Origin of the sequence: Bacillus sp. FSL K6-0268, assembly GCF_038005425.1 — a bacterium.
GTDB classification, from domain to species: Bacteria; Bacillota; Bacilli; order Bacillales; family Bacillaceae_G; genus Bacillus_A; species Bacillus_A thuringiensis_S.
In genome coordinates this window covers 115,344-168,044 of the sequence record NZ_JBBOTF010000003.1, presented here as the reverse complement: position 1 = coordinate 168,044, position 52,701 = coordinate 115,344, and the positions used below count along the sequence as shown (strand labels likewise).

The following is a 52,701-nucleotide window of genomic DNA, read 5'->3' as shown; positions in this document are numbered from 1 at the left end:
AGAACCTAGAATTTTATATGGATGGTGGTGCGAAACGTTGTTAGACCAAGAACAGGTGGCTTCGGCTATCATGTTCGTAAAATCTAGCGGATCCTGTTTCTAAAGATTTACTGGGGTCTAAGTAATATACTGTTATTTCAAATGAAGGGGTAACGCCTGGAAGGGAATACACGAGGTCGGAGTGCACGAACTGGAAGGTAAATTTCAGCGTGTTCTAAGCCCGATGTCATATGGTGGAAGAATCCGCCCTTATCTTTTGATAGGGAAAACCAGCCCGAGGGGGACGGTGTGGGTCATGCTGCTGGTGTCTGGTTGTCATGGTGAGAATGTGCTCTAAAATCCATTTAATATGGAGGACAGCACTGACGAACTTTCGAATGTACGAATCTAAACCATAGCCCCCTCTAAGCGATGGGGTGTAGCTGAAGGCTACGATGATTGAGGATAAGTAAAACTCACCATTATGAAAGTCCTTGCAGAGTTACAGGCTCTGGATAATTATCAGGTTCATAGGAAGCACCTAAAGCAATCACTGGGTTTCAATAAATAATTGAACACAGTAAAAGAACGGTATATTGCAACGTTGTAAGCCAGGGACGTGGAGGATTTGCCTCCTGTGAAGCGGTCATAGTGAATACTTAAGGTGATATTAGCCGATAAAGGATAAGCTAGTTTTGCTCTGGTGAAGGTGGAGGCACAGTACCACACGAAGCTTGCTGTAATGGCAGGTGGATAAGGGATAGCCTCTAGTCTTTCAAGAGGTTACACACTTTCAAATTAAGATTCTATGACGCTTTCAAGGTTCGAATACGACTAAGAAAAGTGAATCTTTGCACTCTTCACCCGCAAGGAGGAACCAACTTGAATTCAAAAAAGAAGCTTAGGCACAAGGAGTATTATGGACTTCAAGAATTATTTGATGGTCTCTATTCAAAAAGCCTAGAAGGACAAAAATTCTATAAACTAATCCATTTAATGACATCTGAAGAAAATATCCGGTTAGCTTATCGAAATATCAAGAAGAACACTGGAAGCAAGACAAGAGGAACAGATGGACTTACTATTAATTATATATCTAAACTTTCTATTGAAGAGGTTGTTGGGAAAATAAGAAGTATGTTTGACTACTATTTTCCTTCGCCTGTCAGAAGAATGTGGATCGAAAAAGATAATGGTAAGATGAGACCCTTGGGAATTCCAACTATGTGGGATCGACTGTTTCAACAATGCATCTTACAAATACTAGAGCCAATATGCGAAGCTAAATTCTACAAACATTCATATGGATTTCGTCCGAATAGAAGTACAAAGCACGCTATTGCGAGACTGATGTATTTAGTGAGTCGTGCGAAATTTTACCATTGCGTTGACATCGACATTAAAGGGTTCTTTGACAATGTTGATCATGGGAAACTACTGAAACAGATGTGGACCATCGGCATAAAAGACAAAAAACTCCTTTCCATCGTGTCGGCAATGCTAAAAGCTGAAATAAAAGGGGAAGGAATACCAACTAAAGGCACACCGCAAGGTGGTATACTTTCTCCTCTTCTGTCGAACATCGTCTTAAATGAATTAGATTGGTGGATTGCAAGTCAGTGGGAATTATTTCCGGCAAGGAGCCGGAGGGGCAAAACAAAAGGTTTACCATATGACAATATAAACAAATTTAGAGCTTTGCGTAAAGCTTCAAACCTTAAGGAAATCTTCATTGTAAGATACGCCGATGATTTTAAGATACTTTGTAAAACTGCAACCCAAGCAAAATTAATTTCTGCATCTGTTAAGAACTTTCTTTGGAAACGATTGAAATTGGAATGTTCGGAGGATAAATCTAAAGTTGTTAACCTGAAGAAAAAGAGTTCCGAATTTCTAGGACTTGAACTTAAGGCAGTCTGGAAAAGGAAAAGGTCCGTTGACAAATACTTTACAACCAAAAAAGGCGGAAAAAAGAAAGCAAATCCAAAGAGAATCAAGACCACCAATCGTGAACGTAAGAAAAATGGTAATAGTGCAGAGTATAAAGAGTTATGGTCCATATCCAGTGTGATGTCTGTTAAGTCTATACACAAAGCTAAACGGAAAATCAAAGATGCTATTAAAATGTTACAAAAACGTCCTACACGACAGACGGTTGCCAATTATAATTCAGTCATACATGGTATTCAAAATTACTACAAAATGGCAACATTGATTACTAAAAACCTATCAGAGATTAACTTTCACTGTCGCAAGAGCTTGAATTGCCGTCTTAAACAGAAATGGATCGACGGAAATCGAACTCATATGGATAAACACCAAACTGAAAGGTTCAAAGGGTACGCATGGGTTATGAAAGAAATACAAGGTAAAGTTTTATCACCTATATATGCTCAAAAGCATGTATCGCCTATGAATTTCAGTCAAGACATCAACAACTATACAATTGAGGGAAGAAATTCGATTCATAAGAACTTAGAGCGAATAAACTCAGTTACTCTCCAGCATGTTATGAGGTCATATATCCCAAGCTGTTCTATCGAATATAATGACAATAGAATATCTAAGTTTATCTCACAAAATGGGAAATGTGCCATAACCAAAATGGAGCTGGGTAAGCATGATTGGGAATGTCATCATATTATGCCATTTAGGAAAACGGCAGACGACTCTTACCAAAACCTTTTAATTCTCTGTAGTGACATTCACAAATTGGTAAGAATAAAAGACATTATCAAAATTAGAAGAATTGTTGAAACATATTCCCTGACGGAACAACAAATTGACAAAATCAATGCTCTAAGGAAATATGAAGCCGTTCCATTGATCAATCTTAATGTTTTATATGAAAAATCTAACAGCCCTGTAGCATAGTAAATTTTATTTTAAAAGTTGCATTAGCTATAAAGGTTAGTTTATGGAATGTGTAACTGGAGGAAGATGGGACGCCGTGTGAGCTCGAAAGTCTCACGCACGGTGTTAGGCGGGGGAAAACTGTAAGATAATATCAAGCAGTAACCTATCGCAACAGGATGTATGAGTCAATATCAAATGTTGTACAGCACACCGTATCTCTATTCTTCTCGTACATTGCAACAAATGTACAAAAGTACAAGAAAAGAAGAGGATATAACAGCGATACAGGGACACATGCTACGTCATGACGTGTATCTGGACCGACAGTACCGAGGTTATTATTATTTAAGTCAAAAAATTGAAGAAGATTTATATGATGATGAACATCCTGTCTCTTGGAATGAGTTATTAGAAGATTACCAGTTATACAAGGATTCTCAAGGGAATTTATCCATTCAACCGAAAGGCTGGCGATAACATGACCATTGTAGGCGAATTAGGGGTTGTATATGGCGTGACAGGTGCAACCGTTATGGGTATTAAATTGCTTAAAAGAAAAGGGCTTCACCTTCCCGATTGGGTACTACGTGCGGGTCTTGAATGCTTGTTGATTGGCACGGTCTGGTATCTGCTACGTGATATGCTCGATGTATTTCTACGCTAGTATTTTATCGGGTAGTTGAAGGGAGCTGTCGCAATGCATGGAAACAACTTCTTTCTTATGTACTACATAACCCCAACTACCTCTAGGGAGGTATGGAGTTTATGTTTTCACTTTTGGTAATTCCAGTTACTTTTTTAACAGTAGCGTATTTTTTTAAGGGAAAAGAGCTAAGTGATAAAAAGAAAATCAAAGCGTTTTTTGAAATCACGAAAGTGTGTGTACAGCATAAAGGAGAAATGCAGTACCCCGTATTTTTGAAACAAACAGAGGATGATATTAGTACAACATTTGTCTATCGGCTGCCATTAGGTGTGCCGAGTCAGCTCATACAGAAGTTAGCGCAAGTATTAGAGGAAGGGTTGTATAAACCCGTAATGATTTCCTTTCAACAACGGGAGCTGTTTATACGGGTATTCCAGCAATGCATTCCTGAAAAATGGCATTGGTCGAGTGAATTGTTACGAGAGAAGACATGGAACGTCATCATGGGAAGAGCGTTAGATCGAATGATTTATCATGATTTTGAAAAAACACCGCATATGTGCGTGAGTGGGATGACTCGTTTTGGTAAGACAGTTTTTCTCAAAAATATGATGACGAGCTTAATTTTACAGCAACCCCGTCATGTGAAATTCTATGTGATTGACTTAAAAGAAGGATTGGAATTCAGCCCTTACAAGGACTTGGCACAAGTAGAAGAAGTGGCGGAGAATCCCATGCAAGCATTTGGCGCGACACGTTTCTCTATAAGCGTTTAGACGTGAAGTGAGAGTGTTGCTGGAATTTATCTTTAGCAACAATAACTAATATATCGAGAGTTGGAATGAAATTCGTCATGTTGAATTGAAACAACTCCATTAATACTCCTACATGCATGATTTGTTAGTAGACAGATTGTGTATGAAGCTAGGTGAAGTCGGCTGAACGAGCCTAAGTGATTTTTAATCATATGGTGTAGGATAGGTCGGATGGCTGAAAAGATAACTATGGTGAGAATGGCTCTTATGGGTCTGACGAATTTGCGAATGTACGGGTCTAAAATTGCACTATATCGAAAGGTATAGCACACAAGAGTGTGGTAGAGCACCGAAAAGTAAGGGTCGGATGGCTGAAATTCGGGATAAGCAACGATGAGCTTATAAACTCTACAGGCTTATAGCAAACACCTACGGTTATCATGAATAGCTAGATATATTGGAACGTGGGAAGCAAAAAACTGCTACATGCAAACAGCTACTACTGGGCAGGTGGATATAAGGTGATGAGCCGAAATTCCTTTATTTTTGTGAAGGTAGGGGCACAGTACCGTTGAAGCGTCTAATGAACGTGGAGGGATGGTCCCAAGTCTAGTTTGGTTTATGTTTAATTTTAAGAAAATGAAGCTCAATGGTCAGGTAGGAATGTGGGCAAAAACCGAGGAGGTTTCCACAGTTGAGCACAACAATGAGATATTGGGAATATTACAATATGCAAGAAACATTTGATAGGTTATATGAAGAAAGTCAAGGAAATAAATCATTCCATGGTCTATATGAACTGATTACTTCGGAGAACAATATTCTTTTAGCATACCGAATAATAAAATCTAATAAGGGATCCAAAACAGCTGGCACGGATTTGTTCACGATAGATAATTATAAACCAATGTATAAAAAGGAATTTTTATCATTGGTTTGTAAACAACTAGAGATATACAAACCAAAAGCAGTAAAGAGAGTTTTTATTCCTAAGCCCAATGGAGATAAAAGACCTTTAGGTATTCCAACTATGTTTGATCGGTTAATTCAACAAATGATTAGGCAAATTTTGGAGCCGATTTGCGAGGCGAAATTTTACGAACATAGTTATGGATTTCGTCCGATGAGAGGAACAAAACATGCCATTTCTAGAGTAATGTTTTTGATAAGCAGAAATACTTTTCATTACGCGGTAGATATAGATATAAAAGGATTCTTTGACAATGTTAATCACACATTACTTCTAAAACAATTGTGGAATATGGGTATTAAAGATAAGCGAGTGTTAAAACTTATCTATTTAATTCTAAAAGCACCAATTAAGGGATTTGGAATTCCAAAAAAGGGAACACCACAAGGTGGAATACTCTCGCCATTACTATCCAATATAGTTTTAAATGATTTAGACCAATGGATAGCAAGTCAATGGCACTATTTTGAAACATCATATCCATATACAAATAATGCAAATCAAAAGCGAGCGATGAAAGGTACTAAATTGAAACAAGGATTTATTGTTCGTTATGCAGATGATTTTAAAATTATGGCAAAGGATTTCCGAACGGCACAAAAATGGTTTTTCGCGATAAAAATGTATCTCAAGGAACGATTGAAGCTAGATATTTCACCAGAAAAATCCAGAATAATCAACCTTAGGAAAAACAAATCTGAGTTCTTAGGATATTCATTATATGTAGTACCTAAAAGAAACAAATGGGTGTGTAACTCTAGGATATCAAATAAGAAAAAGAAGCAAATCAAACTTGAGATTAAAAAGCGAATAAAGGCTATTCAATTGTCAACAACTCGGAAAAATGTGCAATTATATAATGCCTATGTACTTGGACTGCGTAACTATTTTAGGTATGCTACACATGTAAATATTGAAATGAAACAGCTTGCATTTAACCTATCATTAGTAATATTCAATCGATTAAAAGGTGTCGGGAAATATGAAGTTCCAATCAATGCACCTCCGGTGTATACAAAATTCTTTAAAAATAAGTATCGAACATTTAAAGTATGTGGTATTTACCTATTTCCACTAGCGGATATACAAACAGCAACTATATGGAATTACACGCAAACTCAAACGCCTTATACTCAACAAGGCCGAAGGATTGCCAAACATATTGAGTTAAATAAATTGGTGTTAAGCGAAATTAAGAAACTATTAACTGCAAATATCCCGAATGAAAGTATAGAATACTTGGATAATCGAATGGCAAGGTATTCTATGTTGAATGGAAAATGTGAGATACTCAAAGAATTTTTATCAGCAAGTGAGCTGCATTGCCATCATTATATTCCGAAGGAATTAGGTGGAACAGATGAATACGCAAATCTTAGAATCATTCATAAAGAACTTCATAGATTAATTCACATGACAAATAAACAAACGATTGAATTTTACTTTCAAAGACATTCGTTGACTGTGGAACAAGTTAAACGAATAAACCAATATCGAAGAGCTTGTAATTTAGAAAAAATTAAACAATAAGCAAATTAGATGGAGCGCCGTATGAGATGAAAGTCTCACGTACGGTGTGGAGTGGGGGAAAAGGTAGAGATAACTTCAAATCCTTACCTATCACTAACATATGTTGAATCGTATCCGTGAAAAGATGGTAGAACAGGTAGTACGCATGAAAGAATCTTATTTTACCAACATTGTAGATACACCAATCAAAGAACGCTATTTCATTATAGTTGATGAATCAGCGAACTTGTGTCCAACACAGGGATTGCCAAAACAAAAGAGAGATATGCTCTATATGTGTCAAGAAATGTTATCGGAAATAGCGAGGATTGGCGGAGCATTGGGGTTTTGCTTGATTTTTTGTACCCAGTACCCGACTTCTGACACATTGCCGAGACAAATTAAACAAAATAGTGACGCCAAGATTGGATTCCGTTTACCGACCGTAGTGGCTTCACAAGTGGCCATAGATGAAAGTGGATTAGAAGAACTTCCATCCATACCAGGGCGAGCGCTTTTTAAAACCGATCGTGTAGAAGAAATTCAAGTTCCTTATCTGTCCAATAAGAAAATGTGGAATGCATTAAAACAGTATAAGGTGGTGAAACAAATTGAAACATCAAAAACTCAAACAAAAAGCGAGACAAATCGAGATTTTATCAAGTTTAAGTAAGCTTGAATTTGCTTCTAGGAGACAATTGCAAGCGATTCATTGTCTTGGAAGTATTCGGAATGCCAACCGTATTCTGAAGGATTTACGACCTTATTGCCATGTGACTTCGCACAACCGAGAGTATGTGTATTATCTCAATAAAAAAGGGATGGCACTGCTCGGTATACAGGCGAAAGAACGAAAAAAGAAGCATCAATTAGAACATATTTTATTACGAAATGAAGCATGGATGTGGCTAGATTTTCCTGAATGGAAGCCAGAGCAAGTCATTACCTTACGTTATCAAGGAGAAGAAAAAACAATTGTTCCAGACGCATTTTTCATAAAAGACAATGTTCCTCACTTTGTAGAAGTAGACCGGCTACAGCATATGAAAGTGAATGAAAAGAAAATACAGTATTATGCTTATTTAACTAACATTTATCAGAAGCAACAGCAAATTAAGCCCATTATCATCTTTTGTACAATATCTGACTATAGGGAAAAGCAATTAATGAATTATGCACTGAAGCATAATGTGTATGTACAGACGTATTTGTTACAGGATGTTATATAAAAAGGATGAGTTAGAGCCAGAAATCTGTATAATCAACATTTTTATTTGTTAACTTTTTTACTGTATTAATAATCTTTGAGCCAGTTTTTAGAGATGGAAGGAAGGCATTTCCTCTACACAATCGACTAATGGTTCCCTCACTTACACCGCTTTTTTTAGCAATTTCATGTTGTGTTAAGTTATGTTTATCTATGAATTTCCCAAACTTACTTCTAGGTTTCCCTATTCCAAACCAACTCATGTTTTCACCTCAAAGGAATGTTATTTTAGATATTAGCATGTCCAAAACTTTAATTTTTAAAACCTTTGATAAGTTGTAATTTTGAAGAAACGTTTATCATATAAATAAAGAAAGAATTTCAAAGAGTGAAAAATTGTAATTATTTTACGGAATATAGCATACATATTAATAGCTACAAGTTGCGACTATACTGAAGTATAAATTGCAACTTGTTGCAAAGGGTATGCTATGAAAATAAAAAAGCTGAAACGCCTTGTGAGAGAAGGCATTTCAGCTTTTTGTTGATTTATAAGTTAATAATCTTTGTAGCTAGTTGATATAAATAAATTTATAAGATGTCGAATGATATTGTACGTGAGTATTTTTTAGGTGATATATTTTTAGTTCAGAAAGAGCATGGATAAAATACTTAGAACAGTCCATGAAAATAAATTAAAAGCCCCATGAGCTAACCAAGCTGATAGGAATCCCGATTTTAGAAAAAACAAAGCGTAAATTGTGCCTGGAATGAAATATAAAAAGAAGGTTGATATGTCGGGTCCATGTAATAATGCAAATCCTATGTTGGTTACTACTACCCAGCTCCATATATATATGGGATTTTTATGTGTAAATAATTCATCGTAAACTTTCTCTATCCAAGAAAACTTTGTTTTAAAATCAGCAAGTACTAAAAATATTCCGGCATAAAGCGAATATCTAAATACAATTTCTTCATTAAATGGTCCTATTACAGAAACTAAAAATAGAAATCCTGTTTTAGTTACATCCGATGTATATGTTATTTGACCAGATCCTATACCAATCATATCATGACCTAGAAAGATAGGGATAAATCTGATGAGAGTCAATATAACTTGCATAAGTATCCCAATTAGAATAGGGAGTCCTATGGTTACATAAAGTTTATTTTTATTAAGGATGAAACGATTCTGGAAGTCTTTTCTGATTGTAGGGAATATGAAAATACCTGTTAATACAAGTGAAAATAAATAGAGGGACTCAATAGCGTTAATATTATTAGAAATTCCCAATCCTGATAGTTTATCTGCTAATACAAGAAGTATAAAAAGTAAAACAAAAGTAATAAAAAATAGAATAGGTCGAAAAACGTCACGTAGAAAAGTCAAATATAATTCCTCCTTGAAAACATACTGTAACAATTAGATTCTAATATATTCTGAATTTTTGTTCAAATGTGATTTTAAATAGATCTTTAAAAATTTCACGTATCATAATACGTAATAAAGTTTTTTCAATAAAAATGTAGAGAATTAACATGAGATTTAATCCTTATTGAAGAATACATAAATGAATAGAAAAACGATATAAAAATCGAAATGTTGTTATGTAGTATATCGGCTGTGAAATCCGTTGTAATTCATTTCTGAATTGTGAAGAAGTGTAGATAAAAAGGTGTTTACATGTAGAATGTTCATTTCGTTTTAGGAGGGGAGAATAAATATGGAAGCAAAATCGGAAATATATACACCGAAAATTGTAGCTGAAAATTTAGGAATTACACCCGATTTGTTAAAAGTATGGTCGAATGAATTTAATATTCAAATAGAGAGAAGTCAGGGGGGACATCGCAGGTATTCCAAAGAGAATATAGAAGAGTTGAAATCAATTAAGGAAAAAATTCATATGCAAAAATGGACGTATGATCAAGTTCGTGCCTGGCGGAATGGCGAACTTGATTTATTTGCCGCAAAAGAGGAAAAAGCTGAACTAGAAAAGAAAATGGATCAGGTATTAGAGAATCAAGTGTTACAACAGCAATTTAATCAAGCGCTTATTCAAAAATTACATGAGCTCACGCATGAATTGGTGGTAACAAAAGAGCATTTTATGACTGCTTCTGAAAAGCTTATAGAAGTAGAAAAAAGGAATAAAAATTTAGAAGAAAATATTGAAAAGAAGTTAGAAAAGAGAAACCAATTGGTAGTAGAGAGTATGAGAGAAATACAAAATCAAAAATCAAAACGAAAAGGTATTTTCAGTTTGTTTAGAAAGTAAGCTCTTAACAATAAGACCCCTATTGTAATAGGGGGGCATTCGTATTTTATTTGTAATGCTATATAATAGGGAAGGGTAATGAATATGACTCCCAATATGCGGAGTTTAACATGTTTCACTTTTTTCATAGTAGCAGCTTCAATAAAAATTAAAATCCTTATGGATAGCAGGTATATCATACTGGCGTTGTATGGTATACCTGCTTTTTTTTAGTATAGGTAAGCATAGCAAGGCGCACAGTCTTGGCAACGGAATGGCTATAGAATGAGAGAGTAGTGGCGAGATGTGTAAAGGGAATCCCCTTGAGAGTCACATGCATGTTTTATGCGATTCCAAGGGTATTTTGTGTAGGAATACATGATGAACTTTCCAGTATTCCTCTATATGAGTATATGATATAATCAAGGTGTTCCGTATATTCCGTTATATTGAACATCCATAGCAAATGCCTACAAGCAGGAGGGCATTTGTTCTTATTTTTCCCTTCAGGTAAGCTAACGACCTGAAGGGTTTTGATCGTTAGAAAAGGGACAGTTGGATGGGTTCGTGTTCTTTTTTTTCTTGATTTGTACAAGAGATATGTCGATTGTATCCCTTCCCTAATCTTCGCTGCATTTCATCATCTAGTAATTGAATCGCACGCTCTTGTGAGGCTGTATACATGACCACTTCTTGTGTCGGGTATATTTCTCCACTTGGTGCTACGATGGTATAAGAAAGTGTATAGGCACTAATTTTCAAAAAAACGCCTCCTTATTGCGCATAATAGTGAATGCAATAGAATACATACGTGATGAGGACACCTACAAATATGATACCGTATAATTTTAATCCGATCAGTGCGCATTTAGAAAAAATAGATAATCCTTTTTTAGAAATGTAAATAAAACACCAGCCAAGAATAAGACAACAGAACCACTTATGAGAAAACTAATCAATATTTCCACCTCTTTTTTTGTGTATGCTGTATGATCGGTTATAGTTCTTCCAAGTCGGTTTCCATAATGTATACAGGTGCAACATGTTCTTGTTCCAGCAAGGTTTGCAACTGTTGTTGGAGTTCAAATCCATCTCGCGGCTCTGCCAATAAAAAAGACTTTGAAAAGTTGCTTCCAGCCACAGAGTATCTCACATCAAGTAGATACATATTCATTGTGCCACCTTTTCATCGGATTTAGATGGAACTGGCTTATATTGTTCGTGTCGGACCACTTGGCGTCTATCGATTCCAAGTTGGAAGAAAGAGTCCATTTCAGAAATATCTACAATACTAGTATGTTCGAGTACCGTAACAATATATCCTGTTAGTTTGCAGTGATGTATTATGGCGGTAAGGAAATGTCACATAATCTCCAGCCTTGATGTTGGTAGCGATTGTATTAGAAGTCATAACGAAAACCTCCAATCATGTACGTAATTGTGAATAGAAAAATAGGTGCAAGGAAAGTACTGAAAAAGTATAATTGAGACTCTTTGCAACCATCAATTCCAACCATTCACACAATGTGTGATATTTGGGTGAATAGCCTATCTTTTGGCGTCTGAGGTGTCTGTTGTGGTCGTTCAGAATGTGATATAATAGCTTCATCATTTTTAATTTGTAAAGCGTTTGACATATTGGTCATCCTTTCTAAATGGAAATGACATTGTGGAAAGTCCTCGCAGTCTTGGTGGGCGTTGAGGGCTTTCTATTACTTTCTTTTTTCTTTACCATAAAGACGTTCCATCGCTTCAACCGTGAATAAATATTCTCCACGTTTGTTTCCAGGTTTCAAGAAATACTTAATTAATCCTTGTGTTTTTAACTCATCGATTATAGGACTATTTTTAATACGCATTCGTAAGGTGGATTCGTTAATATTCCATCGATAGCTTGCTTCGTTAGTGGTCATAACATCTTGTAGTTTCATGTCATTCATATGCATCTCCTATCTGTTGTAAAGGTCTAATGTCCTCCTTTTCCTATATTATAGGTCCATTATAATGACTTATAAGTCATTTGTAAATTGATATTTTCAAAAAAATACTATTTTTAATTGAATGAACTTGAATATCGAGATAAAATAATGCAATGTGACAAAATGTTCAAACAGAAATGGAGAGAGGCATCGCATGTATCCCAAATGGATTGACAAAATGGCATTTTCAAAAGCACATCAAGAGTTATTAATTCAGTTGTATAGAAAGCAAATCACACGAAGAGAATATGATTCTTTGGTGAATGAGCTATATGTTTTAGAAACAAAGGGGATCTCAAAATAAAACATTAAAAAAATTATTTTGAGAGGTTTTTGATATGGAAATAGAATGGAGTGAACTGTAATGAGGGGCAATAAAAAAGAAGAGCCAATACAGAAAATCATACTTATGCAAGAAGAAATCCGGCTATGGATTCAATATGTATTTCAGCAATGGGAGAGCAAGAAACAAGAACAGCACAATTCATTTCCGAAATTAGCATATATAGAGACAGTAGCATTTGAAAGCTCAGAAGCATATCAAGAAATAAAAAGACTTTCTGTAGGAATGGTGCGGGAGATGAAAACATATAAAAGAGAAAAATTATTGCTACAAATAACGGAATTGCATCAACATATGCAAAGCATTGTGTCAGCTGTCCTAGAAACGATACAAAAATATTCTGCATCCTAATTAATATATATGGTGATATCCCATTTGAAAAAGTATTGTAAGTGAACAGTAGGTAATAAAAAAAGAGTAGCTAATAATGGCTACTCAAAATGGAATACATATTATGGATGATTAACAGTTTTCTCATACAAGCTGTACTTTATACAAAAGGTTAAGAAAATTATAGGTGGTTTGTATCCTTTGTCTGTTTTTATTTTAAGCATGTTGTTTCAATTTGGATCGAGAACTGGTATTGCTCGTGTGATTCTTCTTCTAGCAGAGTAACAAGGGTTTGTAATTGATGAATGACTTTTTGTTTAGACTTGCGTCCTGCATAGTGGATATGAAAGGACTCTGAAATAGAGGATTCTACCTGTTCTATAGGTTCTAATGGAATCGTTGTGGGTTCAGATTCTGGAATTACGGGTACATCTTGCATTGGGATGGTGGGTGCAATTGATTGCGTTTGGACAGGCTCGGTGATAGGAGAAAGTTGTGAATCAGTTGGTGTTTCTTTTTTCCTTTTGTTCGTGTCTTTTCCTTTTCGCTTTGGATGCGCTGTTCCTTGCGTTGGAATTTCATGTTTTTTGTACAAATCGTATAGTTTGCTATTATATGTGCCTAAACCTGCGGTAATTTCTTTGTTTGTGAAATGTTCTTTCCAATATTGCAGCCGCATTTTTTGTTCTTCCGCAGGTAGAGATTCGAAAGAAGCTAAGGGAATCCATGTATTCAGTTCTTCGATACGTACTTTTTCCGTCAATGGAAATCACTCCTTGAAAGATGGTATGTTGTATAGATTCTATAGGAAAGAGGGATTCCCTTTGAAAAGAATTGTATAGACCGTTATCTTTCGAAAAATTCTTTATTACTTTAGCCCTCTTTTTTTGAATTGCTGATTCAAAGCGTTCGGACCACATCCTAATTGTTTACAGATTGCTTGGTACGTAAGTCCTTGTTTCCGTAACATAACCGCTTGTTTACAACGTTCGTCCCATTTCTTTTGCGTTTCTTTCTTTGTTTCTTCCGGTGTTTTCGGCTGCCATATTCCTAGACCTTTCAGTTTCTTCCGCAACCAGCTCACTTCACAATCTATTTCTACTGCAATTTTATACAGCGGTACGTTCTCCCTCAGCATTGCTATAATTTGTGGTAGTAACTCGTCCCAATTTTTCTGTTTGGTATTCTTTCGTTTTTTTTCCTTACATGATACTAACGCGGTCCCTAAGCGATACATCTCTGCTCCGATAGTACACTGCTCTACACAATATTTTGGGGACTGATCTCTCCTAAACTGACAATTATGACAATGCTCATCTTGTAAATTTAAAATGTGAATTCTACTTTCTCTTGCATTCATTCCCTATTTTCCTCAGCTTTCTACTTTTCTTTTATTATACCGAGGATAGTTTGACATGAATACATCCTTCCAAACATTTAGAGAAGTGAAGGTGGTTAAGAAGATGATAACAATAAATAACGATAAGAAATGGTATAGGTTTTGGGGGTTCTGTTGCAAAGTTTGAAAAAAACTCAGCCTATTTATAAACTACGGTTATCGTTTAAGAAATTCTGAATAATTGCTGTAATTCTTTGTACGTCGAAAAAGAGAAGTCTGGAATCTGACTTCTCTTTTGTTTGTATATAGCATGAATCGTTTCGATTCCTTTCAAGGTACGTGAAGCATGGCGAAGAGTTTGAAATCCTGCGGATTTAACAAAACGTCGTTTTACATGTCGGTGATCTTGTTCGATAAGATTATTGAAATGCTTAACAGTACAATGTTTCGTATGCACATAAAATCCACTATGTTTCCCTTTAAAATATCTCATTTTAGATGCTCCTCAATCTGTTTTGTAAAAGTTTAGCTTACTTTCAAAAACTTTGCAACAGAACCCAGCAGACCATATTGTGCAAATTTATGAGATTCTTTAGGAACATGAAGAAAAGGATAAACCATAAGAATGATTTCAGAACCTGCCATCGTATAAATAGATTTTTGCATCGCATCCGCAATATCCAAATAAGAATGATTTAAAATAGGTGAAAAAACATCCCAATGTCCATATGCTACCACGCAGTATACGCAGATAATTGCATAAAATATGGATACAAATATAGAGGCAATACAGATTGCAGTCATTACCCGAAAGCCTGATGAAATAATGTAATATACTAAAATAGACAAAATAATCGCAAGTATAAGGGTAGAAACAGTAGGAAACATCCATACTTGCACGATTTCAATATAAGTTCGTAAGATAGAGACACTTACCATCAAAAAATAAACAAGAAATACCAGGTTTAAACCTGTTCCGATAAACCTGCCAAACATATACGTCTGGAGTTCTAAAATACTTCCTTGAACCCAAGACAGCATACGATACATCATCCACATTAAAATATGCAAGAAAATACCCGCCAATATGACGCCAATCCAAGCATCATAGCCGGCTTTTTTTGCGAAAATTCTAGCAAATCCCAGTATACCAGCTCCAAATTGTGCACTATGTATTAAAAAGAAAACATAAATTGGAGCTACTTGATATTCCTTGTTAATCTTCATTTTTTCTACTCCCACTGTATGGTATGGGATATCCATATAACAATATCCACTTAATAAAAGATATATGATAGCTAAGTTCTATATGTACTATTTTGGCAATGTTGATCCAGATTGTGTAATCTGAGGCTGTACATGAATACGAATTTGACAGGTAGAGAAATATTGTTTGCCATTCTCCCAATCATTCTCTATTTTTTTCCATGTTTTGAAGTCTTGTCGTTGATACTTGTCTTCAATTCCGATGACATCTAATTTATATTGTGTTTGTAAGCGTTTGGTTGTCGTTTGTAGTTGTTTTTTCATTTCGTTTGCTAATACCTGCTGGAGCTGTTTCATGGAATATTGGTGAGCTAGAGAGGAATGCATCTCTGCAATTTTTCCATCTAATTTCACATATATATCGACCTTAGGGTGCTTGGGGTTTGTCACATCGAGTTCCATGCGTTGGTGTACACGATGAAACTCATAGGTAATCCGTTGTTTGTTCATCGGAACAGAAACAATCCCTCTTACTTTTGAGCTAGTCATATACTGTAAGGCGGCAGTATCTTGTGCGTTTAACATTGCAACCAAGCGATTATCGGTACCTTTAAATAAGGCAGAGCCACTTAATTCTACGCCTTGTTTTGTACGAAATACAACGGGAAGGACAAAACTTTTCTTTGCGATGATTTTACTGTGAATATCGCCAATTCGCTTTTTCTCTATCATTTGTGCATTTTTTTGTGTATGTTCCGATAGCATCCAAACATATTTTGCAGGTAAATATTCAGGACCTGCGTTTTGAGCTAAAATATGTGCTGCACGACCCTTAGCCACAAATAGCCGAATATTTCTTCTCATCGCTTCATCACGTGTATATACATCCAAAATATTTTGTAACATATAGGGTGTTCGTAATACTTCTTCAGAAAAAATAATGACTTGTATGTGTGGGAAAAATAAAGGACGACTAATTTTCTTTGCAATCATGCGGAAATGTGCAAAAATACTTTCTCCTGTAGAACTTAGATTAATATAATTTTTTTGTGTAGCTGTGCCACGTTCGGAAGCACTGAATGTATTGGGTAATACCATTTGATAGGTGCCTTTAATGGCTGCATGTGAGGATTGATCATAGGCAGCACCAACAACAAATCCTAATTCTTCGATTTCTCTTCGTTCCGCACACGCACATAATAGACAAAGAAGGGAACCTGCAAAAATGAGTTTCAGAATCGCTTTCATATACACTCCTTCTGTTAAGAATTGGTATGTATACTAGCGTGTGTTGTTTGAAATATAAATATGTAAGAAAATAAAAATATGACGCACATAGAATTGGTTCAGGCAATAAAAATGGAGTGATTGTATTTGTCACCTATCCTATGGGGCCAATGTAAAGGGATTCAAGTAAAAAATTATTGGTATATTATTGTACACCCACACTCATATGATGTGTAGCATTGTACTACATATAAGAATGAGATACAGAAACAATCCCATGAGAAGTATATATTTCATATAAGTTGTATCATAAAAATCGCTAAACAAAATGACACCTACAATTGTAATCAACATAATAGACAATAATACGACTGGATGCAAATAGAGCGGGTTTTTGGTTACATAGATGACGTAACAAGAAAAAGAGATCATGAATAGTAAGAAAGCAACGAAATTAGATTTATACATACAGAATTCCTTTCTCAAAAAATGTATACAAATATTGACGAATTGTAGCGAACCCGTATGGATTTCGTACGAAGGATGCCGAATCAAACGTTTGTTTAAAATATAAAGGTCGAGATAGAAGTCCTCTATCGTTGATACATCAACAATTTACCATCAAGGAAATCCCCTTGATAATAGTCAGTTTGTATTCGCCATATATTGCAATTGAACCATAGGATAGTAACAAATATGAAAAAAGATTGAGCGCATTCGCTCAATCTTCCAAATGACAGCTTACCACAGCGTATAGAAGTATTAAGACAAACATGTATCTGTTTGTCTTAATACTTCTATTATTTCGCATCTTCAAATACACGCAATGTACTTGTACGTATCTTACCTTTTTCAATATCTGATTTTTTAAAGTCATATTGATATAAAGCGGATTCCCAATCCCCATACATTGGATTTGGGAACATAATAAACTTTTCTCCAAATACTTCGTGCATCTCTTCTACCGCTTGATTTCTATCTTGTACAGATTTTTCATCAAATCCAGTAAAATCAGATAAATTATCTCCAAAGAATAAAACAATATCATGTTCTGACGCAACTTTTTTTCTTCGCTCTTCCTTCCCTTTTTCTTCTTTGCCTTGCAATAAGACATGCTCTTTATCAGCTTGCGGGATATTCAGTTTCTGTAAGTTTTGTAAAGTAGCATCTAATTGACTCTGTTTGCGATTTGAAATGTAGTAGATCGCCACACCTTTTTCATTTGCATATTGTAAAAAGGAAACGGCGCCAGGAAGAGCTTCTGCTTTCGCTTGTTGAATCCATTCTTCCCATTTATAGGGATATTCTTTTCTTGTTTTCACGGTCATAGCTTGATACGGACTATTATCCACAACTGTTTCATCTAAATCTAAAATGATGGCAGCCTTTTTCTCGGTACCTTTGGCAAGTGCTGTGTCTAATTTCATTTTCCCTATATTATATCCTTGATGATAGAGCGCTTTGACTTCTCCGGCCGTTTGATACCAAGCATCGGCCATCACTTGTTGTTCGGTTAGTGAAGATGGTTGTTTCGGCTGTGTTTGTAGTGACTGACACCCTATAAGAGAAAGAGAAAAAAGTGTTAGAGCTATACTTGTTTTGAAAATGGGTTTCATTGTGTATAACACTCCTATATGTATGTTTTGTATGGTATGCGTTTACTTTACGGGAATTATATTAAAAATACAATGCTCTTTTATTAGAAAAACACCTTCGGTCATTTTAAGGGGCCTTATAGGATTATGTATTTGTTTTAATTCATTTATATGTTTTTCTACTCCGCGTAAATTTAAAGCGTTTATTAGTCAATCTGAAGAGTTTGTTTCAAGTGAGTTCGTATACAGTTGGTACACAAAACCATTCGTTTCATATAGATTGGTTGTATCAACATGATCAAAGCTAAAATATATCATGATAATCAGATCATCGATCTGTTGTTGTTCATTTTCAACTGCATTCCTCCCCATTCCAATCCCCTTTAAAGTTAACCTTGCTACGTAAAAAAACTTTGATATAACTTAGGTTAACTTAATTAACATGGGTTAACTCATTTGAATCAAATAAAAGACTAGTTTAGGTAGAAACCAAAACAGAACAAATTCCATGAAAAAATGCAAACGGTATATACATTTGGATTTTTCTTCAAATAAAAATAATATTCATATCATAATATGCAAACGTCTTACATATTATTGTGTACGTACGGTAATTGGTATAGAATACAAACAAGCATCACTCTTTTTCATTCATTTTTCAGCTTGCGCATGAGGAAGTTATTACGTAATCATCTTCTTCTCGCAGAATACGGTAAGGGAGAGTGTTTGTATGTTTAACCAATCGCTATTTGGGGATTCTAAACCATTACTACAAGAAATCAATCGAAAAATGAGTATAATGGAGTCTATACTGCTACTTCATTCCACTTTTGGCTATGTGGATACAAAAGAAGTATATAAGGTTCATCAAATCCTTTTAGAAATGTCGAACTTGTTGCTGATTTTGGAACAAGAGCCTACGATGGCATCACTTGCAAAAGAGTTAAATCTACAACTACAAACCATCCAAGAACAGTACAATAAAATCATTGGTATAAGCTAAAAACAGCACTTTTTAAAGAAGAAATGAAAATATCCTCATTCTGATACGAATGACATGTAACTATAAAAAACAAAAAGACTTGGATACAAATCCAAGTCTTTTTGTCAGCAAGTACATACTCGTCTAGAACAGGTAACACACTACTCGAAATCTTTGTTCGTATAGCAAACAATAAAGATTCCAGCAATGGGATGTTTCTTTTTACTTCTTATATATCTTTACCCTGTTCCTTTCATTGAAGAATCATCTATATCTCTGCGAGAAGAACCAGGTCTAAAATATCATATATGAAATAAATCTTTTTTAATCATTTTTTTACCTGCAATGTCATAAACACTATACTCTCTTTCGTTCATTTGTACAGATATAACCGAGGCGAAAATCATAAAATCTATGTAAGGATTCTGTTGCTCCAGCAAACTCCAGTATGAATGGAATTTCTTTTTTGGATTGATAATAAATTTGTTTTGCTTGCGGTATTTTCCCGTCTGTTTGTATTCGTTTTAAGCCTACACCCAATTCACGATGTAACACACGAGCTATGTTGTTCAATACATCCACAGATCCATGTATGCGTAAGCGCGCACGTTTATATATTTTTCCTTTATCTTGGCCATGTACAGTTCCTAAATCATGTAATAAGCGGATATACGTTGCTACAAACACTTTTTCGTTAAAAATCCCTTTGGGGAAGGTTCGATTTTTTTCTGAAATTGGCGTCCAATTCATTTCCTCGATCTTTTTCACAAGCGGGTGGCATTCGTTTATCCCAATTTCCCAAAAATCAACTTTTCCTTCGCGTTCTCTCTTGCAGTATCTTACAGAAGTGCTTCTCACAACTAATTCACGAAATCTCTCTGGAATTTTTTTCTTATTTCTGATAGAAAAATACCCTTTTCGTTTGGATCCGTATCTCCAAATGATCGCTAATATTTCTGCAAAATCATCTGTTGCAAGAAATTGATTACATTGTTTCTCCTCTTCATTTGATAATCTAAATTTCTTAGTCAATATCAGTTCTCCTATCTTTTAAAGAAATACCAATATAGTGAAACTTTATTCATTCCCCACTGAGGATTAGGGGCACACAAAAAAGGTGAATAAAACCATTCCTCATTATTTAAAAGGTTCTATTCACCATACGTGGGTAATAAGATAAAAAAGATATGCAAGGGCGTTGTTTTGGGGAACACAGCAATGGTATCCTTGTTTATCATTTTTAAACGTGATTGTTTTCATGGAGACACCTTCTTTCTTTACCCCAATTAAATCTATCATTATTTAGAAATCTCTTGAGATATTCAAAAGTTAATTTACATAGTAATTTAAATATAACATACGAGGAGGTAGTAAAATGGACGATAAAAAGCAAACAATAAAAACAAGTGAGGTCCTCCAAGCGCATGTATTAAATTCAAATTTAATTGGACCTACCCTTCCACCCATTCAACCTTTTGTTTTTCCTACCGGTCCTACTGGAAGTACCGGACCTACCGGAGTTACCGGTCCTACTGGAAGTACAGGCTTTACCGGGGACACTGGACCTACCGGAGATACCGGATCTACTGGAAGTACTGGAGATACTGGGCCTACTGGAAGTACTGGACCTGCTGGAGATACTGGACCTACTGGAGATACTGGACCTACTGGAGATACTGGACCTACCGGAGATACTGGACCTACCGGAGTTACTGGACCTACTGGAAGTACTGGCTTTACCGGGGACACTGGACCTACTGGAGATACTGGGCCTACTGGAAGTACTGGCTTTACCGGGGACACTGGACCTACTGGAGATACTGGGCCTACTGGAAGTACTGGACCTGCTGGAGATACTGGACCTACTGGAGATACTGGACCTACTGGAGATACTGGACCTACTGGAGATACTGGACCTACCGGAGATACTGGACCTACCGGAGTTACTGGACCTACTGGAAGTACTGGCTTTACCGGGGACACTGGACCTACTGGAGATACTGGGCCTACTGGAAGTACTGGCTTTACCGGGGACACTGGACCTACTGGAGATACTGGACCTACTGGACCTACCGGAGATACTGGACCTACCGGACCTACTGGAAGTACTGGCTTTACCGGGGACACTGGGTCTACTGGACCTGCTGGAGATACTGGACCTACTGGAGATACTGGACCTACCGGAGATACTGGACCTACCGGAGATACTGGACCTACCGGAGTTACTGGACCTACCGGATCTACTGGACCTACTGGAAGTACTGGCTTTACCGGGGACACTGGACCTACTGGAAGTACCGGACCTACCGGAGTTACCGGTCCTACTGGAAGTACAGGCTTTACCGGGGACACTGGACCTACTGGAGATACTGGACCTACCGGAGATACCGGATCTACTGGAAGTACTGGAGATACTGGGCCTACTGGAAGTACTGGCTTTACCGGGGACACTGGACCTACTGGAGATACTGGGCCTACTGGAAGTACTGGACCTGCTGGAGATACTGGACCTACTGGAGATACTGGACCTACCGGAGATACTGGGTCTACTGGAGTTACCGGTCCTACTGGAAGTACCGGACCTACCGGAGTTACCGGTCCTACTGGAAGTACTGGCTTTACCGGGGACACTGGACCTACTGGAGATACTGGGCCTACTGGAAGTACTGGCTTTACCGGGGACACTGGACCTACTGGAGATACTGGGCCTACTGGAAGTACTGGACCTGCTGGAGATACTGGACCTACTGGAGATACTGGACCTACCGGAGATACTGGGTCTACTGGAGTTACCGGTCCTACTGGAAGTACTGGCTTTACCGGGGACACTGGACCTACTGGAGATACTGGGCCTACTGGAAGTACTGGACCTGCTGGAGATACTGGACCTACTGGAGATACTGGACCTACCGGAGATACTGGGTCTACTGGAGTTACCGGTCCTACTGGAAGTACTGGCTTTACCGGGGACACTGGACCTACTGGAGATACTGGGCCTACTGGAAGTACTGGACCTGCTGGAGATACTGGACCTACTGGAGATACTGGACCTACTGGAGATACTGGACCTACTGGAAGTACTGGCTTTACCGGGGACACTGGACCTACTGGAGATACTGGGCCTACTGGAAGTACTGGCTTTACCGGGGACACTGGACCTACTGGAGATACTGGGCCTACTGGAAGTACTGGACCTGCTGGAGATACTGGACCTACTGGAGATACTGGACCTACCGGAGATACTGGACCTACCGGAGTTACTGGACCTACTGGAAGTACAGGCTTTACCGGGGACACTGGACCTACTGGAGATACTGGGCCTACTGGAAGTACTGGCTTTACCGGGGACACTGGACCTACTGGAGATACTGGACCTACTGGACCTACCGGAGTTACTGGACCTACCGGATCTACTGGAAGTACTGGCTTTACCGGGGACACTGGGTCTACTGGACCTGCTGGAGATACTGGACCTACCGGATCTACTGGACCTACTGGAAGTACCGGACCTACCGGAGTTACCGGTCCTACTGGAAGTACAGGCTTTACCGGGGACACTGGACCTGCTGGAGATACTGGACCTACCGGAGTTACCGGTCCTACTGGAAGTACCGGACCTACCGGAGTTACCGGTCCTACTGGAAGTACTGGCTTTACCGGGGACACTGGACCTACTGGAGATACTGGGCCTACTGGAAGTACTGGCTTTACCGGGGACACTGGACCTACTGGAGATACTGGGCCTACTGGAAGTACTGGACCTGCTGGAGATACTGGACCTACTGGAGATACTGGACCTACCGGAGATACTGGGTCTACTGGAGTTACCGGTCCTACTGGAAGTACTGGCTTTACCGGGGACACTGGACCTACTGGAGATACTGGGCCTACTGGAAGTACTGGACCTGCTGGAGATACTGGACCTACTGGAGATACTGGACCTACCGGAGATACTGGGTCTACTGGAGTTACCGGTCCTACTGGAAGTACTGGCTTTACCGGGGACACTGGACCTACTGGAGATACTGGGCCTACTGGAAGTACTGGACCTGCTGGAGATACTGGACCTACTGGAGATACTGGACCTACTGGAGATACTGGACCTACTGGAAGTACTGGCTTTACCGGGGACACTGGACCTACTGGAGATACTGGGCCTACTGGAAGTACTGGCTTTACCGGGGACACTGGACCTACTGGAGATACTGGGCCTACTGGAAGTACTGGACCTGCTGGAGATACTGGACCTACTGGAGATACTGGACCTACCGGAGATACTGGACCTACCGGAGTTACTGGACCTACTGGAAGTACAGGCTTTACCGGGGACACTGGACCTACTGGAGATACTGGGCCTACTGGAAGTACTGGCTTTACCGGGGACACTGGACCTACTGGAGATACTGGACCTACTGGACCTACCGGAGTTACTGGACCTACCGGATCTACTGGAAGTACTGGCTTTACCGGGGACACTGGGTCTACTGGACCTGCTGGAGATACTGGACCTACCGGATCTACTGGACCTACTGGAAGTACTGGCTTTACCGGGGACACTGGGTCTACTGGACCTACTGGAGATACTGGACCTACCGGAGATACTGGACCTACTGGAAGTACTGGCTTTACCGGGGACACTGGACCTACTGGAAGTACTGGACCTACCGGAGACACCGGACCTACCGGAAGTACTGGCTTTACCGGGGACACTGGACCTACTGGAAGTACTGGGCCTACCGGAGTTACTGGGCCTACCGGATCTACTGGACCTACTGGATCTACTGGAAGTACTGGCTTTACCGGGGACACTGGACCTACTGGAGATACTGGGCCTACCGGAGATACGGGGCCTACTGGCGTTACGGGGCCTACTGGTCCACCAGTAAGTCTGAATATCGGTACAATTTATGTAGCAAATGTCGATTCAAATAATGTATCAGTAATAAACGGGAGCACAAACACTGTAGTAGAAACTATATCTGTAGGAACATCCCCGATAGGAGTGGGAGTAAATTTATCAACAAATTTGATTTATATAACAAATAGCGATTCAAATAATGTATCAGTAATAAACGGGAGCACAAACACTGTAGTAGAAACTATATCTGTAGGAACATCCCCATTAGAAGTAGGAGTAAATTCATCAACAAATTTAATCTATATTACAAATTCTGCTTCAAATAATGTATCAGTAATAAACGGGAGCACAAACACTGTAGTGGCCACTATACCTGTAGGAACATTCCCGATAGGAGTGGGAGTAAATTTATCAACAAATTTGATTTATGTAACAAATTTTAGTTTAGCAAATGTATCAATGATAGATGGAAATACAAATACGGTATTAATGACTATACCTGTAGGGACATATCCATTAGAAGTAGGAGTAAATTCATCAACAAATTTAATCTATATTACAAATTCTGCTTCAAATAATGTATCAGTAATAAACGGAAATACAAATACTGTATTAATGACTATACCTGTAGAAACATTTCCAAGAGGAGTCGGAGTTAGAATATAAGACCTAGAACCAACCATTTTTGTTGAGAAAATGATCACACTCACTATGACTTCGCACATACACAGCTGATATATGTGATTAGAAGAGGAACATATACCAGCTGTGTATTATTCAGGTAACATTTCAAAAGTGACAAACTCTTCAAGATGCTGTAACGTATCTTGAGATTCATTTTTGTCAAAGGATGCACAGCGCTCCCTCACTTGTACCACTTCGCCTTGTTCATATTGAGGTTCAAGATATGTGATCACAAATATATCTACATTGCGATCTGGAAAACAGTAAAAAATCACTTTTTTTCCTGACCAAGCTAATGGATAAATGTTTTTTAATTTTGCCCTTGTTGCTTCATCTCCAAGATGCGGTGCAGTATCTATGGTTTGCCCTACAAAATCTGTTCTTTGTTGATGAACTAGTTTGTAATAATGCCTGATTTACATCAGTAAAAACATAGTCTTGAAGCAATTCTTCTAATAGGGGTAGTGAGACGGTTCCTGTTCTAATCCGTCACCAACACTCCATGATTTAGGAATTTTTAGTCGGTTAATAACAATTGAGTTAGAAAAACTAAACATAATAAATTGCAATAGAAAAAGAGTATTTCAACCTGCATTTTATGATTCATCTGACTGACTAGAGCAAGAACCATCTCACTATCTAAATTGGTATATTTTTTCTTATTCCCCTTTTTCGGGGGATGGGCAAAACCCAAGCAAGAATTTTTACTTTTTTGATTCATTCCAAAATAAACAGAGGCTTTTCTAAACAATTTATCCATGCTGTTCCTTGAATTTTAATTTGACTAATGCTAAAATATTAACATCCTTGATTGTCAAGGAATACGTTATATGAGGTGATATAAATGGGTAACCTTTTTGAAAAAGAATTTGAGTCCATTGAAAATAAAGAAATCACAATTACAGGAAAAAGACAAATTACCATACCTAAAAATTATTATGATTATTTAGGTATGAAGGATTCCCTCCATGCCATCCTCACCCCTCAAGGGATTTTTTTAAAACCGTCTAAGAAAGAACAAACAGTATATGAGGATGATATTCAAAAAATTGTTTCAGAATTAATTGCCAAGGGTTATAAGGATGGCGAGCTTGCCGAGAAGCTATCAAAAAGACTTGCTGAATACGAACAGTTTTTAGATCATAAGATTGAGCAATTCCAAAAAGAGATAGCAGGTTCTGTAGGTAAGGAGGATGATTTCAATGGACTTGACATTTTCTTTGACGAAAAAGATGGAGAAACTGATTAAAAAGTTAGAAAAAAGACAAAGGAAGCTTGTAGATGAATATGAAAACAAAAAGGAAATTATCTTAAAAAATCCAGGTATCGGTAAAACACTTAAAGGTGATCTAAGTGAGTATAGAGTGTATGATTGGACGATACAGGGAACTGGAATTCGTTTAGCATATGTGTACTATATGGAAGACAATCACATTGTCTTTGTATATTTTGGAACTAGAGAGAATTTTTATCAAGAATTAGGACGATATGTCAATTAAGTTGAAAAGACACCATATATACAAAGGAAGGACCAAAATAGATATGATAAAGACACCTGAACCCAATTGGCAACCAATCAGTGCTCTATCCATGATTGCTAATATGATTGATGGACAGCTAGAGGAATCACAGGAACAATACACTACTCTATTGGAGACGAAACAAAAACCACATGTGTTAGATGACTACACAGTACATCGCGTCATTCGAGTTTATACTGATCAACTTGAATTTTTGCCAATATATATAAAGCAACTCGAAAAGTGGCAAACAGAAGTAAGTTTAACACTTACTCAACAAAATGAAATACAACGACTGCAAGAACAAGTAAGGCAATGGAAGCAGGTTTTAACTGATATCTTAGATTTAGCGAACCAACTAAAAGAAGAGACCATTGAAAAAGTAATGTCAAAAAGTGATTTGGAGTTAGGTATTCAGAGTCTGAAAAACTACATCAACAAATTATAAGCCATAACCATTTTCGTATCCATTTTCTCGAAAAGTTGCACTATTTTCCTTGTTTTGCTATCCAAATTTAGACTTTCATGCTCCATTTTTTGAAAATAATTCTCCATCTGTCACATAATAATAAACACATATACCTGTCTCATTATAAAACATTGTCATTTCAACATTTCTTAGCATTTTCAATAAAAAAGAATTGAAGATAATTCAGCTCTAAAAACCGCAACTACATACCTCTCTAAGGTCCAAACAGCCCAAACCCAGCATCTTCGAGTGAATCGTGACTTTAAGGGATTTTCATGTTTTTTCGGCTTGAAATTTAACTTTATGAGTTCTATGTCACTTTTTTAAGCTATTAATCCATTAAATTAATACAATTTCTTTATCATTTAAGTTGGGGTATGGCAACCAAAAGCGAAATATGGGGCCATATGCAATAATTTCCCAAATCAAAACTAATTATTGTAACAAAAAGGTATAGAATTAATATTGTGACGAATTATTTTTGATACAGTATTTTGTTACAGCTAGTTCAACGGTTAGGATATTTCATATTTTTAAACACAAAACGTAACAAAAACGAACATTTTTGTTACAGATGTAATTGTAAGTATTTTCTATTTTTAAAAATAAAAATGAATCCCAAACATGTTCGGATTCATTCTTAGATTATGCATAATTAAATTTATACAACATATCGGTTAATACTAAATTGGTATATTTTGTCTTATTCCCCTTTTTCGGGGATGGGCACAGAGACCCGTATTACGCTTGCTTTATCCCGTTGTGAGTGTGAAAATCACTCCCAGCCTTCCGCCATTTCCACAGATATTTGATTTCCACTAATCGGTATATTTAACTCATTAATACCTGCTGCAACATCGACGTCAAATTCATTCCCATAAAATGTATATGCGCGTTTCCCATCGACAATTACGCGCCATTTTTTAGTCTCAGGTGCCATCCTATATCCACTACTAGCCGTAACCCGTAATGTACCGCCGCCATTTTTGTTAAATTGTAACGAACCCATGTTACCGTTATATGGATCAAATACTAGTAATTTCTCTGAATGCGGCTGGATGAGAATATTCATACCTTGTTTTAATTTCGCATGATAAATATTTTGATCCCCTGTTTGACTCATTTGGTTGTGTATATCATCATATGTTTGACGATCCAGTACAATTCTCATATCATATGGATCAACATTTTGATAAAACAGTTTATCCCCATCCACTTTCGCTCCAGGAAATGCGGTTTCCACTGCCTCTCCTAACGTGATTTCCGGTTGACTCTGTTGATCATAATTTGCTGCTTTTCGAGCGGAGATATATCTTTCTTTCGTATCAGTATTTGATGTACTTATGGTAATAGATGCGGTTTTGCTGTTAATATCGTTCATAACGTTTTCCCACTTTTGCGAATCGTTCACAATCGTATCCCCATCTGCATTGTACGTTTTGTAGTTTCCTGATGTTTGCGTCGTTTGAATTTGTAAAGGATCTCCCTTTTCTATTTGTTGTACCTGGTTATAACTCAACTTAATGGGCTGTGCATTGAAATCATCCATTGTATTCCAAGCAATTGGACTTTGTGTTGTTGACGGATAAGATGTTCCAGGATTTAACACGTTTGCTACTGTATTCGCTTTTGCGACAACTGTTGAGATAGTCGGTGCAGATGAACCTTTTCCTACAACAAAATTAAGCGTAGGTTTTACATTGTAAATTGGCGCAGTTCCAATATTTACATATCGTACATTTCCATTTAAAAAGGCTGCTTCTGCGGTATTAATTCCTAATGTTTCGCTCCATGATTTTCCGTTACTATGCCCAGTTGTGGTAGAATTCGATTGATCCACAGATACACTCGTTGTATAATCGTGAGAGTAACTTGCTGATACGGAAACAGACCATGGGTAACCGGCAGATGCAGACACCCCTTCCGTATTCGACTCCGTATTACTATTGGTAGTGGAGATGCCAACTGTATGACTTGTTTCATTTGTTTCTGTTTGTCCTTGCTCATGGGACACATTTTGATTCTTTGTTAAAATCATTTTTTCCATATTCACGCCTATTTTAGGAAAAGCAGCTACAATCGGATTTTTCGCTTCTGGTAAAATACCACCATCCACGTGACCTAACACTTTATCAATATCCGTAAACGGGTCTCCCGTGGTATGTTTATTCATTGGATCCGATTTGTATTTGGTATACCCTTGTTCTTTCAGCGAGTCATCCCATTTTACAACAAGTCCATTCTTCACCGTATATCCGTTGATCTCCCAATCATCTGGAATGTTATCATCATCAGAATCGATTGTAATCTCCCCATCATCTGCCATAACATTACTTTTTGCGGTTGTTGTAAATTGCTTGACTTTATCTTTAGAAAAATCAGGTAAGACTAAATTATTTTCCGGAACAACTTCTTTTTCTTTTCCGTTCACAGACCACAACATCTCCAATTGTGAAGCTCCATTTTTATCTGTATGATACTCTACAGTAATGGCATACGTTTTTCCTTTCTCTAATGTCATCTTTTCTTTCATGGGAGCATTTTGTAAAATCACCTTCCCATCGATTTGAATGGCCGCGTGTGAATCATCTGATGTAGAAAATTCATATTCGCCACTTTCACTTGGTTGAATGTAGCCCATCCATCGTACGGATTGAAACTGTTGCTTATCTTTAGATAAGGCACCTTGTAGCGTTTCTTGGTTGATTTGCGTTTTACTTGTAGATTGAACCGTAAACATCGTTAAATCTTTAAACGCATCATCTGTATAATAATTTGCTAGCAAACCATGTTTCACTTCTTTTTGTTCTTGATTGGTTTGTTCACTAGAATTCTGTGTAGCCGCATACGAAATCGCAGGACCCATCAGTTGGCTTAATACCATTGTAGTCGCCAACACTTTGTATATATTTTTTATCTTCATCTTTTACTCTCCCTTTCGCTCTACATGTAAAATGAAGAGAACGTGTAGATAACATCCTCTTCATTTCCATATTGATTATAACAAGAAAAAAGTGGAACGAAACAAAGGGAAATTGCCTTTCTTAAATGTAATTTACTGTAAAACAATACTTTTATATACAGACAAATCATATAGACTTCCTTTATCCACGAGGTAAATGACATGTTAATATAGGAGATACTGTTTATTTCGAGCCATTTGCTAATACAACGGATGGTGGGGTATTAGGTGGTAAAAATATTAGGTTTCCTTCCCTTATTTCTTCAAAAAAATATCCAACGATAGGATATTTTGTTCAAAAACAAGCGAACGGACAAATTAGAGATGGCTATTATAATCCAGAAGATTTATCTCTGATTACAGATTCAAGTCATTTATCAGATTACGGATATACACAAGCCCAAATCGATTTGGTTCAAAAGGACCTGAATCAAACATATAGCGTGATATGGGATGGAACAAGCAAACTAAAACGAGAAACAAACTATAAACTGCTTCCAGATGCTTCGGGTCTACAGAATGATGCAGCTGCATTCGGTTATAATCAAACGCTAACTTCGGGTGTATCAACAACAAATATGTTTGGATTCGCAACAACAGTTGGATGGAAAATGGGGATAAAAGTATCGGTTGTTCCTCTTGTTGCAGATGTTACTTCAGAAATTAGTGGAAGTTTAACAGCTAGTTTTCAGCATACTGTTGCCGTTACAAAACAAACGAGTTCGCAAGTGAAATTTGACATATCAAGAGTAGATATGCCTGACTATAAGTATAATGACTATGCGGCGGCTGTATACAAAATACAGTCAGATTATACACTGTTACCTGGTAAAGGATTATCATCTATTGTGGGGTCACAAGAACTACAATACGATAATGCTCCACGTGTAGCTGGATTAGCAAATACAAATTACGCATATGAAGGTTCCAAATATTACTTCACAGTAACACCTGGATCACACAAGAAAAGCGTTTAAGGGTGTTTTTGCCCATCCCCCCGAAAAGACCTGCGGTAGTATGTCAACTGAAAAATAATATATTTTGAAGTTATCAAAGGACAAATTGCTTAAAAAAGACATCACGAAACTAGACCAGCACCGCATGTAAAATACTGGAATTGATTGAAAGGTAGCGATGACAAGTTTTATGTCACACTTTCACACACCTTTCAGGCGTAAAGAGTTGGTGATTACGTAGTAGCGCATCCACCAATCGCACAAATTTTCTTGCGGTTAGAACGAGTGCACGTTTGTGTTGATGTTTTGGTACTTCATTATACTTTTTTGCGTAATATTCTTGGTATTCCAATACATGCTTTCTTACAGAGTTGGCGGCTTCAACTAAGTAATACCGCAAGTAATGATTCCCATTACGAGATAATGAAGTATTTTCAGCGGTGAACCGGCCAGACTGGTATGTACGCCAATATAACCCGGCATATTTTGCGATTTTGGTTTCATCGTCAAATCTTTCGATTTGGCCAATTTCAGCGATAATACCAGCGGCATATATAGGCCCGATTCCAGGAATGGATTCTAATGTTTGCGTTAATCCAGCCATGATCCGCTTAATAGATTTTTCTAGTTCTTTAATTTGTCTTTGATAGGTACGAATGATTTCGATTGATGTTCCTAAAAGAATATCGATTGAGTCTTCTACCACCTTATCTAAACGGTACGACGTGCGAACAGCCTTTTGAATGGTTGATGCGACACATTTCGGGTCACCAAATCGATTTTTACTCTTTTCCTGTAGGAACTCAGCGAGTTCCTCTAAAGGCATGTCAGCTAGCTCTTCTAGACTGAATTTTTCAAGGAACAATTCCATCATGGCGTTACCAAATATAGAAGAATCGACTTCTTGTGAGAACGTATTACATTTATAACTTAGGTGTTGTAGAAAATGTTGTTTCTCCTTTGTCAACATTCTAACGAGTTGATAACGAGCTCTTGTTAATTGCTGTAATGCCACGTATTGACTTTCTTTCACGATGGACATTTGATTTCGCCCAAATCGTAAATAATCAGCGATGACAAAGGCATCAATTTCGTCAGTCTTATTCATGTCTGAATAACTTTTCTTGAAGTTTGCGACTTGTTTTGGATTTAGAAGAAATACCTTTGTGCCAAATCTTTTTAAGTCTTCGTCATGATGGAGAAACATGGATGGGTGAAAACTGTAAACAGATGTAGATTCTAAGCCGATTTTTAAAGTTTCAACCTCTTGATTGGTTGTGCACTGTAATAATCGTTCTTTAAGTACCTGTGCACCTGGTAAGTCATTACTGACTGAAAAAGAATCTAGCTTTTCTCCTTCACCATTTAAAAAGCAAACTTTCATATCAAACGAACTTACATCTAGACCAACAAATAATCTCACGTAAGAGACCTCCTTTCGATTTAGAATCATTGCTTGGACGTCTCGAGATATCTCTAGTGTGTACGCCGACCAACAACCTCGTGTATAAGAGCTAGTCCTGAATCGAAAGCCGCCCTAGAGCTACTAACATCTAGGTTCGAGGATCAGGCTGCTCAGCCTGCGAGTAGGGAGCCCCGCGCGTTCACTGAGAAACACTCTTTTCGTGTGGTAAATCCACAGGGGAATACAGAATTGTCCCAAATGATCCTAAGACCATTATCTAGAAATATCTTGAGACGTCCAAGTATTTTCGGTTCTGGTGCAAAAAAATTAGGTTAATTGCAAGTAATCTCTAAACCTTGGACATACTGATAGTATTACTCTATAAAAGGTGTGTGATCAGTATGAAAAAGGACAATTTGTTTAAATGGAAGCATTACCAACCGAATATCATTGTATTAACTGTACGTTGGTACCTACGGTACAATCTAAGTTTTCGAGACTTGGTGGAAATGATGGAAGAAAGAGGATTATCTTTAGCTCATACAACGATTATGCGCTGGGTCCATCAATACGGACCGGAACTGGATCAACGGATTCGATGTCATCTGAAACAAACAAATGATTCATGGCGAGTGGATGAAACATATATAAAAGTAAAAGGGCAATGGATGTATTTATACCGTGCGGTTGATTCTGAAGGAAATACGATTGACTTCTATCTCAGTAAAACTAGAAATCATAAGGCTGCAAAGCGATTCTTTAAAAAGGCTTTGCATTCTTTTCATGCCTCAAAACCTCGTACAATCACAATTGATAAAAATCCTGCTTATCCAGTTGCCATCACTAAATTAAAGAGCGAGAAAAAAGTGCCGTTAGGCACTCAAATTCGGCAGATAAAATATCTAAATAACGTAGTGGAACAAGACCATCGATTCATTAAAAAACGTGTACGCTCTATGTTAGGATTTAAATCTTTTGGCACCGCTACATGTATACTTGCAGGAGTAGAAGCCATGCATATGATAAAAAAAGAACAGGTTGATTTACGGGATCAGTCTGTTCAAAATCAAAAAGAATTTATTCATCAATTATTTGGATTAACAGCGTAAAGAATGATTCCAATAGGAATCCTCATTATTTCTTGGGAACGTATCCTTTCTTTGCACCAGAACCTTTCAAATTCTGCAAAAGAAGCAAATAAGTGAAACATTAATTGTCCTGTAGCGCTAGAGCGATCCATCGTGATATTTTCTTGTACACTATAAAAACTAACGCCCTGTTCATTTAATTCATTTACAATTTGGATGAGATGATGCATCGTTCTTCCTAAACGATCGAGTCGCCAGACTACCAAAGAATCACCAGGTCTCACATATTGAAGAGCCTTTTCAAGGCCGGGCCTTTTTCCAGCGATGCCACTCAACTTGTCTTCAAATATTTCATCACATCCATACGCCTTTAAAGCATCTATTTGTAAATCCAAATTTTGATCTACAGTTGATACACGAACATAACCAATTTTCAATTTGTAGTCTCTCCCTGTTCAATAATTTAATTTTAGATAGATATCTGAACATACATAATTGTACACTGTTTATGGACACGATAATAGGAAAAATTGTAGTGTTTTTTACTAAAAAATAAAGTGTACAGAAATATACAATTTTCTGTACACAAAAGAAGTAACTTTCTTTTATTTGAATCATGCTTGTATACTTATATGGCATAGAAAAAAATTGAGAGGATATCATTCATCAGGAGGAATTATAGTGCCACTACTCTTTATCTTGCTATTTTTTATTGTAAATGTTCTTATTTATTTCAAATCATCTCGATGGAGAAAACAACAACATCTTTACGTTCAGTCCTTTACACTTCTTATCGATTATTATATTTTTATTATTCCTATTACCGTACTAGTATTTGTAGTAGCTCTTCCTGGCATTTTTATTACTGGTAACAGTACGTTAGATACGATTATGATAAACATATTTATGATTGAGCTGTATTTATTTAGTTTACCTGTGCTCTTATTATGGAATTTTTATATGGTATATCCGAATCTAAAATTTCTTTGTTCTTTACATGACACAAAAATTTTGAATTACGAAGTTTTGAAAAGAGGTACTTTATGCTTAGAAGTCATTCTATGTTGCGTTCTTATTCCATCGATTCATTACATAGTCATCATTTTTTTAGTTGGAATGAGCCTGTTTTTAGAGTATAAAATTGCAGATGCCTCTTAATCAGATTGTCATATAAAAAGACTGCTGTGTGAAATTCAACAACAGTCTTTTTTATTCAAAATATATAAATCAGGGTTTCTTTGTACTGTAGGTATTCATTAATCACAATAGGTTAATCCCTTATTTACCTCTTGTATATCGAATGCAGTAGGATCAAAATCTAATAAATCCCATTCTGCGAAGAGTTTATATTGTGGATGTGAAGAATCTTTTATTGCCTCTAAAAATTCAATATATCCCGGAATACCTCCGATATCCTCTAAAGGAGCTGCATTTTCTCCCCCAATGCATGTTATTTCATCAAAGTTTTGATCGAGTACATCTTCAACTTGAATCTGTAGCAACCAGTGATCTCCAAAGTCGTATACATATTGAAAAATTTGCCCCTTCTTTTTGATTTGTTCAAGTAGCATGGTTCTATGAGCGCGCAGCATTCGAGATGGTGTTGTCAATTCCAACATGGAAAAGGGAATACTCGAATCAGGTGGATCCGATATAGTATATTTTCCTACAGTGAATTCAAATAAATGTTGGTGCTCCCATTGAAATAAGCATTGAATCACATCATGTAAATCATCAAAAGTTAATTTCGCAGGTAAAATAACTTTTCTCCAAATAGGGAAAGGGCATCCCACTAATTCCAAATGTAATTGATAGCATTTCATTCTTGTTTCATCCCGTCTGAAGTAATAACATATTTCTCATTTTCACCGAAATCATGAGAAATAGATAGTAAAAGGCAAATGAAGGAATCAAAAATTTTGATATTTTACAAAGAATCACTTGAAATGTGTCCAAATTGTGTCTAAACGTACAATTTTCCCGAAATGGTATCGTGAGGCCATGCCCATCAACTTAAGCCTTTTTACTACCCCCAAGTACAAAAAAAACGTTATTCTTTCTTAATAAACTATAAGGAAGGGTGACGTTTTTTTATGAATCTCTCGATTCAAGAGGAGTTACAACCATTTGCAGAAGAATTACAGCGCTATATCACACCTGATTTTTTGGAAGAACTCGCAAGAGAGATGAAATTTGTAAAGAGAAAGCGCAAATTTTCGGGGGCAGATTTAGCTACCATTTGTATTTGGATTAGCCAAAGGGTGGCCAGTGATCCTTTAGTACGATTATGTAGTAGGCTTCACGCAGTTACAGGTACTGTACTTAGTCCGGAGGGCTTAAATAAACGATTTAATGAAAAATCAGTGTTATTTTTAAAACATATCTTTTCTTTGTTGTTACAACAAAAAGTCTGCGAGCAAACGCACATTTCTAGCCAACTTTATACTCATTTTAAACGTATTCGCATCATGGATGCCACTATGTTTCAGGTACCTAATACTTTGGAACATATATATCCTGGTTCAGGTGGTTGTGCGCAAACAGCTGGGATCAAAATTCAATTAGAATATGACTTACATAGTGGCCAATTTCTCAATTTTCAAGTGGGACCTGGAAAAAATAATGATAAAACATTCGGAACAGAATGTTTAGATACGTTACGACCAGGCGATTTATGTATTCGTGATTTAGGGTATTTCTCATTAGAAGATTTAGACCAAATGGATCAACGGGGGACATATTATATTTCGAGGTTAAAGTTAAATACGAACGTATATGTAAAAAATCCAAGTCCGGAGTACTTTAAAAATGGTACCATTAAAAAGCAATCAGAATACATACAAATCAATGTCATGCAAATTTTGAATCAACTCCAACCAGGTGAAACAATAGAATACCAGCAAGCTTATATTGGAGATAAACAGCAGTTATTTTCACGTCTCGTTTTTCATCGTTTAACAGCAGCACAATTACAAAAACGCTTGAAAAAAATTGCAGAAAAAGAAAAGTTGAAACATAGAACCTATTCAGAGAAAAGTAAATTAGTAGCAGGATTAAATGTATATGTGACAAATGCACCTTGGGAATGGGTTCCGATGGAACAAGTACATGAATTGTATACATTACGCTGGCAGATAGAAATTGTTTTTAAAACGTGGAAATCATTGTTTGATATAGATCATTGTCGCACTGTCAAACGAGAAAGAATAGAGTGCCACTTATATGGAAAACTAATTGCTATTTTTTTATGTTCTTCTACTATATTTAAAATGCGCCAACTTTTGTTACAGAAGAAACAAATAGAATTAAGTGAATATAAAGCGATAGGAATGATTCAAGATCACCTATTTCTCCTCTATCAAGCCATACAGAAAAACACCCAAGAGATAACAAAGCTTCTAATTCGTCTGTTCCACCTTCTACAACAAAACGGACGGAAATCTCATCGATATGAGAAGAAAACGGTCTTTGATATCATGGGTGTTCATTATGAGTATAGTATAGCTAGGGAACAAAAGAAAGCTGCATAGTTTTAAAAATAAAACTCGGTAGAGTTTATTTAGTGTGCGTGCTTTTAGAAATAATCAATATGATGAACAATTGGTAGCTATTTTGAAGGGAACTTCATTTTATTTGTTCTCTTAAGTTGATGGGCATGTATCGTGAGGCCAATTAGAAAAACGTATACAAGAACTAGAAAATGCTTCAAAAAAAAACTCCAAAAATAGTCATAAGCCACCTTCTACAGATGGTTTAGGTAAGCCTGTTACAAAAAGTTTGCGCAAACCGTCTCATCGTCAAACCGGTGGCCAGTTAGGCCACAAGGGACATACTCTTGGTTTGACAGCGACTCCAGATCATACGATTACACATTCTCCTACATATTGTACTTGTTGTCATACTTCCTTGAACCACGAGCCTGTAAAAGGGTATCGCATTCGCCAAGTGTATGACTTACCACCTATTCAGATTGAAGTGACAGAACATAAAGTAGAACAGAAAGAATGCCCACATTGCCATTCTATCCAAGAAGCCCAATTTCCTTCGACAGTATCTCGTCCTGTTCAATATGGTCCAAATATAAAAAGACTGATTCCCTATTTAACGCATTATCAATGCATTTCTTTGAAGCGAACAAAAGAATTCTTTCAGGATTGTTTTGGACATTCTATAAGCGAAGGAACCCTGGTAAATCATACACAGGCTTTCGCTTCTCAATTGCAGCCATTCATAAAAAAAGTAACGGAAAAGATCCTGCAGTCTCCTATTGTCCATTTTGATGAAACCGGTATGCGTGTAGAAAACAAAACACAATGGTTACATACTGCCAGTACACCGGAGGTGACATTGCAACATATTCATCACAAACGCGGAAAAGAAGCAATGGATGCGGGCGGAATTTTACCGTCTTTTTCTGGAATTGCGATGCATGATGGTTGGAAATCGTATGATGCGTATACAGATTGCCGACATGTATTATGTAATGCCCATCTCTTACGAGATTTGCAAGGAATTATAGATAGTACGGGGCAAAAATGGGCGCAACAGATGCAGAAATTTCTCACGCAAGCTTTAACGCTGAAAAAACAATACAAAGGAAATCTGCCAAAAGTAAAGCAACAGCACCTGTTTACTGTTTATCAAGCTATATTGAAAGAACAACCAGTCTTTTCTACAGAATTAAAAAAGAAAAGAAAGCAGACGCCTGCTCAAAATTTATGGAATCGCTTCGTCAAATATGCTGACAGAATTCTAGCATTCTTAGAACATCCAGACATTCCATTTGATAATAATCAAGCGGAACGGGATATTCGAATGACGAAAGTCAAACAGAAAGTGTCTGGGACTTTCCGAAGTAAGAAAGGCGCAGAATCTTTTTGCCAGATACGAAGCTTTATGAGTACCATGAAAAAACAAAAACAATCTGTCTTACAAGCGATAGGACAAGTTATAGAAACCGGAACGGTTCCTTGGAATCGCACAACTTCATAAGAGAAATTCTCTGTTTGATTTAGATTCTTTCTCTTATTGGAGTCTTTTCTTTTTTATGTTTTCGAATGAAAACATGTATTTGGTATGCCCTTTTTCCTAATTAAGCTGAGTAGTTACAAAATCTGATTATTGCAAAATTCCCGATTTGCTAGGTGATGCTGGTTCTACCCCTTATAGAACGATACCGGAACCAGTTCGTCCTAGATATCATAGTACAGATCCTTTATTCGTTGCATTTGATTTTAAACGAGGCACATTCCGCTGGGTGTATGACAATGATGCCCCGAAAGCATTAACAGCAATTGCTGTGCAAAAGATGCTTCGATTAGAAGTAGCCAGAGCGCAATTGAGAAAAGGAATTTCCGCACAGCACTTACGGAATACTTTTATTCTACGTTGTCTAGAAAGGAATATGTCTATAGAGGAAATCAAAAAAAGAACGGGATTTCTTTCTCATTTATCAGTAAAACGTTATGTGGAATATGCAAATCAGCATTCTCATGGAAAATAATTAAAAAAATCAATTTCTATAGCATATAAAATAGTATACGTTTTCTTTTTCATAGGCATCTGCGATAAAAGGAGCATAGAACATCAAACATACGAAAAGCTCCCTAACTTGTTATACAAATCAGGGAGCACAGGGTGGTATAGTATCGGTTACGCCAAGTGTAGCATAAAAAGGTTCATTCGGTCTATATATTTCTGAATATTCATTTTTTTAATATTAGTTCTTCAGGTTCAGATGGCCCTAAAGAATCATCTAACCTTGTGAAAAAGTGTACGGTACACTTTACTTGTCTAAAATAAGACATATTTCCGACAGTTCCATATTTGTAAACTTCGCAATATCTTCGATATCCATGCCATTTTTATGCATGCCCTGAATCAGTTGGATTTTCCCTTTTTCCATACCCTCTTGAATCCCTTCTTCTTTTCCTTCTTTACGTCCCTTTTCTATGCCTTTCTTCTCTGCATACTTGAACTTAGAAGTCTCATCAATCAGAGCCTTTTGTCTTGCTTCATATAACATACGGAATCCAGGGTCTTGACTCATCTTTTCCCATTTTTGCATCGCATCTTTTAAAATCGGGTCTCGGTTCATGGCGATCTCCTCCAGCGTATGCGTTAATTGTGCATCCTCATTGGCAGATAATAAGAGTAGCCATCGTACAAAGGCGTCTTCCCACGGATTGACCTGTTCTTCTTTCCATTGCTTCATTAATTTTGGGATTTCAATGATGTGTAATTCGAGATCATCTAAGAGTAACTTTTGTAAATCGATATCCCACAGTTTCCCTGTTGTATGGAACGTTTCGTATTCTGGAAAGACTGGAAAGTTCAAAATATTGATGGTAATCGTCTTCCGTAACGTATCATACGAACTACCTTTTTTCATTTGAGAGGCATATAAACGACTCCAGTAATACAAACTACGTTTTAGAAAATCATTGTGGTCATTCAGTTGTATTTCAATTGCAATTTGGGTCTTATCGTCTAAAGTTGCTAATACATCTAGAATGGACAATTTGTCTTTTTCATATTCGCGGTGCATATGTGGGTCTTCTATTGTCAGCGTTTGAATCGGTGAAGAGAGCGAAGAGGCCAACGTCACGTTCAAAAATTGCATTAAAATCTGTTCATTTCCTCTTGTTCCAAATAATTGCTTGAAAGCAAAGTCGACTCGTAAATTGACTAAAGGTTGATTCATAAATAGAGTCACCTTTCTGTTTTGTATTCTATGGGACTTTTTTTGCTATTCCCCTTTTTCAGGGGAATAGCAAAAAATCTATATATCTATTGTAGTGGAAAAAGGAGAGAAGAAGCAACCCTTGTGGAGTTTTTGGGAGGATTTTATTTTTAATATACAATGAGGTACGTGAAATTTTATGTTGTCCTCTAAAATTCCCCTACTACTCTTTATACATACTCATTGTGTTGTATCTGCCGTTTTTATCGTTCGACATAGAAATGCATTCACTATTCCTTTTTGTGTTGTTAAAAAGGGATCTGAGCGTTCATTTTTCACACTCTCCGCAAGCCAAATGGATATTATACCGATATTTTAACAGGAATAACCATCAGAGAAAATATGTGGACTAGAGGTGTATCGTCAAATGGACCGAACAGTAAGACACCGCTCGTTGCTTCAACTCTTCGTACGTGCATAATCTTTGTTTCTCAAATAATTTCGGATGTTTCTGTCTATAGTATTGGAACAATTCTTCCCCATTATTTCGTATACGATACCGACGCGTTTCTCTAATTGTACCTGGGATTTCTTCTGGATCAAATTGTCCTAGAATTTGTAATGCTTGTGAAGAGGGAATTTCTTTCCCTGTCACATAGGCATGGATAAAAATGATTTCTTTTATTGTGATATACGTGTAATATAAATTTCCACCCATAGAAGCCCCCCCTCTTCTCGTTTTATTTTTATATCCGTACATAACTAGGCAGATACACAAAACTAGGTTCTGTTGCAAAGTTTTTGGAGCTGAGCTAGACTGTAGAAAAATGAGATGAGGAGCATAACATATGAGATATTTTAAAGGAAAACAATTCGAGAGAGACATTATCTTGGTAGCCGTCGGCTACTATTGTCGTTTTTCTTTAAGCTATCGCGATGTATCTGAACTTTTGAGAGAGCGTGGTGTTTCAGTTCACCCTACAACTATTATGCGTTGGGTTCATGAATACGGAAATATCATGTATCAAATTTGGAAGAAGAAAAATAAATCAGCACATTCCGTATGGCATTTAGATGAAACCTATATCAAAGTCAAGGGAAAGTGGCATTATCTTTATCGTGCGATTGATAAGGAAGGTCACACATTGGATATTCAACTTCGCAAAAAGCGAGATCATCAAGCGGCCTATATGTTTATGAAAAGGTTAATGAAAGCTTTTGGAGAACCAACGGTTCTTACAACAGACAAGGCTCCTGCTTTACTGTGTGCGTTCAAAAAACTGAAACATAATGGCTTTTATGTACATACGAAACATTGCATTATTAAGCATCTAAATAATCTCATCGAACAAGACCATAGACACATCAAACGACGTTTTGCTAAATCCGCAGGATTTCAAAACCTTCGTCATGCTTCACGTACAATCAAAGGAATCGAAACGATTCATGCTATACATAAAAAAAAACAAAGTTGGCAACCGAACTTTGTTTTTTTCGACGTACAACGAATTACAGAAACTATTCAAAACTGCATAAATGCTACATACCAAATGAGGCTTGCTTTGTCTATTTAAAAACTTTGCAACGGAACCGTATGAAGTATATATCTTTTGTATCTCAATATATAACTAATCCAAGAAATGTAGGTGCTGTACTTCCCGGTCCAAAGTTTCTTGCAGAAAAAATGATGGAAAGTATCAAATTTGAGAAAGCTAAATATATTAGACCTCTTCGGAAATTAAAACCGGATAGGAATTTATTGCAAAAAAATCCTAAAAAACGCTTGAAAAAATGCGAGCTGACCAGAGAAGAAAACAAGCAAAATCAGGCACTAGCTATCAAGTACATCTTACTTATGGAATGTATAACTTTGAATTTTGATACTGAATAATTAATTTTCGAAGAGGTCTATTGTTGAATATGGACCAGGTACGGGTGTATTCACTGAAAAATTACTTAAAAAACGAAATTTGAATATCACTCTTTTATTAGTGGAAAATAATAGAGAGTTTTATTTAATATTGAAAGAAAAGTTTGCAACAAAGAAGAATGTATTCATTGTATGGGGGGCTGCGAAAAATACCGATGAGTATTTAAAAGACTTTACTATTCCTTATGCAGACTATATTGTTTCAGGCATTCCTTTTGCTAGTCTACCTCAACATATTTCAGATGAAATCTTATTCACTACCACCAAAGTGTTAAAGACAGAGGGGGTATTTATTACTTTTCAATATACAAAATTTAAAACGAAGTTCCTTAAGCAGTTTTTTTCTAAAATAGATGTGAAATGGGAGCTTAGAAATGTACCTCCAGCTTATGTCTTTAGCTGCTCAACACAAAAAAATAAGGAGGGGTATTATGGAAACTAATATTCTTGTTGTTGATGATGATAAAGAAATCAGAAACCTTATTTCTGTTTATTTGAAAAATGAAGGTTTGCAAATTCAAAAAGCTGAAGATGCTATTGAAGCTTTTAGATTATTGGAAGAAAAAGAATTTGATCTCATTATTTTAGATGTTATGATGCCTAACATGGATGGAATTGAAGTATGTATGAAAATTAGAGAAGAACGAACGATTCCAATTATCATGCTTTCTGCAAAATCAGAAGACATGGATAAAATTCAGGGGCTTACTTCTGGTGCTGACGACTATTTATCAAAACCGTTTAACCCATTAGAGTTAATTGCTAGAGTAAAATCTCAATTAAGAAGGCAGTCCAAATACAATATTACAACGAACAAACATAAAAATAAGATTGAAATAGATGATTTAACTTTACATACAGATACACGCCAAGTATGGATAAAAAGTACAGAAGTGAGACTCACTCCTAAAGAATTCGATATACTGGAACTTCTTGCTCGCAACAAAGGGATTGTCTTAAGTATAGAAAGAATATATGAAGCTGTTTGGAAGGAGAATTTTTATAAATCGGATAATACTGTAATGGTACACATTACAAAAATCAGACGAAAACTGGAAGGGGATTCCAGGAATCCTCGTTACATTAAAACCATCTGGGGGATAGGGTATAAGATATGAGAATGTTTGATTTTCGAACTAAATTAATGGCAAAACTTATTATTGCGGTAGCAATTAGTATTGTTATCACATTTGGTGTGACAATACTAAGCTTCTTGAGTTTATTATCTATTAACAGTCCAAGTTTCTTTGTGAATATTACCTCCCTTTTTTCAGTGGTGATAGTCACCTTTATTAGTATATTATGGTTAATAGTAAGAAGAAAATTATTATATTTGAAATCCATTACAAAGAGTGTTCATGATATTGCTAATGGAAAACTGGGTTTAACAATTAGAATAGAGAGTAGGGATGAATTGGCTCACCTTGCAAAAAATATCAATTATATGTCCAAAGAACTAACGAATAAATTTGAGTACGAAAGAAAATTAGAAACGATGAAAAATGAATTGATTACAAATATATCCCATGATTTACGTACACCTTTGACATCTATTATAGGCTATTTAGATTTATTGAAAAAGGGAAAATACGACACTGAAACGCAACTTCAAGAATATATGGAAATCATTTATTCAAAGTCACAGAGACTGAAACATTCAATCGATGAGCTGTTTGAGTATACCCGTTTATCCAGTCCTGATACCAGGTTAAACCTTAATAAAGTTGATTTATCAGGGTTGTTGGAACAAATAGTTGGAGAATACACTCCTATATTTGAGAAAGAAGGTCTAAGTGTTAAAAAATCGATAACGGCAGAAAATATACCTATTGTCATAGATATAGAAAAAATGGTCCGTGTTTATGAAAACCTCTTTATAAATGCGATAAAATACAGTGTAAAACCATCTGAACTATCAATACAATTTGAATGTGTTGGCAACAAAACCATTTTAAAAATAGCAAACACCGCTGAAAGGCCTCTCGTAAATGATGTAAATCAATTATTTGAGCGATTCTTTACAGGAGATCAAGCCAGAATAAATGAGCCAGGAACTGGTATTGGACTGGCTATCTCCAAAAGGATTGTTGATCTTCATAATGGTAGCATTTATGCAAAATATAAAGACGGACGGATAACCTTTGTTATTGAGCAACCTAGAAATATATAAAGGGGCATGGAATTTAGAATTCTATGCTCTTTTTAAAAGATAAGAAAGTATAAGTTTTTAAGCACGAATTGCTTCCTTGGAAAGCTTGTTATGTAAGGGATTTTGAACAATATTTGGAATTTCCATAATGCGCTAGATTGTGATATTTTTTAGTTATGGAAGCAAATATATTAAAACGTATTTTCTTTGATGAACATAATCATTGGGAACGATTTAAAGATAAATATGGAGCGAGGATCCGTCCAGTTGTTTTGAAAGAAATTGAAAAATTTAGAGGGTGTGGAGACCCTGAAAATGGATTTAAATTGTTTGTATGTGAAGGGTGTCATCATGTTCGAAAAGTTCCTTATCGTTGTAAAGGACGATTTTGTACAACTTGTTCTGTAGGAGAAAGTGAAGAATGGAGTAGACTTCTTTCAGAAGACGTACTTCAGGTGAATCATCGTCATGTTATTTTTACCGTAGATGAAGGACTTCGAGATATTTTTCTTTTGCACCGCCATTTATTAAAGATTTTTATGGATGAGGCCGCCAGGCTGTTGGTGGATTATTTTCAAAAGAAAATTAAGGTAACACCCGGTATTATCGTAGGTCTTCACACCTTCGGCACTAGAATTAATTTTAATCCGCATGTTCATATACTTGTTACAATGGGTGGGATGACAAAGATTGGAGAGTGGAAAGGGTATGATTTTCTTCCGTTTGAGATGCTTCGGAAACAGTGGCAAACCATCGTGTTAAAACTGATTCGAAAAGAGCTCACGGTGGCAGAAAAAAAGCCAATTCAATCGAAACTTCAAAAAGCATTTTCTGATAATGGGAAAGGCTTCTATGTACATGCTCCGAAACAGAAAGGAAACGTAAAAAAACAACTTCGGTATATTGGCCGCTATATTCGTCGACCTGCTATTGGGTTGAACCGGATCGAGGAATATGATGGGCAATCTGTTTCTTTTACATATACGGACAAATTAGATGGGAGGAAAAAAGTAGAAACGATATCTGTAGAAGAGTTTATTTCTCGATTAATTCGTCATATTCCAGATGAGCAATTCAAAATGATTCGTCATTATGGCATGTATGCACGTCGAATTAAAACATTATGTAAAAAACTATTAAATGAATGGCAAAAGAAAGCCAGACGTTGGATAATAAAAGTGAAAAAAACACTACGTCGTCAGACGTGGAGGGAACGAGTTATCGCGAGTGGAAAAAAAGATCCTCTTCTTTGTCCAAAATGTGAATCATTTTATGAATACAAGGGGGAAGTCTGCCTAGAAAGCAGAGAATGGAAAATAAAAGTAGCTTTATGCCAAAATACGCGAAATTATTTAAAGAGGGTGATTGATTATTTCGCCAGTAAGCAAACATCGAAAAAAGAAAAAGAAGAAAAACACAGTTGGACATAAGCGAATTAGCTATGTACAGTATGTTTGTGTAGGCTGTGCTCAAACAGAAAATATTCCCGATTCTGTGGTAAGAAGATTTGATATCATGGATGTAGGAGATTCGATTGTTCCGCCTAGGTTTTCCTGTGAACGATGTGGTGAAGATATGTATCCGCAGGATTACACAGGGATTGATGGGATTATGTACAATTTATCGGATTTTCGCTAGACGAAAAAGGACCGGGTGGTTTTCCCGGTTTTTCTTATGTCGTAATTCACTGTACATTTAAAAAATTAAGTCTGGTGTAAAATAGGGTCTCTGTTTAGAAAAAAGTGGAGATATCTCTCCTTAAAAATATCTCATTTAGGACGCTCCTCACCCTATTCTATAAAGGAAAGACCTATTAGACATACAGGATATTCGTACTCTATACCGATACTGGGATGTTCTTTTCCAGACTCTCAAAAAATGAGATAAGTTTCATTCAGACGGGAAAAATTACCGTTCTTGTAACGTAGCTAAAAATTTAAAGGTAACTACTCAGCCACCTTTCGGTGGCTTTTTTTAATTTTACTAGTTTCATATGCCTCCTATTTGTAAATACTGAGTATATCAAACAGGGGAGGTGAATATTATGGTCGATCGAAAAATTATTTTAGATACATATAAAAAAGGACCTGAAGCTGTTATTTCTTTATTTGAAGAAACATTTTCTAAATTAGAAAAACGTATACAAGAACTAGAAAATGCTTCAAAAAAAAACTCCAAAAATAGTCATAAGCCACCTTCTACAGATGGTTTAGGTAAGCCTGTTACAAAAAGTTTGCGCAAACCGTCTCATCGTCAAACCGGTGGCCAGTTAGGCCACAAGGGACATACTCTTGGTTTGACAGCGACTCCAGATCATACGATTACACATTCTCCTACATATTGTACTTGTTGTCATACTTCCTTGAACCACGAGCCTGTAAAAGGGTATCGCATTCGCCAAGTGTATGACTTACCACCTATTCAGATTGAAGTGACAGAACATAAAGTAGAACAGAAAGAATGCCCACATTGCCATTCTATCCAAGAAGCCCAATTTCCTTCGACAGTATCTCGTCCTGTTCAATATGGTCCAAATATAAAAAGACTGATTCCCTATTTAACGCATTATCAATGCATTTCTTTGAAGCGAACAAAAGAATTCTTTCAGGATTGTTTTGGACATTCTATAAGCGAAGGAACCCTGGTAAATCATACACAGGCTTTCGCTTCTCAATTGCAGCCATTCATAAAAAAAGTAACGGAAAAGATCCTGCAGTCTCCTATTGTCCATTTTGATGAAACCGGTATGCGTGTAGAAAACAAAACACAATGGTTACATACTGCCAGTACACCGGAGGTGACATTGCAACATATTCATCACAAACGCGGAAAAGAAGCAATGGATGCGGGCGGAATTTTACCGTCTTTTTCTGGAATTGCGATGCATGATGGTTGGAAATCGTATGATGCGTATACAGATTGCCGACATGTATTATGTAATGCCCATCTCTTACGAGATTTGCAAGGAATTATAGATAGTACGGGGCAAAAATGGGCGCAACAGATGCAGAAATTTCTCACGCAAGCTTTAACGCTGAAAAAACAATACAAAGGAAATCTGCCAAAAGTAAAGCAACAGCACCTGTTTACTGTTTATCAAGCTATATTGAAAGAACAACCAGTCTTTTCTACAGAATTAAAAAAGAAAAGAAAGCAGACGCCTGCTCAAAATTTATGGAATCGCTTCGTCAAATATGCTGACAGAATTCTAGCATTCTTAGAACATCCAGACATTCCATTTGATAATAATCAAGCGGAACGGGATATTCGAATGACGAAAGTCAAACAGAAAGTGTCTGGGACTTTCCGAAGTAAGAAAGGCGCAGAATCTTTTTGCCAGATACGAAGCTTTATGAGTACCATGAAAAAACAAAAACAATCTGTCTTACAAGCGATAGGACAAGTTATAGAAACCGGAACGGTTCCTTGGAATCGCACAACTTCATAAGAGAAATTCTCTGTTTGATTTAGATTCTTTCTCTTATTGGAGTCTTTTCTTTTTTATGTTTTCGAATGAAAACATGTATTTGGTATGCCCTTTTTCCTAATTAAGCTGAGTAGTTACATTTAAAGTTTTACCTATAGATCTTAAATTTTCTATTTTTGTTAAGAAAATTTAAGAAATATATGCAGGGTTTATTAAGAAATTCCATTTATAATTCAAATTATCTTACAAAATAATTAGTACAGAGGTGAAACTTATGAAAAAAAAATCTTATGTAAATACAATATTATGGATATTAGCCCCATTCATAACGATTATCAGTCTTTTATATATATTAGAGCACAACATAATCTCATATCCGATTATTGTTGGTATTCTTGTTATTCCGTATATTATAAATGTTTGCTATTTTATTTATAGTAAAAAAGTTGACTTATAAAAACAAGCTATTAAAGTTCTTCTCTTAGTTTGAATCATAAACTAGGAGGCGTTCTCAGAATTTGATTTGCATGAAAAACGAAAATAGGAGGATATATATAATAAAGCCAGTTGTAGATGTAAAAAACGTTCAAAAAGTATACGGTAAAAAAGGTGATAACGAATCACATGCATTAAAAGGTGTCTCATTCTCCATTCAAGAAAGTGAGTTTGTTGGCATTATGGGACCATCTGGTTCGGGAAAAACAACACTATTAAATGTTATTTCAACCCTCGATAAAGCAACAGGCGGCGTTGTTGAAATTGCAGGTACGGATATTACAAAAATGAAGCAAGGTGAGCTTTCAGATTTCCGTTCACAAAAGTTAGGATTCATCTTCCAAGACTTTAATTTATTAGAAAACTTATCTATTTATGAAAATATTGCACTTCCACTTTCGCTTCAAGGTGTTTCATCACATAGGATTGGACCGAAGGTAGAAAAAGTAGCCGATATGTTAGGAATTTCAGCAATTCTACAAAAATATCCATCTGAAGTATCTGGTGGACAGAAACAACGCTCAGCAGCCGCACGTGCATTAGTTCATGAACCGGCCATTATTTTAGGGGATGAACCTACGGGAGCCTTGGATTCTAAAAACGCAACGAGTTTACTGGATGCCATGACAAACTTAAATACAGAACAAGGCGTTTCAATTATGATGGTTACACATGATCCATATAGTGCAAGTTATTGTCAGCGTATTTTATTCATTCAAGATGGTGAGTTATATAAAGAAATTCATCGCGGTGGTACACGTGAAGGTTTTTATAAAGAAATTTTAGACGTGCTGGCAGACTTAGGCACACAAAAAGCATAAGAGGAGGCCTGAGGACATGTTATTTAAACTTTCTATGTCAGGGCTAAAAAGTAAGTTACAAGATTATATTGTCTTACTCATTGGTCTTATTATATCTATCTCAACTTTTTATATGTTTCAAACGTTAGCACTCAATAAGGCGTTTCTTAACTCTAGCTCCTCTATTAAGGATATTGCATTTGTATTCCACATTGGTTCCATGTTGCTAGCGATTATCACATTTTTCTTCATTTTATATGCAAACTCTTTTTTAATCTCTCTTCGCCAAAAAGAGTTTGGTATGTATATGATGTTAGGAGCAAAAAAGCATAAGGTTACACTACTTATGTTTATTGAAACAATCCTATTAGGCGCAGCGTCTCTTGTGATTGGAATTACAATTGGTGTAGGACTTGCAGCTGGTATCGGACAGTTACTAATGAAACAGTTAGAATTCTCTGGCGATGGGTATCAAGCATTTTACATACCATCTATGACTGTTACTGGTATCTTCTTCCTTGCATTATTTGTACTATCAGCAGGTATGAATAGTATTAAATTAGCACGGATTTCTGTATTACAACTTGTACATGCAGATACACAAACAGAGCCTGTCATGGTAAAAGGGAAACTGACATCTGTCGTTGCATTCCTTGGTCTGATTTTGCTAGGTATTAGTTATGCATCACTGATTTATATGAGACAGGGAAAGGGGCCGGAGATTCTCGGATTCATGGCTCTTGGATTAATTACAGCAACAATTAGTACTTACATGTTATTTGGATCACTTCTCCCCGTTATGATCAAAAAGTTTAAGAGTAATAAAAAACGTAGTGAAAAAAGGCTTAATGCTTTTACGTTTGCTCAATTAAACTTTCGCATTAACAGTCTAACAAATGTGCTTGCTACGGTAGCGATGTTAGTGGCTCTTGGAGCTGGTGGAATCTCGTCGGGTCTAGCATTTAAAAACAACATTATGCCGATGGTTGATACAGTGGAAATTTACGATTCAGTCGTTCATAATCCAACAGCGGAAGAAAATAAAATTTTGAGTGGTATCCCATTTAAAGAGAAAGTTGAATATCACTACAAAGTAGATGATAAGTATGTTTACTATATAAAAGAAGAGTTAGAAAAAAATCGTCCTTTAGCAAAAGATTGGACAAACATGTTACCGGGACAAAAAAGGGTTTCAGAAGACTTACCCATGGGTGCATTTTCAACAAAATGGGGTAAAAAAGATGCGAATACGAAAAAATTACCAACACAATGGAGCGACGCTTTCAACACTATTCAGCCAGATTATATATATCCTAATCATGGCATAAAAATTGTAGATCAACACATGTACAATAGTGTGGAGAATAGAGAAAATACTGTATTTATGGGGAAAACAAATAATTTTGAAGCATACTTAAAAGAATGGAAAAAACTTGACGAATTACAAGTAGTTAAATATGCAAATGTGAAATCTGAAGCACTATGGGGTAGTAAGTATCAAACGTACAATTCTTTTTATAGTGCTTTCAGTGGATTGATGTTTATGGGCATATTTGTCGGAATTGCGTTCTTAGCAATGATGGCAAGTTGCCTGATGTTTAAAGTTCTGTCTGGTGCATCAAAAGATATTACACGTTATCAAATGCTTCGTAAAATTGGTGTTCGCCGAGAATTATTAACAAAATCGATTTATAAAGAGCTATTCTTTGTATTCTTATTCCCAGCAATTGTGGGTATTGTTCACATATTAGTTGGTATGAATATGTTCAGCGGTCTTTTAAGTAATCCGTATGCCCGCATTTGGTTACCACTTGTGATTTTCGTAGTGATTTACTTGATTTACTACCTCATTACAGTTCAATTATATAAAAGAATTGTACTTCCGAAAGAAAAGTAATGTAAATATGATTTATATGAAGTGTCAAAATAATCAGCCCTCATGTATTGATTATTTTGAAGGAGGACAAAAAAGGGTTCTGGTGCAAAGAAAGGATACGTTCCCAAGAAAGAATGAGGATTCCTACTGGAATCATTCTTTACGCTGTTAATCCAAATAATTGATGAATAAATTCTTTTTGATTTTGAACAGACTGATTCCGTAAATCAACCTGTTCTTTTTTTATCATATGCATGGCTTCTACTCCTGCAAGAATACATGTCGCTGTGGCAAAAGATTTAAATCCTAACATAGAGCGTACACGTTTTTTAATGAACCGGTGGTCTTGCTCCACTACGTTATTTAGATATTTTATCTGTCGAATTTGAGTGCCTAACGGCACTTTTTTCTCTTTCTTTAATTTGGTGATGGCAACTGGATAAGCAGGATTTTTATCAATTGTGATGGTACGAGGTTTTGAGACATGAAAAGACTGCAAAGCTTTTTTAAAGAATCTCTTTGCAGCCTTATGATTTCTAGTTTTGCTGAGATAGAAGTCAATCGTATTTCCCTTAGAATCAACAGCACGGTATAAATACATCCATTGCCCTTTTACTTTTATATATGTTTCATCCACTCGCCATGAATCATTTGTTTGTTTCAGGTGACGTCGAATACGTTTATCCAGTTCCGGTCCGTATTGATGAACCCAACGCATAATCGTTGTATGAGACAAAGATAACCCTCGTTCCTTCATCATTTCTACCAAATCACGAAAACTTAAGTTGTACCGCAGGTACCAACGTACTGTTAATAAAATAATATCTGGTTGATAATGTTTCCACTTAAATAAATTTTCTGGTCCCATACTGATCACACACCTTTTTGAAGTAGTAATACCAGTATAGCCAAATTTGAAAAACACATTTCAAACATTTTGTTTTTTTGCACCAGAACCGATTATACTGTTCCTGTATACTTTGGAGTTGTAAATGTAGTCCTTTTGCCAGTGGTGTCATTTTGAGGTCTTGTTGTAAAATGAGCAATAACTGAGACACTTTTATAAGCATCTCGTGAATCTCATATGATTCTTCTATCAAACCCTCTATAGAAACCTGCTGAAGAATTGATTCAATTCTTCTCATTTTCCAATCAATTTCTTGTAACAATTGTGTAGAATTACCAGACCATGACTTATCCACGTATAATTCCTCTCCTCTCCTCTCTTTCTATATCTATTTGCATCCAACTTACTGATAGTTTCCATGTTACTATGGAAAAATAGAAAAGGAAACCTAGAAATTCAAACGATACACTTCTGCTGTTACATTCTTTTCAATTGTTTTTATAACTGAAATTTATATATGTATGACTATTCCTGTAAGTTTAGTGGTATATGGTATAAGCATTCCGAATTTCTATTAAAATATCAGCAATTCGTTTGCCATTTTTCAAAATCATGTGATTTATTGTATACCCGTCTATACATTGCCTTAATTCTTGATTTAATATGACTTCTATTTCACCGTTTTCTCGCATGTTACTCGTTAATAAGGTCGGCTCGTTATTTAACAAGCAATACAATTGTAAGGTTTCAGCCAATACTGTCACTAATGGTCTCAATAGAATATCATGGTGCGGAAGCATATTAGCAGCAATTTGTTTATTTAAAACAAATTGAATGCCATTTTCTTTTACATCAAATTGATATAAGAAAATCATTTACACATAGCACATCCTTTTCATATGATGTGTGAAGATATAAGAGAGAATAAGAATCGTATAACTGTTGTATCATCCGCTTATTCCCTCAACTGAATAAAAGAATGGTCTATATTCATTATATATCAGGGGAAGTCACTATTCAATTTGTTATTTCATTTTAGCTGGATATTTCCAATCGGGCTTATCTTTTTTATCAGGGTTTATATTTTTTGTTTTGATTTCTTTTACCCTACTTCGTTCTTCACCTAGCTTACGGATTGCATGTTTACACTATCTATGCCTAGTATACGGTGAACATTATGGACAAAAGAACTTCTCCCTAATGTATGTGTCGTACCAAAGGGAACGCCTAATTCTTTTGCTATCCGTACCACACCTTTAGAGCCGGAGGTTGCACCACCATGCCCCATATGTTCTAACATGAGCATGACAATATCTGCATTCCGTATCATTTTGCGTAATGTAACTTCTCGTTCCCTTTTCCCATGCGC

At 36.4% G+C, this 52,701-nt stretch carries 47 protein-coding genes and 9 pseudogenes (1 of these 56 cut by a window edge); 32 read left to right on the top strand and 24 right to left on the bottom strand.

The annotated features are described in order from the left end of the window. Window positions 1-861 precede the first annotated feature (861 nt). The 7 genes and pseudogenes from MHI28_RS34180 to MHI28_RS34150 all read left to right on the top strand — a co-directional run bounded on the left by MHI28_RS34180 (window position 862) and on the right by MHI28_RS34150 (window position 7,944). Window positions 862-2,853 carry a reverse transcriptase domain-containing protein gene (locus MHI28_RS34180; RefSeq protein WP_445661815.1) on the top strand — a complete coding sequence of 664 codons (1,992 nt, stop codon included), beginning with the start codon at window positions 862-864 and terminating at the stop codon, window positions 2,851-2,853. A gap of 162 nt (window positions 2,854-3,015) precedes the next feature. After that, window positions 3,016-3,312, top strand: coding sequence for a hypothetical protein (locus MHI28_RS34175; protein WP_340828948.1), 297 nt, complete (start codon window positions 3,016-3,018; stop codon window positions 3,310-3,312). 1 nt (window position 3,313) lies between these two features. Then, window positions 3,314-3,499, top strand: coding sequence for a hypothetical protein (locus tag MHI28_RS34170; RefSeq protein ID WP_340828875.1), 186 nt, complete (start codon window positions 3,314-3,316; stop codon window positions 3,497-3,499). 101 nt (window positions 3,500-3,600) lie between these two features. Then, window positions 3,601-4,224 (top strand): annotated as a pseudogene (locus tag MHI28_RS34165) (FtsK/SpoIIIE domain-containing protein); the annotation flags it as partial. 706 nt (window positions 4,225-4,930) lie between these two features. Beyond that, window positions 4,931-6,736, top strand: coding sequence for a group II intron reverse transcriptase/maturase (ltrA, locus tag MHI28_RS34160; RefSeq protein ID WP_340827644.1), 1,806 nt, complete (start codon window positions 4,931-4,933; stop codon window positions 6,734-6,736). A 78-nt stretch (window positions 6,737-6,814) separates the two neighbouring features. Next, window positions 6,815-7,388: pseudogene (locus tag MHI28_RS34155) on the top strand (FtsK/SpoIIIE domain-containing protein); the annotation flags it as partial. After that, window positions 7,327-7,944 carry a replication-relaxation family protein gene (locus MHI28_RS34150; RefSeq protein WP_340828946.1) on the top strand — a complete coding sequence of 206 codons (618 nt, stop codon included), beginning with the start codon at window positions 7,327-7,329 and terminating at the stop codon, window positions 7,942-7,944. The pseudogene MHI28_RS34155 and the gene MHI28_RS34150, both read left to right, overlap by 62 nt. 10 nt (window positions 7,945-7,954) lie before the next feature. Here MHI28_RS34150 and MHI28_RS34145 read toward each other — a convergent pair whose 3' ends face one another. Beyond that, a complete protein-coding gene (locus MHI28_RS34145; protein WP_006920338.1) occupies window positions 7,955-8,185 on the bottom strand; it encodes a helix-turn-helix transcriptional regulator in 231 nt (76 codons plus the stop codon). A 380-nt stretch (window positions 8,186-8,565) separates the two neighbouring features. After that, window positions 8,566-9,315, bottom strand: coding sequence for a CPBP family intramembrane glutamic endopeptidase (locus MHI28_RS34140; protein WP_340828944.1), 750 nt, complete (start codon window positions 9,313-9,315; stop codon window positions 8,566-8,568). A gap of 334 nt (window positions 9,316-9,649) precedes the next feature. Between MHI28_RS34140 and MHI28_RS34135 the strand changes: the two genes are divergently transcribed. Next, complete coding sequence (locus tag MHI28_RS34135; protein ID WP_340828942.1) at window positions 9,650-10,204, top strand: MerR family transcriptional regulator; 555 nt, start codon at window positions 9,650-9,652, stop codon at window positions 10,202-10,204. Window positions 10,205-10,723: 519 nt separating this feature from the next. On the opposite strand, the gene MHI28_RS34130 is transcribed toward MHI28_RS34135, so the two are convergent. From MHI28_RS34130 to MHI28_RS34115, 4 genes are all read right to left on the bottom strand, one after another. Beyond that, entirely contained in the window at window positions 10,724-10,945 is a 222-nt protein-coding gene (locus MHI28_RS34130) for a hypothetical protein (protein ID WP_340828940.1), read from the bottom strand. 235 nt (window positions 10,946-11,180) lie between these two features. Beyond that, a complete protein-coding gene (locus MHI28_RS34125) occupies window positions 11,181-11,351 on the bottom strand; it encodes a hypothetical protein (RefSeq protein ID WP_340828938.1) in 171 nt (56 codons plus the stop codon). Between the two features lie 2 nt (window positions 11,352-11,353). After that, entirely contained in the window at window positions 11,354-11,464 is a 111-nt protein-coding gene (locus tag MHI28_RS36405) for a hypothetical protein (RefSeq protein ID WP_372584179.1), read from the bottom strand. Window positions 11,465-11,895: 431 nt separating this feature from the next. Further along, entirely contained in the window at window positions 11,896-12,123 is a 228-nt protein-coding gene (locus MHI28_RS34115) for a helix-turn-helix domain-containing protein (protein ID WP_000999223.1), read from the bottom strand. Between the two features lie 403 nt (window positions 12,124-12,526). Between MHI28_RS34115 and MHI28_RS34110 the strand changes: the two genes are divergently transcribed. Further along, a complete protein-coding gene (locus tag MHI28_RS34110; RefSeq protein ID WP_340828937.1) occupies window positions 12,527-12,856 on the top strand; it encodes a hypothetical protein in 330 nt (109 codons plus the stop codon). A gap of 190 nt (window positions 12,857-13,046) precedes the next feature. Here MHI28_RS34110 and MHI28_RS34105 read toward each other — a convergent pair whose 3' ends face one another. Both MHI28_RS34105 and MHI28_RS34100 read right to left on the bottom strand, forming a co-directional pair. Further along, entirely contained in the window at window positions 13,047-13,598 is a 552-nt protein-coding gene (locus MHI28_RS34105; protein WP_340828936.1) for a hypothetical protein, read from the bottom strand. 105 nt (window positions 13,599-13,703) lie between these two features. Then, window positions 13,704-14,195 carry a zinc-finger domain-containing protein gene (locus tag MHI28_RS34100; RefSeq protein WP_075720232.1) on the bottom strand — a complete coding sequence of 164 codons (492 nt, stop codon included), beginning with the start codon at window positions 14,193-14,195 and terminating at the stop codon, window positions 13,704-13,706. Window positions 14,196-14,250: 55 nt separating this feature from the next. Here MHI28_RS34100 and MHI28_RS36400 point away from each other — a divergent pair, with 55 nt between their 5' ends. After that, complete coding sequence (locus MHI28_RS36400; RefSeq protein ID WP_372584168.1) at window positions 14,251-14,361, top strand: DUF3967 domain-containing protein; 111 nt, start codon at window positions 14,251-14,253, stop codon at window positions 14,359-14,361. Window positions 14,362-14,397: 36 nt separating this feature from the next. Here the strand turns inward: MHI28_RS36400 and MHI28_RS34095 are convergent. The 5 genes and pseudogenes from MHI28_RS34095 to MHI28_RS34075 form a co-directional block, all read right to left on the bottom strand. Further along, window positions 14,398-14,655 (bottom strand): annotated as a pseudogene (locus MHI28_RS34095) (DDE-type integrase/transposase/recombinase); the annotation flags it as partial. Window positions 14,656-14,699: 44 nt separating this feature from the next. Continuing rightward, complete coding sequence (locus MHI28_RS34090) at window positions 14,700-15,401, bottom strand: GerAB/ArcD/ProY family transporter (RefSeq protein ID WP_340828935.1); 702 nt, start codon at window positions 15,399-15,401, stop codon at window positions 14,700-14,702. 87 nt (window positions 15,402-15,488) lie between these two features. Beyond that, window positions 15,489-16,628, bottom strand: a complete 1,140-nt coding sequence (locus MHI28_RS34085; protein ID WP_340828933.1) for a Ger(x)C family spore germination protein — start codon at window positions 16,626-16,628, stop codon at window positions 15,489-15,491. Window positions 16,629-17,407: 779 nt separating this feature from the next. Beyond that, window positions 17,408-18,223 (bottom strand): 5'-nucleotidase, lipoprotein e(P4) family, encoded by an 816-nt coding sequence (locus tag MHI28_RS34080; protein ID WP_340828931.1) that lies wholly within the window; start codon window positions 18,221-18,223, stop codon window positions 17,408-17,410. A gap of 189 nt (window positions 18,224-18,412) precedes the next feature. Beyond that, on the bottom strand, window positions 18,413-18,574 hold the full coding sequence (locus tag MHI28_RS34075) for a hypothetical protein (protein WP_340828929.1): 162 nt from the start codon (window positions 18,572-18,574) through the stop codon (window positions 18,413-18,415). A 358-nt stretch (window positions 18,575-18,932) separates the two neighbouring features. Between MHI28_RS34075 and MHI28_RS34070 the strand changes: the two genes are divergently transcribed. Further along, window positions 18,933-19,205: a hypothetical protein gene (locus MHI28_RS34070; RefSeq protein WP_340828928.1), complete on the top strand. Its 273-nt coding sequence runs from the start codon at window positions 18,933-18,935 to the stop codon at window positions 19,203-19,205. A 336-nt stretch (window positions 19,206-19,541) separates the two neighbouring features. Here the strand turns inward: MHI28_RS34070 and MHI28_RS34065 are convergent, their stop codons facing one another. Next, complete coding sequence (locus MHI28_RS34065; protein WP_340828926.1) at window positions 19,542-20,216, bottom strand: hypothetical protein; 675 nt, start codon at window positions 20,214-20,216, stop codon at window positions 19,542-19,544. Window positions 20,217-20,670: 454 nt separating this feature from the next. Here MHI28_RS34065 and MHI28_RS34060 point away from each other — a divergent pair. From MHI28_RS34060 to MHI28_RS34045, 6 genes and pseudogenes are all read left to right on the top strand, one after another. Then, window positions 20,671-24,060 (top strand): annotated as a pseudogene (locus MHI28_RS34060) (beta strand repeat-containing protein); the annotation flags it as partial. A 12-nt stretch (window positions 24,061-24,072) separates the two neighbouring features. Next, window positions 24,073-24,186 (top strand): annotated as a pseudogene (locus MHI28_RS36395) (YVTN family beta-propeller repeat-containing protein); the annotation flags it as partial. Then, window positions 24,187-24,708, top strand: a complete 522-nt coding sequence (locus tag MHI28_RS36390) for a YncE family protein (RefSeq protein ID WP_445661817.1) — start codon at window positions 24,187-24,189, stop codon at window positions 24,706-24,708. 862 nt (window positions 24,709-25,570) lie between these two features. Further along, window positions 25,571-25,975, top strand: coding sequence for an AbrB/MazE/SpoVT family DNA-binding domain-containing protein (locus tag MHI28_RS34055; protein WP_340828925.1), 405 nt, complete (start codon window positions 25,571-25,573; stop codon window positions 25,973-25,975). Further along, window positions 25,929-26,225, top strand: a complete 297-nt coding sequence (locus tag MHI28_RS34050; protein WP_000366275.1) for a type II toxin-antitoxin system RelE/ParE family toxin — start codon at window positions 25,929-25,931, stop codon at window positions 26,223-26,225. The genes MHI28_RS34055 and MHI28_RS34050 overlap by 47 nt, the downstream gene beginning before the upstream one ends. Window positions 26,226-26,268: 43 nt before the next feature. After that, entirely contained in the window at window positions 26,269-26,694 is a 426-nt protein-coding gene (locus MHI28_RS34045; RefSeq protein ID WP_340828923.1) for a hypothetical protein, read from the top strand. A 796-nt stretch (window positions 26,695-27,490) separates the two neighbouring features. Here MHI28_RS34045 and MHI28_RS34040 read toward each other — a convergent pair. Further along, window positions 27,491-29,638, bottom strand: coding sequence for a binary toxin-like calcium binding domain-containing protein (locus MHI28_RS34040; RefSeq protein WP_340828920.1), 2,148 nt, complete (start codon window positions 29,636-29,638; stop codon window positions 27,491-27,493). 449 nt (window positions 29,639-30,087) lie between these two features. Here MHI28_RS34040 and MHI28_RS34035 point away from each other — a divergent pair, with 449 nt between their 5' ends. Further along, window positions 30,088-30,654 carry a hypothetical protein gene (locus MHI28_RS34035; RefSeq protein ID WP_340828919.1) on the top strand — a complete coding sequence of 189 codons (567 nt, stop codon included), beginning with the start codon at window positions 30,088-30,090 and terminating at the stop codon, window positions 30,652-30,654. 172 nt (window positions 30,655-30,826) lie between these two features. Here MHI28_RS34035 and MHI28_RS34030 read toward each other — a convergent pair whose 3' ends face one another. Then, entirely contained in the window at window positions 30,827-32,056 is a 1,230-nt protein-coding gene (locus tag MHI28_RS34030; protein WP_100909797.1) for an IS110 family transposase, read from the bottom strand. 383 nt (window positions 32,057-32,439) lie between these two features. On the opposite strand from MHI28_RS34030, the gene MHI28_RS34025 reads away from it, so the two are divergent. Then, window positions 32,440-33,147: an IS6 family transposase gene (locus MHI28_RS34025; protein ID WP_100910638.1), complete on the top strand. Its 708-nt coding sequence runs from the start codon at window positions 32,440-32,442 to the stop codon at window positions 33,145-33,147. A gap of 26 nt (window positions 33,148-33,173) precedes the next feature. Here MHI28_RS34025 and MHI28_RS34020 read toward each other — a convergent pair. Continuing rightward, window positions 33,174-33,563: pseudogene (locus MHI28_RS34020) on the bottom strand (recombinase family protein); the annotation flags it as partial. Between the two features lie 244 nt (window positions 33,564-33,807). Between MHI28_RS34020 and MHI28_RS34015 the strand changes: the two are divergent. Further along, window positions 33,808-34,284, top strand: coding sequence for a hypothetical protein (locus MHI28_RS34015; protein ID WP_100910644.1), 477 nt, complete (start codon window positions 33,808-33,810; stop codon window positions 34,282-34,284). Window positions 34,285-34,382: 98 nt separating this feature from the next. On the opposite strand, the gene MHI28_RS34010 is transcribed toward MHI28_RS34015, so the two are convergent. Beyond that, window positions 34,383-34,949 (bottom strand): plasmid pRiA4b ORF-3 family protein, encoded by a 567-nt coding sequence (locus MHI28_RS34010; RefSeq protein WP_100910645.1) that lies wholly within the window; start codon window positions 34,947-34,949, stop codon window positions 34,383-34,385. 270 nt (window positions 34,950-35,219) lie between these two features. Between MHI28_RS34010 and MHI28_RS34005 the strand changes: the two genes are divergently transcribed. From MHI28_RS34005 to MHI28_RS33995, 3 genes and pseudogenes are all read left to right on the top strand, one after another. Continuing rightward, window positions 35,220-36,656: an IS4 family transposase gene (locus MHI28_RS34005; RefSeq protein ID WP_199665201.1), complete on the top strand. Its 1,437-nt coding sequence runs from the start codon at window positions 35,220-35,222 to the stop codon at window positions 36,654-36,656. Window positions 36,657-36,795: 139 nt separating this feature from the next. Further along, window positions 36,796-38,118: pseudogene (tnpC, locus tag MHI28_RS34000) on the top strand (IS66 family transposase); the annotation flags it as partial. A 166-nt stretch (window positions 38,119-38,284) separates the two neighbouring features. Next, window positions 38,285-38,629, top strand: a pseudogene (locus MHI28_RS33995) (integrase); the annotation flags it as partial. 282 nt (window positions 38,630-38,911) lie between these two features. Here the strand turns inward: MHI28_RS33995 and MHI28_RS33990 are convergent. Both MHI28_RS33990 and MHI28_RS33985 read right to left on the bottom strand, forming a co-directional pair. Beyond that, window positions 38,912-39,829 (bottom strand): Rpn family recombination-promoting nuclease/putative transposase, encoded by a 918-nt coding sequence (locus tag MHI28_RS33990; RefSeq protein ID WP_197235024.1) that lies wholly within the window; start codon window positions 39,827-39,829, stop codon window positions 38,912-38,914. Window positions 39,830-40,217: 388 nt separating this feature from the next. Further along, window positions 40,218-40,526, bottom strand: coding sequence for a 50S ribosomal protein L7ae (locus tag MHI28_RS33985; RefSeq protein ID WP_197235711.1), 309 nt, complete (start codon window positions 40,524-40,526; stop codon window positions 40,218-40,220). Window positions 40,527-40,656: 130 nt separating this feature from the next. On the opposite strand from MHI28_RS33985, the pseudogene MHI28_RS33980 reads away from it, so the two are divergent. The 9 genes and pseudogenes from MHI28_RS33980 (at window position 40,657) to MHI28_RS33940 (ending at window position 50,506) form a co-directional block, all read left to right on the top strand. After that, window positions 40,657-41,344, top strand: a pseudogene (locus tag MHI28_RS33980) (IS6 family transposase). Window positions 41,345-41,402: 58 nt separating this feature from the next. Beyond that, the gene (locus tag MHI28_RS36385) at window positions 41,403-41,699 is read left to right on the top strand and encodes a hypothetical protein (RefSeq protein WP_445661816.1); all 297 of its coding nucleotides are present in this window, start codon (window positions 41,403-41,405) and stop codon (window positions 41,697-41,699) included. A gap of 19 nt (window positions 41,700-41,718) precedes the next feature. Continuing rightward, entirely contained in the window at window positions 41,719-42,180 is a 462-nt protein-coding gene (locus MHI28_RS33970; protein WP_340828960.1) for a class I SAM-dependent methyltransferase, read from the top strand. Next, a complete protein-coding gene (locus MHI28_RS33965; RefSeq protein ID WP_340828914.1) occupies window positions 42,170-42,856 on the top strand; it encodes a response regulator transcription factor in 687 nt (228 codons plus the stop codon). The genes MHI28_RS33970 and MHI28_RS33965 overlap by 11 nt, the downstream gene beginning before the upstream one ends. Then, the gene (locus MHI28_RS33960; RefSeq protein ID WP_340828911.1) at window positions 42,853-43,908 is read left to right on the top strand and encodes a HAMP domain-containing sensor histidine kinase; all 1,056 of its coding nucleotides are present in this window, start codon (window positions 42,853-42,855) and stop codon (window positions 43,906-43,908) included. Before MHI28_RS33965 ends, MHI28_RS33960 begins: the two co-directional genes overlap by 4 nt. A gap of 155 nt (window positions 43,909-44,063) precedes the next feature. Further along, entirely contained in the window at window positions 44,064-45,317 is a 1,254-nt protein-coding gene (locus MHI28_RS33955; RefSeq protein WP_100910182.1) for an IS91 family transposase, read from the top strand. 614 nt (window positions 45,318-45,931) lie between these two features. Next, a complete protein-coding gene (gene tnpC / locus MHI28_RS33950) occupies window positions 45,932-47,335 on the top strand; it encodes an IS66 family transposase (RefSeq protein ID WP_340828062.1) in 1,404 nt (467 codons plus the stop codon). Window positions 47,336-47,868: 533 nt separating this feature from the next. After that, entirely contained in the window at window positions 47,869-48,630 is a 762-nt protein-coding gene (locus tag MHI28_RS33945; protein WP_197235076.1) for an ABC transporter ATP-binding protein, read from the top strand. Window positions 48,631-48,646: 16 nt separating this feature from the next. Next, window positions 48,647-50,506 (top strand): ABC transporter permease, encoded by a 1,860-nt coding sequence (locus tag MHI28_RS33940; protein ID WP_340828910.1) that lies wholly within the window; start codon window positions 48,647-48,649, stop codon window positions 50,504-50,506. 139 nt (window positions 50,507-50,645) lie between these two features. Here MHI28_RS33940 and MHI28_RS33935 read toward each other — a convergent pair whose 3' ends face one another. The 4 genes from MHI28_RS33935 to MHI28_RS33920 all read right to left on the bottom strand — a co-directional run. Further along, window positions 50,646-51,353 carry an IS6 family transposase gene (locus MHI28_RS33935; protein WP_197234856.1) on the bottom strand — a complete coding sequence of 236 codons (708 nt, stop codon included), beginning with the start codon at window positions 51,351-51,353 and terminating at the stop codon, window positions 50,646-50,648. Next, window positions 51,331-51,687: a hypothetical protein gene (locus tag MHI28_RS33930; protein WP_340828908.1), complete on the bottom strand. Its 357-nt coding sequence runs from the start codon at window positions 51,685-51,687 to the stop codon at window positions 51,331-51,333. Before MHI28_RS33930 ends, MHI28_RS33935 begins: the two co-directional genes overlap by 23 nt. Window positions 51,688-51,871: 184 nt before the next feature. Beyond that, window positions 51,872-52,207, bottom strand: coding sequence for a hypothetical protein (locus MHI28_RS33925; protein ID WP_340828905.1), 336 nt, complete (start codon window positions 52,205-52,207; stop codon window positions 51,872-51,874). 248 nt (window positions 52,208-52,455) lie between these two features. Continuing rightward, on the bottom strand, window positions 52,456-52,701 hold the 3' portion of the coding sequence (locus MHI28_RS33920) for a hypothetical protein (protein WP_340828904.1). 138 nt of this gene lie beyond the right edge of the window; the window shows 246 of its 384 coding nt (coding positions 139-384); its start codon lies off the right edge, out of view — the gene reads right to left on this strand; its stop codon occupies window positions 52,456-52,458.

Bases quoted from the DNA above. Each gene is read 5' to 3' on its own strand.
- MHI28_RS34175 (WP_340828948.1), top strand. From the start codon at position 3,016: ATGAGTCAATATCAAATGTTGTACAGCACACCGTATCTCTATTCTTCT.
- MHI28_RS34170 (WP_340828875.1), top strand. From the start codon at position 3,314: ATGACCATTGTAGGCGAATTAGGGGTTGTATATGGCGTGACAGGTGCA.
- MHI28_RS34145 (WP_006920338.1), bottom strand. From the start codon at position 8,185: ATGAGTTGGTTTGGAATAGGGAAACCTAGAAGTAAGTTTGGGAAATTC.
- MHI28_RS34135 (WP_340828942.1), top strand. From the start codon at position 9,650: ATGGAAGCAAAATCGGAAATATATACACCGAAAATTGTAGCTGAAAAT.
- MHI28_RS34125 (WP_340828938.1), bottom strand. From the start codon at position 11,351: ATGTATCTACTTGATGTGAGATACTCTGTGGCTGGAAGCAACTTTTCA.
- MHI28_RS34115 (WP_000999223.1), bottom strand. From the start codon at position 12,123: ATGAATGACATGAAACTACAAGATGTTATGACCACTAACGAAGCAAGC.
- MHI28_RS34110 (WP_340828937.1), top strand. From the start codon at position 12,527: ATGAGGGGCAATAAAAAAGAAGAGCCAATACAGAAAATCATACTTATG.
- MHI28_RS34100 (WP_075720232.1), bottom strand. From the start codon at position 14,195: ATGAATGCAAGAGAAAGTAGAATTCACATTTTAAATTTACAAGATGAG.
- MHI28_RS36400 (WP_372584168.1), top strand. From the start codon at position 14,251: ATGAATACATCCTTCCAAACATTTAGAGAAGTGAAGGTGGTTAAGAAG.
- MHI28_RS34090 (WP_340828935.1), bottom strand. From the start codon at position 15,401: ATGAAGATTAACAAGGAATATCAAGTAGCTCCAATTTATGTTTTCTTT.
- MHI28_RS34085 (WP_340828933.1), bottom strand. From the start codon at position 16,628: ATGAAAGCGATTCTGAAACTCATTTTTGCAGGTTCCCTTCTTTGTCTA.
- MHI28_RS34080 (WP_340828931.1), bottom strand. From the start codon at position 18,223: ATGAAACCCATTTTCAAAACAAGTATAGCTCTAACACTTTTTTCTCTT.
- MHI28_RS34075 (WP_340828929.1), bottom strand. From the start codon at position 18,574: ATGGGGAGGAATGCAGTTGAAAATGAACAACAACAGATCGATGATCTG.
- MHI28_RS34070 (WP_340828928.1), top strand. From the start codon at position 18,933: ATGTTTAACCAATCGCTATTTGGGGATTCTAAACCATTACTACAAGAA.
- MHI28_RS34055 (WP_340828925.1), top strand. From the start codon at position 25,571: ATGGGTAACCTTTTTGAAAAAGAATTTGAGTCCATTGAAAATAAAGAA.
- MHI28_RS34050 (WP_000366275.1), top strand. From the start codon at position 25,929: ATGGACTTGACATTTTCTTTGACGAAAAAGATGGAGAAACTGATTAAA.
- MHI28_RS34045 (WP_340828923.1), top strand. From the start codon at position 26,269: ATGATAAAGACACCTGAACCCAATTGGCAACCAATCAGTGCTCTATCC.
- MHI28_RS34040 (WP_340828920.1), bottom strand. From the start codon at position 29,638: ATGAAGATAAAAAATATATACAAAGTGTTGGCGACTACAATGGTATTA.
- MHI28_RS34025 (WP_100910638.1), top strand. From the start codon at position 32,440: ATGAAAAAGGACAATTTGTTTAAATGGAAGCATTACCAACCGAATATC.
- MHI28_RS34010 (WP_100910645.1), bottom strand. From the start codon at position 34,949: ATGAAATGCTATCAATTACATTTGGAATTAGTGGGATGCCCTTTCCCT.
- MHI28_RS34005 (WP_199665201.1), top strand. From the start codon at position 35,220: ATGAATCTCTCGATTCAAGAGGAGTTACAACCATTTGCAGAAGAATTA.
- MHI28_RS33990 (WP_197235024.1), bottom strand. From the start codon at position 39,829: ATGAATCAACCTTTAGTCAATTTACGAGTCGACTTTGCTTTCAAGCAA.
- MHI28_RS33985 (WP_197235711.1), bottom strand. From the start codon at position 40,526: ATGGGTGGAAATTTATATTACACGTATATCACAATAAAAGAAATCATT.
- MHI28_RS36385 (WP_445661816.1), top strand. From the start codon at position 41,403: ATGAAGTATATATCTTTTGTATCTCAATATATAACTAATCCAAGAAAT.
- MHI28_RS33965 (WP_340828914.1), top strand. From the start codon at position 42,170: ATGGAAACTAATATTCTTGTTGTTGATGATGATAAAGAAATCAGAAAC.
- MHI28_RS33960 (WP_340828911.1), top strand. From the start codon at position 42,853: ATGAGAATGTTTGATTTTCGAACTAAATTAATGGCAAAACTTATTATT.
- MHI28_RS33955 (WP_100910182.1), top strand. From the start codon at position 44,064: ATGGAAGCAAATATATTAAAACGTATTTTCTTTGATGAACATAATCAT.
- tnpC (WP_340828062.1), top strand. From the start codon at position 45,932: ATGGTCGATCGAAAAATTATTTTAGATACATATAAAAAAGGACCTGAA.
- MHI28_RS33940 (WP_340828910.1), top strand. From the start codon at position 48,647: ATGTTATTTAAACTTTCTATGTCAGGGCTAAAAAGTAAGTTACAAGAT.
- MHI28_RS33935 (WP_197234856.1), bottom strand. From the start codon at position 51,353: ATGGGACCAGAAAATTTATTTAAGTGGAAACATTATCAACCAGATATT.
- MHI28_RS33925 (WP_340828905.1), bottom strand. From the start codon at position 52,207: ATGATTTTCTTATATCAATTTGATGTAAAAGAAAATGGCATTCAATTT.